Annotated in this window: 48 protein-coding genes; 19 read left to right on the top strand and 29 right to left on the bottom strand. The window is 46.3% G+C overall.

What is annotated here, in order from left to right; genetic code table 11:
• Positions 1-52: 52 nt before the first annotated feature.
• The gene (greB, locus tag VHA02S_RS18495) at positions 53-538 is read left to right on the top strand and encodes a transcription elongation factor GreB (protein WP_009698970.1); all 486 of its coding nucleotides are present in this window, start codon (positions 53-55) and stop codon (positions 536-538) included.
• A 72-nt stretch (positions 539-610) separates the two neighbouring features.
• On the opposite strand, the gene VHA02S_RS18490 is transcribed toward greB, so the two are convergent.
• A complete protein-coding gene (locus VHA02S_RS18490; RefSeq protein WP_009698971.1) occupies positions 611-2,494 on the bottom strand; it encodes a putative ATP-dependent zinc protease in 1,884 nt (627 codons plus the stop codon).
• A gap of 209 nt (positions 2,495-2,703) precedes the next feature.
• On the opposite strand from VHA02S_RS18490, the gene VHA02S_RS18485 reads away from it, so the two are divergent.
• Positions 2,704-5,025 (top strand): Tex family protein, encoded by a 2,322-nt coding sequence (locus tag VHA02S_RS18485; RefSeq protein ID WP_038897702.1) that lies wholly within the window; start codon positions 2,704-2,706, stop codon positions 5,023-5,025.
• Positions 5,026-5,128: 103 nt separating this feature from the next.
• Here the strand turns inward: VHA02S_RS18485 and VHA02S_RS18480 are convergent, their stop codons facing one another.
• Together VHA02S_RS18480 and bioH are read right to left on the bottom strand one after the other, a co-directional pair.
• Positions 5,129-5,593, bottom strand: a complete 465-nt coding sequence (locus VHA02S_RS18480) for a hypothetical protein (protein WP_038897701.1) — start codon at positions 5,591-5,593, stop codon at positions 5,129-5,131.
• Positions 5,594-5,729: 136 nt separating this feature from the next.
• Positions 5,730-6,494: a pimeloyl-ACP methyl ester esterase BioH gene (gene bioH / locus VHA02S_RS18475; RefSeq protein WP_005448476.1), complete on the bottom strand. Its 765-nt coding sequence runs from the start codon at positions 6,492-6,494 to the stop codon at positions 5,730-5,732.
• A gap of 84 nt (positions 6,495-6,578) precedes the next feature.
• Here bioH and VHA02S_RS18470 point away from each other — a divergent pair, with 84 nt between their 5' ends.
• The 4 genes from VHA02S_RS18470 (at position 6,579) to cysQ (ending at position 9,603) form a co-directional block, all read left to right on the top strand.
• The gene (locus VHA02S_RS18470; RefSeq protein WP_033007443.1) at positions 6,579-7,304 is read left to right on the top strand and encodes a ComF family protein; all 726 of its coding nucleotides are present in this window, start codon (positions 6,579-6,581) and stop codon (positions 7,302-7,304) included.
• A 97-nt stretch (positions 7,305-7,401) separates the two neighbouring features.
• Positions 7,402-7,986, top strand: a complete 585-nt coding sequence (gene nfuA / locus VHA02S_RS18465) for a Fe-S biogenesis protein NfuA (protein ID WP_005448480.1) — start codon at positions 7,402-7,404, stop codon at positions 7,984-7,986.
• 175 nt (positions 7,987-8,161) lie between these two features.
• On the top strand, positions 8,162-8,728 hold the full coding sequence (nudE, locus tag VHA02S_RS18460) for an ADP compounds hydrolase NudE (protein ID WP_009698975.1): 567 nt from the start codon (positions 8,162-8,164) through the stop codon (positions 8,726-8,728).
• A 47-nt stretch (positions 8,729-8,775) separates the two neighbouring features.
• Positions 8,776-9,603, top strand: a complete 828-nt coding sequence (cysQ, locus tag VHA02S_RS18455; RefSeq protein WP_005448488.1) for a 3'(2'),5'-bisphosphate nucleotidase CysQ — start codon at positions 8,776-8,778, stop codon at positions 9,601-9,603.
• Positions 9,604-9,772: 169 nt separating this feature from the next.
• Here the strand turns inward: cysQ and VHA02S_RS18450 are convergent, their stop codons facing one another.
• The 12 genes from VHA02S_RS18450 to gspC are packed head-to-tail and all read right to left on the bottom strand — an operon-like array spanning position 9,773 to position 21,137.
• Positions 9,773-10,534: a type II secretion system protein N gene (locus VHA02S_RS18450; RefSeq protein WP_005448490.1), complete on the bottom strand. Its 762-nt coding sequence runs from the start codon at positions 10,532-10,534 to the stop codon at positions 9,773-9,775.
• A 1-nt stretch (position 10,535) separates the two neighbouring features.
• Positions 10,536-11,027, bottom strand: a complete 492-nt coding sequence (locus VHA02S_RS18445) for a type II secretion system protein M (protein WP_005448492.1) — start codon at positions 11,025-11,027, stop codon at positions 10,536-10,538.
• A gap of 7 nt (positions 11,028-11,034) precedes the next feature.
• Positions 11,035-12,237, bottom strand: coding sequence for a type II secretion system protein GspL (gene gspL, locus VHA02S_RS18440; RefSeq protein WP_038897941.1), 1,203 nt, complete (start codon positions 12,235-12,237; stop codon positions 11,035-11,037).
• Entirely contained in the window at positions 12,206-13,216 is a 1,011-nt protein-coding gene (gene gspK / locus VHA02S_RS18435; RefSeq protein WP_005448494.1) for a type II secretion system minor pseudopilin GspK, read from the bottom strand. The genes gspL and gspK overlap by 32 nt, the downstream gene beginning before the upstream one ends.
• Positions 13,209-13,928 carry a type II secretion system minor pseudopilin GspJ gene (gspJ, locus tag VHA02S_RS18430; RefSeq protein WP_038897940.1) on the bottom strand — a complete coding sequence of 240 codons (720 nt, stop codon included), beginning with the start codon at positions 13,926-13,928 and terminating at the stop codon, positions 13,209-13,211. Before gspJ ends, gspK begins: the two co-directional genes overlap by 8 nt.
• Positions 13,915-14,310 (bottom strand): type II secretion system minor pseudopilin GspI, encoded by a 396-nt coding sequence (gspI, locus tag VHA02S_RS18425; RefSeq protein ID WP_017189958.1) that lies wholly within the window; start codon positions 14,308-14,310, stop codon positions 13,915-13,917. Before gspI ends, gspJ begins: the two co-directional genes overlap by 14 nt.
• A complete protein-coding gene (locus tag VHA02S_RS18420; protein ID WP_038897938.1) occupies positions 14,291-14,890 on the bottom strand; it encodes a prepilin-type N-terminal cleavage/methylation domain-containing protein in 600 nt (199 codons plus the stop codon). Before VHA02S_RS18420 ends, gspI begins: the two co-directional genes overlap by 20 nt.
• A 31-nt stretch (positions 14,891-14,921) precedes the next feature.
• Positions 14,922-15,365 (bottom strand): type II secretion system major pseudopilin GspG, encoded by a 444-nt coding sequence (gspG, locus tag VHA02S_RS18415; RefSeq protein ID WP_005434493.1) that lies wholly within the window; start codon positions 15,363-15,365, stop codon positions 14,922-14,924.
• Between the two features lie 60 nt (positions 15,366-15,425).
• Positions 15,426-16,646, bottom strand: a complete 1,221-nt coding sequence (gspF, locus tag VHA02S_RS18410; protein WP_038897937.1) for a type II secretion system inner membrane protein GspF — start codon at positions 16,644-16,646, stop codon at positions 15,426-15,428.
• Positions 16,646-18,148 carry a type II secretion system ATPase GspE gene (gene gspE, locus VHA02S_RS18405; protein ID WP_005448500.1) on the bottom strand — a complete coding sequence of 501 codons (1,503 nt, stop codon included), beginning with the start codon at positions 18,146-18,148 and terminating at the stop codon, positions 16,646-16,648. The genes gspF and gspE overlap by 1 nt, the downstream gene beginning before the upstream one ends.
• The gene (gene gspD, locus VHA02S_RS18400) at positions 18,141-20,177 is read right to left on the bottom strand and encodes a type II secretion system secretin GspD (RefSeq protein WP_009698982.1); all 2,037 of its coding nucleotides are present in this window, start codon (positions 20,175-20,177) and stop codon (positions 18,141-18,143) included. The genes gspE and gspD overlap by 8 nt, the downstream gene beginning before the upstream one ends.
• A gap of 36 nt (positions 20,178-20,213) precedes the next feature.
• Entirely contained in the window at positions 20,214-21,137 is a 924-nt protein-coding gene (gene gspC / locus VHA02S_RS18395) for a type II secretion system protein GspC (protein ID WP_038897936.1), read from the bottom strand.
• Positions 21,138-21,393: 256 nt separating this feature from the next.
• On the opposite strand from gspC, the gene hslR reads away from it, so the two are divergent.
• The 4 genes from hslR (at position 21,394) to VHA02S_RS18375 (ending at position 27,037) form a co-directional block, all read left to right on the top strand.
• Positions 21,394-21,780: a ribosome-associated heat shock protein Hsp15 gene (gene hslR / locus VHA02S_RS18390; protein WP_005448506.1), complete on the top strand. Its 387-nt coding sequence runs from the start codon at positions 21,394-21,396 to the stop codon at positions 21,778-21,780.
• A 31-nt stretch (positions 21,781-21,811) separates the two neighbouring features.
• Positions 21,812-22,687, top strand: coding sequence for an Hsp33 family molecular chaperone HslO (gene hslO / locus VHA02S_RS18385; RefSeq protein WP_005448509.1), 876 nt, complete (start codon positions 21,812-21,814; stop codon positions 22,685-22,687).
• A 337-nt stretch (positions 22,688-23,024) separates the two neighbouring features.
• Positions 23,025-24,653, top strand: coding sequence for a phosphoenolpyruvate carboxykinase (ATP) (gene pckA / locus VHA02S_RS18380; RefSeq protein WP_005448514.1), 1,629 nt, complete (start codon positions 23,025-23,027; stop codon positions 24,651-24,653).
• 164 nt (positions 24,654-24,817) lie between these two features.
• Positions 24,818-27,037, top strand: a complete 2,220-nt coding sequence (locus tag VHA02S_RS18375; RefSeq protein ID WP_038897935.1) for an AsmA family protein — start codon at positions 24,818-24,820, stop codon at positions 27,035-27,037.
• Here VHA02S_RS18375 and VHA02S_RS18370 read toward each other — a convergent pair.
• The 3 genes from VHA02S_RS18370 to VHA02S_RS18360 form a co-directional block, all read right to left on the bottom strand.
• On the bottom strand, positions 27,023-27,940 hold the full coding sequence (locus tag VHA02S_RS18370) for a bifunctional GNAT family N-acetyltransferase/hotdog fold thioesterase (protein WP_038897934.1): 918 nt from the start codon (positions 27,938-27,940) through the stop codon (positions 27,023-27,025). The genes VHA02S_RS18375 and VHA02S_RS18370 overlap by 15 nt on opposite strands.
• A 108-nt stretch (positions 27,941-28,048) precedes the next feature.
• A complete protein-coding gene (gene dtd / locus VHA02S_RS18365) occupies positions 28,049-28,483 on the bottom strand; it encodes a D-aminoacyl-tRNA deacylase (RefSeq protein WP_005434513.1) in 435 nt (144 codons plus the stop codon).
• Positions 28,455-29,399: a virulence factor BrkB family protein gene (locus tag VHA02S_RS18360; RefSeq protein ID WP_005448517.1), complete on the bottom strand. Its 945-nt coding sequence runs from the start codon at positions 29,397-29,399 to the stop codon at positions 28,455-28,457. The genes dtd and VHA02S_RS18360 overlap by 29 nt, the downstream gene beginning before the upstream one ends.
• Positions 29,400-29,434: 35 nt before the next feature.
• On the opposite strand from VHA02S_RS18360, the gene VHA02S_RS18355 reads away from it, so the two are divergent.
• Positions 29,435-30,076, top strand: coding sequence for a DUF2959 domain-containing protein (locus VHA02S_RS18355; protein WP_026138173.1), 642 nt, complete (start codon positions 29,435-29,437; stop codon positions 30,074-30,076).
• A gap of 97 nt (positions 30,077-30,173) precedes the next feature.
• Here the strand turns inward: VHA02S_RS18355 and VHA02S_RS18350 are convergent, their stop codons facing one another.
• Positions 30,174-30,722, bottom strand: coding sequence for an AAA family ATPase (locus VHA02S_RS18350; RefSeq protein ID WP_038897933.1), 549 nt, complete (start codon positions 30,720-30,722; stop codon positions 30,174-30,176).
• 75 nt (positions 30,723-30,797) lie between these two features.
• Positions 30,798-32,627: a translational GTPase TypA gene (gene typA, locus VHA02S_RS18345; protein ID WP_005448526.1), complete on the bottom strand. Its 1,830-nt coding sequence runs from the start codon at positions 32,625-32,627 to the stop codon at positions 30,798-30,800.
• A gap of 530 nt (positions 32,628-33,157) precedes the next feature.
• On the opposite strand from typA, the gene glnA reads away from it, so the two are divergent.
• The 6 genes from glnA (at position 33,158) to add (ending at position 41,798) form a co-directional block, all read left to right on the top strand.
• Positions 33,158-34,567, top strand: a complete 1,410-nt coding sequence (gene glnA, locus VHA02S_RS18340) for a glutamate--ammonia ligase (protein ID WP_005448527.1) — start codon at positions 33,158-33,160, stop codon at positions 34,565-34,567.
• A 196-nt stretch (positions 34,568-34,763) separates the two neighbouring features.
• Positions 34,764-35,345: a DUF4124 domain-containing protein gene (locus VHA02S_RS18335; protein WP_038897932.1), complete on the top strand. Its 582-nt coding sequence runs from the start codon at positions 34,764-34,766 to the stop codon at positions 35,343-35,345.
• Positions 35,346-35,475: 130 nt separating this feature from the next.
• The gene (gene glnL, locus VHA02S_RS18330; protein ID WP_038897931.1) at positions 35,476-36,522 is read left to right on the top strand and encodes a nitrogen regulation protein NR(II); all 1,047 of its coding nucleotides are present in this window, start codon (positions 35,476-35,478) and stop codon (positions 36,520-36,522) included.
• A 60-nt stretch (positions 36,523-36,582) separates the two neighbouring features.
• Complete coding sequence (glnG, locus tag VHA02S_RS18325; RefSeq protein WP_005448532.1) at positions 36,583-37,986, top strand: nitrogen regulation protein NR(I); 1,404 nt, start codon at positions 36,583-36,585, stop codon at positions 37,984-37,986.
• A 112-nt stretch (positions 37,987-38,098) separates the two neighbouring features.
• Positions 38,099-40,645, top strand: coding sequence for a phosphodiesterase GepA (gepA, locus tag VHA02S_RS18320; RefSeq protein ID WP_038897929.1), 2,547 nt, complete (start codon positions 38,099-38,101; stop codon positions 40,643-40,645).
• A gap of 148 nt (positions 40,646-40,793) precedes the next feature.
• Entirely contained in the window at positions 40,794-41,798 is a 1,005-nt protein-coding gene (gene add / locus VHA02S_RS18315) for an adenosine deaminase (RefSeq protein WP_005448535.1), read from the top strand.
• 67 nt (positions 41,799-41,865) lie between these two features.
• Here add and hemN read toward each other — a convergent pair whose 3' ends face one another.
• From hemN to VHA02S_RS18290, 5 genes are all read right to left on the bottom strand, one after another.
• Entirely contained in the window at positions 41,866-43,257 is a 1,392-nt protein-coding gene (hemN, locus tag VHA02S_RS18310) for an oxygen-independent coproporphyrinogen III oxidase (RefSeq protein ID WP_038897928.1), read from the bottom strand.
• Positions 43,258-43,442: 185 nt separating this feature from the next.
• Complete coding sequence (locus VHA02S_RS18305) at positions 43,443-43,931, bottom strand: DUF2489 domain-containing protein (RefSeq protein ID WP_009702678.1); 489 nt, start codon at positions 43,929-43,931, stop codon at positions 43,443-43,445.
• Between the two features lie 7 nt (positions 43,932-43,938).
• Positions 43,939-44,484: a Der GTPase-activating protein YihI gene (gene yihI, locus VHA02S_RS18300; RefSeq protein ID WP_005448540.1), complete on the bottom strand. Its 546-nt coding sequence runs from the start codon at positions 44,482-44,484 to the stop codon at positions 43,939-43,941.
• A complete protein-coding gene (locus tag VHA02S_RS18295; protein WP_005448542.1) occupies positions 44,484-45,122 on the bottom strand; it encodes a class I SAM-dependent methyltransferase in 639 nt (212 codons plus the stop codon). Before VHA02S_RS18295 ends, yihI begins: the two co-directional genes overlap by 1 nt.
• A 743-nt stretch (positions 45,123-45,865) precedes the next feature.
• A complete protein-coding gene (locus VHA02S_RS18290; RefSeq protein WP_005448544.1) occupies positions 45,866-46,483 on the bottom strand; it encodes a c-type cytochrome in 618 nt (205 codons plus the stop codon).
• Positions 46,484-46,642: 159 nt separating this feature from the next.
• On the opposite strand from VHA02S_RS18290, the gene yihA reads away from it, so the two are divergent.
• The gene (gene yihA, locus VHA02S_RS18285) at positions 46,643-47,302 is read left to right on the top strand and encodes a ribosome biogenesis GTP-binding protein YihA/YsxC (RefSeq protein WP_009698995.1); all 660 of its coding nucleotides are present in this window, start codon (positions 46,643-46,645) and stop codon (positions 47,300-47,302) included.
• Between the two features lie 516 nt (positions 47,303-47,818).
• Here yihA and spfP read toward each other — a convergent pair.
• From spfP to hemB, 4 genes are all read right to left on the bottom strand, one after another.
• On the bottom strand, positions 47,819-47,866 hold the full coding sequence (gene spfP, locus VHA02S_RS26585) for a small protein SpfP (RefSeq protein WP_438356636.1): 48 nt from the start codon (positions 47,864-47,866) through the stop codon (positions 47,819-47,821).
• A gap of 193 nt (positions 47,867-48,059) precedes the next feature.
• Positions 48,060-50,852: a DNA polymerase I gene (gene polA, locus VHA02S_RS18280; RefSeq protein WP_038897927.1), complete on the bottom strand. Its 2,793-nt coding sequence runs from the start codon at positions 50,850-50,852 to the stop codon at positions 48,060-48,062.
• Between the two features lie 606 nt (positions 50,853-51,458).
• Positions 51,459-51,893, bottom strand: coding sequence for a GNAT family N-acetyltransferase (locus tag VHA02S_RS18275; RefSeq protein WP_017189946.1), 435 nt, complete (start codon positions 51,891-51,893; stop codon positions 51,459-51,461).
• A 125-nt stretch (positions 51,894-52,018) separates the two neighbouring features.
• Entirely contained in the window at positions 52,019-53,080 is a 1,062-nt protein-coding gene (gene hemB, locus VHA02S_RS18270) for a porphobilinogen synthase (protein ID WP_005448548.1), read from the bottom strand.
• A gap of 186 nt (positions 53,081-53,266) precedes the next feature.
• On the opposite strand from hemB, the gene VHA02S_RS18265 reads away from it, so the two are divergent.
• Positions 53,267-54,031 carry a TatD family hydrolase gene (locus tag VHA02S_RS18265; RefSeq protein WP_017189945.1) on the top strand — a complete coding sequence of 255 codons (765 nt, stop codon included), beginning with the start codon at positions 53,267-53,269 and terminating at the stop codon, positions 54,029-54,031.
• Positions 54,032-54,317 lie beyond the last annotated feature (286 nt).

The raw sequence follows: 54,317 nt of genomic DNA, 5'->3' as shown, positions 1-54,317 counted from the left end.
GGTTACTTGGGTATATGATCAACAGAATCCAATAACGGCTGATTTACTTCTAATGAAAACCAATTTAATTACCCGTGAAGGCTACAATCGCCTAAAAACCGAACTCGACTTTTTATGGCGAGAAGAACGCCCAGAAGTCACCAAAAAAGTTACTTGGGCAGCAAGTTTGGGCGACCGAAGCGAAAACGCAGATTATCAGTACAACAAAAAACGCCTGCGTGAAATTGACCGTCGTGTCAGATACTTACGTAAGCGCCTAGAGCAAGTCAAAGTGGTGGATTACTCACCTCAGCAAGAAGGCAAAGTGTTCTTTGGTGCTTGGGTGGAAATTGAGAATGAAGCGGGCGATGTGAAGAATTTCCGCATCGTTGGTCCTGATGAAATCTATGGTGATGCGAAAGGCTATATCTCGATTGATTCCCCAATGGCTCGCGCACTACTAAAAAAAGAAGTCGATGACGAATTCGCAGTAAGAACGCCGGAAGGCTACAAAGAATGGTTTATCAACAGCATTCGCTACCAAGCCGAACAACATTGATTCTGCAACCGGATAAAAGAAAGCCGCACTTTTTAGTGCGGCTTTTGCGTTTTAAGGTACCAATCTTGAGGATTACTCTTCGTAGTCTGGCTTCTCGGTCACAATGTAGTTGGTATCGCTGGCAACGATCGCACCGTGCTTCAAGAAGTTCTTACCCAGAATCATGCTGTAATGGAAGCGGCTACGATCTTGCAAGTTAACGCGAATCTTCTTCTCCAGTTCACCCAGCTTAACGTGCATTTCCACCACAGGGCGTACGTTGGCTTTCTCACCTTTCTTGGCTTTGATGCGCATCACGTCGACAACGGGCTTGGTAAATTCTTTCTTCATGCCGCTGTCGTTCTCGTAGGTGAAGCTCACCATGTCTTTACCATCTTTCTCGAACTGCTTGATGTTATGAGCATTAATTGAGCTCACATCCGCGCCCGTATCCAATTTCACAGGGAAAGACATGCCTTCCACTTCCGCCACCTCAATGTGGCCCGCTCTAAACAACGGGCGCGCATCTAGTAAGTGGTCTGCACGTGTATTTAGCAATACGCCGCCTTTCGCCATGTTATGCCCAAAGACAAAGAACGGCTGTGCTTGATCGTCTTTCTCCAGTACATCAATGGCAAATTCGATACTCTTCTCTTCATCACCAAACAGGAAGTCACCTTCGACGACTGGGCGAACCGAATCTCCCACTTTGAGCTTCTTCAATACGCGTTTAGTGATTTTCTCTTCCTTGCCGTTCGCGCTTGGCAGGTAGAAGGTCACCACTTCTTTCTTGTCTTTTTCTGTCAATTCAAAGCCATCGACACGCAACAGCGGCGTTTTCACCGCGAAAGTTGGATACGCAGGCAGTACATGACCATCAATGTTGACTGACTCTTCTGGTGAGATAACCAATGGCTTAGATTTCAGAGCATTCTTAAATGACTTTTCAACACCACCGAGCAAGTTCTCTTTGTCGGTATCGATCACGAAGTGCTGGCTTGCCACGTCTTTGCCCAGACGAATTTGTGAGCTGAAGCCGCTGCGATCACGCAGGTATACCAGCCATTGTTGCGTCTCGGTTTCGCTCACTTGCACCGGAAGGTAAACCAAAGGGCGCTCACTCTTGCTGGTTTTCAACATACGCACGAGTGGCAATGTCATTGGGTGACGCTTACCGTTTTCGCCTTCAAGGGTGAAAGAAACTTGTTTTTTCTTCTTATCGACTTTGATGTTCAGCGCATGTACGTTGGTGTAACGACTGGTGGTCGAAATGCTTACCTTGTATGGCACCCCCTCCACTTCCACCGTTTCTTTCTTGCCGATCATCTGCGCCTTTTGTTGCTCTTGCAGGTAATCGTAACCAGCAAACACCCACGCGTTGTTATCGAGGTAAGTCTTACCAATCAAGATAGGTGCTGAGAATTGAGTGCGCTTGGTCAGGTTGACCACGGTGTCTACAGTGTGCCCTGCAATGGTCATCGGCATTTTCACTGTCGGACGTAAAATTGGTTTTTCACTGGTACGACTACGGATCGCACTGATGCGTTCAAGATCATCAGTGATCTTAATTTCTTTACCTGTGTACGGATGATGAATAGTGAAGCTCACGGTGACTTGATACGGCTCGAAGCTATCGGCATCCCATTTGGCTTTGGTGCCGCCAAGATCATCAATGATGGCCCACATCAGCTTGTCATCTTTAAGGCTCTTGTATTCAGGATTACTACTGCTAACGTGGATGTTTTCTGCGTGCATTGAGGTGGTATCTGCACCGGTATCAATCTTACCGATAAAAGGCACATCGCTTAGCTCAGGAATTTCGCTGTAGTAAACACTCTCTACTCGCCCCAATACGACTTTATCATCAAGTTGGTAAATCGGATTTTGAGTGGTCGCGGAAAGTGTTTGCGACCAAGCGAGCGGCGTCGCCAATAAGGCACCAGAGAGCGCCAAAGCCAAAGACATTTTCTTCATCATTATTTTCCGTATGAGCTAAGGTACAGGGTTAGTCGATAACCAAATGTATAAGTTCTCAATTTACTTACAGTTTTGACACAAATCTGACTGATGTCCACCAGCGCTCGGTAAATTTTCGCGTGACTAGTTTAAAACATTGCAAATTCCATGAATGACCCCAATGTTCTATAAACAACCAATACCTAAACAGAATTAAAGAGAATACACGGATGAGCCAAGCTATCTGTCGCATGATTGCTCAAGAGCTGAATGTTCGCCCTGAGCAAGTCAACGCTGCTGTAACCCTTATCGATGACGGTAACACGGTCCCATTTATTGCACGTTACCGTAAAGAGGTAACAGGCGGACTTGATGATACCCAACTGCGTACTCTAGACAGCCGTCTGTCTTACCTTCGTGAGCTTGACGATCGTCGTCAAACCATCCTGAAGTCGATCCAAGAACAAGGCAAACTTACACCAGAGCTAGAACAAGAGATCACTCAGGCAGACAGCAAAACTCGTCTTGAAGACTTGTACTTACCTTACAAACCAAAGCGTCGCACCAAAGGTCAGATCGCGATTGAAGCGGGTCTTGAGCCACTTGCAGACCTGCTTTGGAATCATCCGCAAACTGAGCCAGAAAGCGAAGCAAGCAAATACCTTGATGCAGACAAAGGCGTGGCAGACACCAAAGCCGCACTGGATGGCGCTCGCGCAATCATCATGGAACGCATCGCGGAAGACGCAAACCTACTGGAGAAAATCCGTGGTCACCTAAACCGCAATGCGGAAATGGGTGCTCGCGTCGTTGAAGGCAAAGAGCAAGAAGGTGAGAAGTTTAAAGATTACTTCAACCACAACGAACCATTAAGCAAAGTACCATCGCACCGCGCACTGGCAATGCTACGTGGTCGTAACGAAGGCTTCCTGACATTGGCAATGAATGCCGATCCAGAACAGGAAGAAGGCGCGCGTCAGTCTTACTGCGAAACGATTATCGCTGACCACTACGGCGTGACACTTAGCAGCGCACCTGCGGATACGTGGCGTAAGCAAGTGATCAGCTGGGCATGGCGCATCAAAGTATCGATGCACATGGAAACCGAGCTAATGGGCGCAATGAAAGAGCGCGCAGAAATCGAAGCGATTGAAGTATTTGCCACTAACCTAAAAGACTTGTTGATGGCAGCACCGGCAGGTCCTCGCGCAACACTTGGTCTCGATCCGGGTCTGCGTACAGGCTCGAAGATCGCTATTGTCGATCCGACTGGTAAGGTGCTTGCAACCGAAACCATCTACCCTCACCCACCACAAAAGCAATACGACAAATCAGCACAAATCGTTGATCAGTTGGTACGCAAGTACAATGTGGATTTAATTGCGATCGGCAACGGCACGGCTTCACGTGAAACCGACAGCTTTGTCGCAGACGTCATCAAACGTGGCAACCTGAAAGTTCAGAAAATCATCGTGAGTGAAGCGGGTGCATCGGTTTACTCAGCGTCTGAGCTTGCAGCAAAAGAATTCCCAAATATGGACGTGTCTCTGCGTGGTGCGGTGTCGATTGCCCGTCGCCTGCAAGACCCACTGGCTGAGCTAGTGAAAATCGATCCTAAATCAATTGGCGTGGGTCAGTACCAGCATGATGTTAGCCAATCTATGCTGGCAAAACGCCTAGATGCGATTGTGGAAGACTGTGTAAACGCGGTCGGCGTAGACGTGAATACCGCTTCTGCAGCGCTACTGACGCGCGTAGCGGGCTTGTCGAGCACCATCGCGCAGAACATTGTCGACTTCCGTGATGAAAACGGTCGTTTCGAAGCACGTACGACCTTGAAGAAAGTGCCTCGCTTGGGTCCTAAGGCGTTCGAGCAGTGTGCAGGTTTCCTACGTATTATGGATGGTAAGAACCCTCTTGATGCGTCTGCGGTTCACCCAGAAGCGTACCCAGTGGTAAAAGCGATCTCTGAGAAGAACAACAAAGACATCAAAGCACTGATTGGTGATTCAAGCTTCCTAAAAGGTCTGCATGCGGTCGATTACACCGACGATAACTTCGGTGTGCCAACCATTACAGACATCATCAAAGAGCTAGATAAGCCGGGTCGTGACCCGCGTCCAGAATTCAAAACGGCGACGTTTGCAGAAGGCGTAAACTCGGTATCTGACTTGGAACCAGGCATGATTCTAGAAGGCGTGGTGTCTAACGTAGCCAACTTCGGTGCCTTCGTTGATATCGGCGTTCACCAAGACGGTCTCGTACATATCTCTGCACTGACAGACCGCTTTGTGTCTGATCCACGTGAAGTGGTGAAGGCGGGCGACATCGTTAAAGTAAAAGTGATGGAAGTGGACGTGCAGCGCAAGCGTATTGGTTTATCGATGCGTATGAACGACGAGCCGGGTCAAGACAACCGCAGCCAACGCTCATCAGCAGCACCGCGTCGTAATGACCAACCGCAACGTCGTCAGCCTCGCCGTGATGACTCGTCATCTAACAGCGCGATGGGCGGTGCTTTTGCAGCAGCGTTTGCTAAAGCGAAAAAGTAATCTCGCCTAGGCTTCACCGCTAGCTCGTTTTCATAGCTAAAAAGAAACGCTCCGGTCAGGTAATCTGCTCGGAGCGTTTTTATTTGAGTAGGATATTGAGTCGTCATAATACTGCTATCACTTCTGACGGTGTATGGGGCACGACCGAGTGACCATAATGAAACTTAATCACCTTCCTGCGCTTTTCCATCAATCCCTCTTTGACCGCAGCATCCAAAATGCGCTTAGGTAATCGAAAGCGTATCGCGTAGCCCTTACCCTGATCTTCGCTGTAACTCTTGAGCGCTAGCAAACCGAAAAGACGTTCTAGCGTGTCTTTCGGTTCTTCGTGATAACGGGTATCCACCTCGGGTTCCACTTCGTAGTCAGGATGCTCCGATGGGTCCCACGAGGATTGGCGTCGCCGTTTCTCATCACTTTTTACTTTGCGCTCCGCATTGGTTTTCGCCAGTGCGACTGTTGGCGTCACAGGTTCTCGGACTTTATTGTCACGAGCAGCTTGTTCCGTCTGCACATTAACGGATGGGGCGATCAGTGGCACGCTAACGTTAGCCGGTGACACAATCATTGCGAACCCTCCTCAGAGTCGCCCAACTCGTCAATACAGCAAACTCCTCCCACAAGAAGAGTTCGCTAAAACTTATATCGACCAATTTTTAATCAGCTTTAGGAGTTTTATTCGTTTAGATGTGCAGGTCTAACCGTTAAGCGGCAAATTCTCTCACTTGGAGACAAAACGCTTCATGTTCGGTCATGAACGGCGCATGAGAGGATTGATTGAAAACAAATTGCTGAGTGCTTGGCAACTGCTCGCTTAAGTCACTTGCCACTTTGATTGGCACTAAGCCATCAAGTCGACCATAAAGGCGCAGCATCGGCATAGAAAGGGAAGTCAGCGCATCGCGCAGATCCACATCGGCAAGAATGTTCAAACCAACCAACAACGAATCAGGGTTCGGCTGCGGACGCGATAGCACCGCTTGTTTGAGTTGTTTAACGTCTTTGCGCGCAGACGGGCTGCCCATCGCTTGCAGCGCCATAAAACGTTCAATAGTGACAGAGAAGTCTTCCAGCAATTGATCGGTGAATGCGGTTAACACGTTAGGTTGAATACCACGCCAAGGACGCTCAGCAGCAAATTTTGGTGAACTTGCTACCGTGATTAATTTGCTCACACGCTGCGGAGCATTAAGTGCAATGTGGGTTGCCACCAAGCCACCTAATGACCAGCCAAGCCAAACTGCTTTCTCTGGTGCGTCTTGCAAAACAAGGTCAGCGATTTTTGCTAAATCTTCAGCGTGAGATTCTGCGCTGTGTCCGTATCCCGGAAGATCGACCACATGCACTCGGAAATAAGGTTGAAGAGACTCGACGGTCTGCTGCCATACCGCACCATTCATACCCCAACCATGAAGCAACACCAAATCTGGTCCTTGACCAAATGACTGCCAGTGTAAATTCGTGCTCATGCTCTCGTTCTCTCCCACTTATCTTATTCCTTACAACGCAATCCAAGCTTTAGTCTGATGGCTCGCTCACCTTGGATGGATTGTATGTTATCTCATCAATGGCAAAACATCATGCATCGCGTACTCAGTAGCCAATGCGGATTATGCCGATTTCCCATACCTCACCGCCAAACACCCAACCTAATGCGTTGGTGTGACAGCTGTTTTGACCACCTCACACCAATCAAACGCTGCTCACGTTGTGGTTTAAAAATGACAGAAGAGGAATCACAATCCTCCGCAGAGTGCGGAGAATGCTTGAAAGAGCCACCACCATGGCGGCGTTTGTATACCTTAGGTGACTATGACTTTCCGCTCTCTCAACAAGTACAGCGCTTTAAAGATCACGGCGAGGCATGGCAGGTGAGTACGCTTACTCAACTATTAGCAGAACGAATTGAGCAGCCTGCCCCCGTCATCACCAGTGTGCCCGTTCACTGGCAGCGCTACATAAAACGAGGCTTCAATCAGAGCCATATCTTAACCAAACACCTCGCCCGCCATTTAGATGTGCGATATGAAAGCAAGATATTTAAACGTGTCAAAAGCGCTCAGTCGCAGCGAGGAAACAAAAAAGCCAGTCGCGAGCAAAATCTGCAAGGGGCATTTGCCCTACAAGGTGAGGTGGACTTTTCCCACGTCGCGATTGTGGATGATGTGGTTACAACAGGTAGTACGGTCCGACAATTATGTCATTTACTACTTGAAGTTGGCGTAGAAAGCATCGATATTTACTGCATCTGCAGAACTCCTGCCCCCGGCTCAATCTAGATCGCTTCGCCATGTCTTAGCATCAAAAAGACTAGACCGAGGCGTCAACAGGAGTAGAATAGCAGCAATAGCCTACAAAATTACTCAGGTATTCGTCGTGTCAAATATTACTATTACAGAAACTGCGCAAACGCATTTCGCCAACCTTTTAGGTCAACAGCCTGAAGGCACAAACATTCGTATTTTCGTCGTGAACCCAGGAACACAAAACGCAGAGTGTGGCGTGTCTTACTGCCCACCAGAAGCCATTGAAGGTACTGACACTGAAATCCCTTACAGCGGTTTTTCAGCTTACGTTGACGAGCTAAGCCTACCGTTTCTAGAAGACGCTGAAATCGACTTTGTGACAGACAAAATGGGTTCTCAGCTAACACTAAAAGCGCCAAACGCAAAAATGCGTAAAGTGGCAGACGACGCTCCACTTGTAGAACGTGTTGAGTACGTAATCCAAACTCAAGTGAACCCACAACTTGCAGGTCACGGTGGTCACGTAAATCTAGTTGAAATCACAGACGATGGCATCGCAATCGTAGCATTCGGCGGCGGTTGTAACGGCTGTTCAATGGTCGATGTAACGCTAAAAGAAGGCATTGAAAAAGAACTTCTAAACCAATTCGTTGGTGAACTGACGGCAGTTCGCGATGCAACAGAGCACGATCGTGGTGATCACTCTTACTACTAAGTCGTTCATGGCTTGTTAGCGATGCATATCGACGAGAAATGGGAGGCGTTTGCCTCCCATTTTTGTTTTCAATTGAGTTAAGCTGAATCATCACGCTAGAAACTCGAGCTTTCTTCTCATATATTAAGAAATCTCATTTCTCTCGCTGAGTAAACGACACTAAGGAGCCAGCGCTATGTCGAAAAGGACCCCACCAGAGATACTCTCTTGTCAGACGGTCGCACAATCTAAGCTGTTTGCAGTGGAAGCCCTCGACCTTCGCTTCTCTAATGGTGAACTGCGTACTTACGAGCGCATGAAACCAAGTGGTCGCGATGCCGTGATGGTAGTGCCTATCACTGAGCAAGGTGACTTACTGCTAGTACGTGAATACGCGGCGGGCACAGAACGCTACGAACTCGGCTTTCCGAAAGGTCTTATCGACCCTGGAGAAACACCGATAGAAGCAGCAGATCGAGAGTTAAAAGAAGAAATTGGTTTTGGTTCTCATGAGCTAACCCCCTTAAAACAAGTGATCCTTGCGCCTTCTTACTTCTCGAGCAAAATGACGCTGTTCTTGGGACAAAACCTATACCCAGAGAAACAAGAAGGTGATGAGCCAGAACCATTAGAAATCGTTCGCTGGCCATTAGCGCAAGCGGAAGAACTATTAACGCACTTAGATTTTTGTGAAGCACGAAGCATCACAGCGTTGATGTTGGCACTGAAACACTTACAAAACACCACTCACAAACAAAATTAATCACAGCCGAAGAGCTGGACCATAATCGTGAGAAAGGACCATTACTTATGCCAATGACAAAAGATTTATCTCACCTGCTTCCGCAAGTCATCGAAATTGCTCGCAGCGCAGGACAATTGATTCTCGATATTTACGAGAAAAAGCAGTACGAAGCATACACTAAAAGTGACGAGACCCCAGTCACCAGCGCAGATATCGCGGCGCACAAGCTGATCACCGAGCGTTTAAGTGAGTTGACGCCAGATATCCCGGTGCTTTCTGAAGAAGCTGCAGATATCAGCTTAGAGCAGCGTGCACAATGGGAACGCTACTGGTTAGTCGACCCACTTGATGGCACACAAGAGTTCATCGCACGCAGTGGCGACTTTGCAACCATTATTGCGCTTATCGACAACAACAAACCCACCATGGGCGTAGTCTACGGTCCGGTTTCTGGTGTTACGTATTATGCATACAACGGTAAGGGCGCGTGGAAGATTCCAGACATGTCTGAAAGTGTAAAAATCCACACTCATAAACATGAGCAACCTGGACAAAACATTGCTATCGCGATCAGCCGTCGTCAAGACATTAACCGCATCACGAGCCGCATGAGTAGCGCTTGGAATTACGATTTGATTCCACTTGGCTCTGCCGCACTCAAAGCGTGCCTTGTTGCTGAAGGTGCAGTGGACTGTTATTTACGTCTAGGTCCAACTGGCGAGTGGGATACCGCTGCTACACAATGCATTGTAGAAGAAGCGGGCGGACGAATTCTCAGTACGCAACTTGAACCGCTATCTTACAATGAGCGTGAGACGTTGGAGAACCCAAACTTTATCGTACTTGGCGATGCTGATTTGCCTTGGAATGAGATTCTACAACACAAAGATTGATCGCCACTCAACCTGACTATATCAATGAGAAAGAAGGTCACGAATTCACTTCGTGGCCTTTCTTTTTGCCTTTTGTACAGCGTTAGGAGTATTTGGCCTACCATGATCCAAAAGCAAAAAGAGCTGCACACTGGCAGCTCTTTGATAATGTTCTGAATGACAGATTTGGCTAGAAACGCCCTTTGTAATCAAACTCGTATTGACCTTGCGAGTTAGGGTTACCCAGCCATTTTAGTTGGTCGCTCATACCCGATGGGAACTCCGCTCCTGGTTTAAACCAAGCTTTCGTTGAGTAACGCTGATTTGGCATGAGCTCAGCGGAAAACGCCGCTGATACTTGTTGACTCTTCTGTTCGCCAGACGCTGATAATACGCTGTCTTTGCAGTTCAAATCGGCAATGACAGGCCCAAGTTCAAGGCTACCTAGCGGGCTTTGAATACCACTAGCACTCCAAACTAACGTGCCTTCCGCAGTCTTACACCAAGGTGCTGCGTATGTCGCATGTCGGATGTTCAGTTCAAGTTGCCCTTCCACCCCAACAGGAACTGGAAGGCGTGCCTGTTCAACCACTTTTGCCGCAGGAATAGATGCGACTAAGTTTTCAGCATACGGACCACTGGTAAGGCTGTAGCCAACCAAACCTCGTCCACGAACGTCCATATCGCTACCGCGACCAAAACGTACCGCAAACTCGGCTTTACCGGTAAATAGCCCCGACAGTTGGAAGTCCCAGTTCAATTCTCCCAAGTTTTGACGCTGCCAACGCACATTGGATGCGCTACCTTGCCAAACCGTGCCTTGCGCACCTTGAATATCTAAACCTCGCACCATAGGCACTTGTTGTAGTACCCAAGAGATTGGCAAACCAGCAATTAAACTAGTCGAGAAAAAGGCAATAAAAATAACAACGTAAAGAACAGCTTTTTTCACCTTAACCTCGCTTAAATTGCAGGCGGTTTACGTCGATCATACCTGCTTGCTCAGTACGGTCGATGTCTAGGAATTCCACCTCAATCCCTTGTTGTTCTTTTAGATAACGCAACCAATCCACCATCTGATTGAATGCCAGAGGCTTGATCCACACCTGAACGCTATCATTACGCGGTTGTACACGGATCAGTTCAACTTTGTAGCGGCGCGCAGATGAAGACACCACTTGGTTCAATGGTTGATTGGAAAAGCTAACACCGCCACTTTTACGTAGTGCGGTAATATCATCGGCTTTATCTTGTACCCAAGTTAGCAGTTGTTTCTCACTTTGAATTCGAGACTGAGCTAATTCAGCTCGTTGATTCATTGGCTGTAAAAGGCCCCAGTAAATGATGCCAAGGACAGCAATAATGCTACCGCCCATCACCAGACGTTGCTCACGTTGCGAGATGCTGCTCCACCAAGCTTGAGCTTGTGCGATTAAATTCTTCATCATCACCTCACTGACGCTTCAACACAAAACTGCCCATCACAACGTTGCCGTTGCGGTTCAGTTGACCTTGTTCGACGTTAAACTTCTCCGCCAGTTTCACACGTGCTTGTTCAAATGGCTGGAAGTCAGAGCTGCTCGCTTGAATACGAACTTCGCCACGTTGACCGTCATATTTAAAACTGGTGATTTGCAGATCATTCACCTGTCCCAGAGTCGTTGGCAGTGCCGCGATCCAAGACAGCATCGCCACATCACTCGAACCACCAGATAAACGGCGTTCTTCATCGGTCATTTGACGCTTCAAGTAGCTGACCGTCGGGATACGACGCTTATTCGGGAATATTTGACGGAAAATACGTTCACTTTCTTCGCGATACGCTTGTGCTTGCGCTTCGTATTTATGAACCATCAACAATTGTTGACCAACAAGTACTACCAACAACACACCAGCGGCAATCGCCGTTTTCTGCCACACCTTAACGTACTTGCCCCACGAGGATTTCGGTTTAAAAGCGCCAGTAAGGAGATTGATTTTGCTCTCTGCAACCCCTTTCGCCAGCAGTGCCATGGTCATTTCTTCTGGTTTTGCTACCCAGATATCTGGCACCGTTGATTCTGGTACAGAGCTGTAGCAATCAAGCTTCCAACCTTCATGACTTTGAAGGTAAGCGGATAAATACAGATCGAGCCAGGATGCATCCACCACGGCTCCTTGAGTGTCAGAATGACGAATTAACCATTGGTCGCCTAGCATTGCAGCCGAACTGTTTTCATCATTCGCAGGCATTGCCAAAACATCAGGCAACATACGCTTGATCACAAGACCTTGGCTGGAGAAACGCTGCAAAATGGTCTGAATCCAAGCTCGCTCCACTGCACACACTTGTGCTGTTTCTGCTTGCTTGTTTAATACTGTGAAATGCAGGTTGTCCACGTCTTGCGCGACTTCGTCTTCCACCAGATATGGCAGCATGCTGTCAAACTGACGCGATGCGCCTGGTGGGATATCTACTTCTGTTAACACAACATCATTACTGGCTAACAGCGCAACAATTTGGCGCTGATCAGCATAGGCTACCAGTTCGTCCAGATGTTCCCATCCGGCAATTTCACCACTGGCAATCACTTCTTGCTGTTGTGTCGACCACACCAACCATGGAATGGTACTTTGTTGTTCGCTACTCAGCCGAACGGTCAGAAACTCGCTCACTGATTCCTCCAAAACGACGGCGAACGACAGTCACCGTTTCTCTATTTGTACTTTGCAAAAGGCTTCGAATACGTACTCGGGATTCATCCACCAACACCTGTGCATCCAGTTCAAAGAAGGAACTGTCTACTCCCAAATAACCTTTGGCATTTTTCTTTACATCACCACTTAAGCCAGCTAATTCCGACTCAGCTAAAAATTCATCAACGCTATCCCAACCATCAAAAGGACGCTTTTCTATCAGTTGCACCGCATCGCTGCTACTCAAGCCGGGCGTAAACATCGCAACTAAGATCGGTGCTTGTTCAACGTCAATTGTATTTACGTTCAAACGCCAATCATCGCTTGGGAGCGCACAAACCATTGGGGCTATCTTCTGATAGATATCGCCACTCACTTGGTAAACCGCGCGTAACTCACTCGCATCCGCCATCCAACCATTTGGTGGCAAGTATTGGGGTTTCATCGCTTCATAGGTGCTGTCTTCCACACCTGTCGTAGAACGCACTGTGCTATCACTATCAACATATTCCCATGTTGAATCGGCAATCACTTCAGCTTGGTAAGGTTCAACGTCCATTTCTTCCATCAAACGTTGAAAGACTTGCACTAAGTATGGACGAGTTGCTTGCGCGCCATTAGGTTGGACACTTGCCAATACGTTCAAGTTAAAGCACGCCTGTTTATCGATAATACGACCAGCGGCTTGACCATAGTCGAGCGGATAAACCTGCTCTTTGATCGCCCACGGCTGACTTAAATTAATGGTATCGCTGTCTTTGTAACTTTGCTCAATACCAATTTCGGCTAGAGCCTCTACCCCTAAGCTGTACCAATACGCCTGCTGATAATTAATCTGGTTTGAAGCGCGTTGAAACTGCAAAAACAGTCGCTCTGACATACTTGCGGCGACTGTCGTCATGATGGCAAGTAGCATCAAAACGATAAGGAGCGCGACCCCACGTTGACGACTAGCCATTATTACCTCCAGAGGAGTTGTTACCCCCAGACGAGTTGCTACCGCCAGAGTTATCTTGGCTACTTGACGCAAGTTTTCCATCCGGCGTCAGATAGGTGCGAGTGATCTCACCATAGTCTTTTAGCTTCAAAATAACCGATACCGCTTTAGGTAACTCACTGATACTTGCCCATTCTTTCTTCCATGACTTTCCATCATAAAAGCGCATATCGAATTCTTCGACCTGAGTGAGTAAAGGCGTCACGATCCCTTCTTGCCCTGTTGGCGTATCTGGGTATCGCCACCACACACGTTGCAGCACTTCATCTTTAATGCGATAGCCCACTTTCGTGACTTCACCACGTGGAAATTGCTGTTGTGGGTTGTGCCAACCTAGACGAGCAAACATCACGCCTTTTGCATCTGAATCAAGCAGATAATCTGACCAAAACAGTAGTTGCTTTGATGGTTCTTCGCCATTGGTACGCATCTGACGCATTGCCATTTGGCGAAAATCGTTATCCATCATCACCATCGCACGTTGCAGCTCATTAAGGCGCTGAGTACGCTCTTGGGACAACACATTGCTGCGCTGCACTTGTGACACGACTTGGTAAGCAGCAACACTCATGCTGGCAAAAATGGCAATCGACACCAGTACTTCAATCAAAGTAAAACCACGTTGATTGCGTTTGCGGTGTTTGTTGATACGTTGAATCTTACTGCGCAACATAACTTCTCACCGTAACCACTGGGCTCGCGTTTTTCTCAGTCGCGACACTGACATCAAATGCTTTCAGCAATGGCTGCGTGGTGGCAACGGGTGTGATTTTCCAATACCAAGTGCGCCCTGCTAGCTCTTCAGTACCGTTCTTTGCTTTAAGCTTTTCCGTTGAGAGCATCACATTCGCCATTTGGTTATCCACAACCATAGCTGCAAACATTTTTTCTTCTAAATAACTGACCGTATTGATGTGTTGGCTCACAGAGCGGATCACACTGATCGCGGCTGTGGCAAAAATCGCAAGTGCGACTAACACCTCAAGTAATGTCATACCTCGAGTATTGCAGTGCGATGTGCCAATACGATTTGGCTTAGAATTTCGTATTGTCATCGTCTTCTGCTTCTTCTCCTGGCGCTAATAACTCTATCTCGCCAGTCTCTTTACCAATGATCCGCCAGCCATCGTTAAATGCATCTCCCTCTTCAGGGAAGAATGATAGGGTGAAAGGCGTAATCTCTGCACTAGAGAAAATGAACACTTGAGGTGGCTTCACTTTCTTTTTGTCCTCTTCCTCGGCAAACATGTCTTCATCAAACAAGGAGCCAGGTTCGAACAGTCGATCGTCTTTATCCCACGCACCACCACCTAAATCCAACTGCAGAGAAATATCCCCCTCAAGCTTGGTTTCACTTGGGATCTGCTTTAATTCCAGTGGTTGCCAGCCATCTTGGGTCAAGCTCAACAAAGTGTAGGTAGATTTAACGTCATCAACACGCAAACCAAAATCTTTGCCACTTAGTACTGCTTCTTCATTAAGCAGTTGTAAGCGCTGAAAAAAACTGTGCGCGTATTGTTTGGAAAGGTCTTTTTGACTGGTAGGCAAAGTTGCGATCACCGCGACAGCGGTAAGGGATAACAAAACCAGCACCAATAGAATTTCTATCAATGTAAAACCGAGGTGTTTTTGCATTTTTTTCATTAGTGCTGGTTTAAGCGAGGGCTTATTGGAAATCTTGCATGTTCCAGTTGCCGATATCTGCAGCCGGACCTTCGCCACCTTCTTGACCATCAGCGCCTAGAGTAAAGATATCAATCGTGCCATTGTCACCAGGGCTTAGGTACTGGTACTCGTTGCCCCATGGGTCAGATGGTAGACGCTTGATGTAACCACCGTCACGGTAGTTACGTGGCTCTGGGTTAGAAGGCTTATTCACCAATGCATCTAGACCTTGGTCTGTCGTTGGGTAAACGCTGTTATCCAGCTTGTACATGTCCAACGCGTTTTCCAATGCCACGATGTCTGTGATCGCCTTTTGTTGGTCTGCTTTTTCTTTGTTACCTAGTAGGTTAGGAACAACAACACTCGCCAAAATACCTAGAATAACAACAACAACCATTACTTCTAATAGAGTGAAGCCTTGTTGCTTACTGCGCTTAAATTTCATTATTTTCTCCGAAAGTTAGATTCAAGCCGTGCCATCAATAGACACGACTTAACTCGAATTTTATCCGCTCATCAAGTTATTCATTTCCAACATTGGCATCAATGTCGCCATTACGATGAAAAGAACGAGACCAGCCATCAGTGCAATTAACACTGGAGTGAAAATCCCCAAAGCGATATTCACTGTAGATTCAAAGTTTTGGTCTTGGTTGTCAGCCGCACGGGTTAGCATGCTCTCTAGTTCACCACTCTGCTCACCACTAGAAATCATGTGCAACATCATTGGTGGAAACAAGCGAGTTTGATCCAACGCTTTGCGCAGACTTGCACCTTCACGTACGTTGTCAGCCGCCACTAAGACCTGTTGTTTCACGTATCGGTTTGACATAACGTCCACCGCGACGCGCATACCTTCAAGAATAGGAATCGCACTTGAAGTACAAATCGATAACGTGCGTGCAAATCGAGACGTATTAAGACCTCGAGAGATTTTACCTAGCAAAGGCAGACTGAGGATTTTTCTGTCCCATGCTAAACGGAAGTTGGGTCTTTGCAGTGCGAGCTTCAAGCCATAGAAAAACACCACCAACACAACAAAGATGATTAAACCCCATTCTTGGACAAATTCACTGGCTGACAACAATACTTGCGTCGACTGTGGTAGCTCTTGCCCCATTTGAATGATTGGTTCGATGATTTTCGGCACCACTGAAGAAAGCAGTAACGACACGATACCCACCGCAAACACCACAAGTACCACAGGGTAAATCATGGCTTGAAGCAGTTTATTACGCATCTTCTGGCGGTTTTCTACGTATTCCGCTAATCGCTCCAATACCGCATCTAAGTGACCGGATTTTTCACCAGCAGCCACCATAGAACGAAATAGCTCATCAAACACATGTGGGTAATCACCCAAACTGTCTGCCAGCGGATAACCCTCAGTCACTTTTGAGCGCACTGCTGCGATCATCGAACGAATACGCGGCTTTTCAGCTTGCTCAGAAACAGCTTTTAAACACTCTTCCAAGGGCATACCAGATTGTACAAGCGTTGATAGCTGACGCGTAATCAAGGCAAGTTCTGCGGTTTTGATACCACGTTTGAAGCCAACCGAACCACCTGAAGACTTAGCGGCTTTCGCTTTGGCTTCCATCACCTCAACAGGGATCATGCCCTGCTCTTTTAGGCGTTGGCGCACCTGACGGGCGTTATCCCCTTCAATAGTGCCTTTCTTTTGTTTGCCTCTCGCATCCAGCGCTTTGTATTCAAATGCTGCCATTACGCTTCCTTGGTCACTCGCATGACTTCTTCAAGAGAAGTGATACCACGGTGAACCTTACTTAAACCATCACTACGAATACTTGGTGTGTGTGCACGTACGGCTTTCTCAATTTCTTGCTCACCCGCTTCACTGTGGATCAGCTCTTGAACCTTCTCATCCACCATCAGCAGTTCATGAATACCAGTACGTCCACGGTAACCTTTCTGGTTACACACTTCACAACCTTTAGCACGATGCAAAGTCAATGATTCGTGTTCTTCTAAACCAAACAGCTTCTTCTGTTCTTTATCCGCTTCGTATGGTTCTTTACAGTCAGAACAAAGTGTACGAACTAGGCGCTGAGCTAGCACGCCCAATAGCGAAGAAGAAATCAGGAATGGTTCGATACCCATATCGCGCAGACGCGTGATTGCGCCAACTGCGGTATTGGTGTGTAGCGTTGACATTACTAAGTGACCAGTCAAAGACGCTTGTACAGCAATCTGTGCGGTTTCTAAGTCACGGATCTCACCGACCATCACGACGTCTGGGTCTTGACGAAGAATCGCACGCAAACCACGCGCAAACGTCATGTCGACCTTCGGGTTCACTTGCGTTTGACCGATGCCATCGATATCAAATTCAATCGGGTCTTCAACGGTAAGAATGTTGCGCTCGTTGCTGTTGATCTCTTGTAAGCCAGCATACAAGGTGGTCGACTTACCCGAGCCTGTCGGACCGGTCACCAATATGATGCCATGAGGACGACCAATCAAATGACGGAAGTTATCATGCACAGACGGCGTCATACCTAAGCTGTGTAGATCAAGACGAGTCGCGTTCTTATCCAACAGACGCATTACGACACGTTCACCATGTGATGAAGGCATGGTCGATACACGCACGTCTACTGCACGACCACCAATACGCAGCGAAATACGACCATCTTGAGGTACACGTTTTTCTGCAATATCAAGCTTCGCCATTACCTTCACACGAGAAACCAGCAAAGGAGCGAGCTTACGGCTTGGGGTTAAGACTTCACGCAATACACCATCAACACGGAAACGAATCGAAAGGGTTTTCTCAAACGTCTCGATATGGATATCCGACGCCCCTTCTTTGATCGCTTCACCAAGCATGGCGTTAATCAACTTGATGATTGGTGCATCATCTTCAGACTCCAACAAGTCTTCATCGTGCGGCAATTCTTCCGCTAAAGAGAAAAAGTCATCACTGTCTGCACCAATGTCTTCCATCAACTGACGAGCTTCAGAAGAGTCTCGCTGATAAGCTTCAGTGAGCTTTTTGTCGAACGCTTCTTTATCCATCGCTTGAGGGATAAAGTTTTGTTTTAGAACTCGGCGTACTTCAACGAGAGCCGCAGGATTGAGCGGCTCTACGTAATACAGAATTGGAGGGCGCTCAGGGTGCTCCGTCTCCAATACCAGTTTAAAGCGGTTGGCAAAACTGAATGGCAGACGGCGCATACTTGGCGCAGTGTCTAACATATCAACCATTATTCTTTACCATCTGATCGATGAAGGCTTGGATTTCAGCAGGGTGCTTACGTTCCTGACCAAATTCAGGCATCACTGGAATGTTTGAATCATCCATCAGTTTCAAACCTTCTTGTGCTTTGTATAGCTGCTCAGCACGGATGAAGTTGTACTTACGCTGCGTAATACCATCAGCCGTCATACCATCACGGATAATGGTCGGCTTGATGAACACCATCAAGTTACGCTTCTCAGTTTGTGTGCTGGTTGATTTAAACAGATGACCAAGCACTGGAATATCGCCCAGCAGTGGCACTTTAGATTCACTTTCAAGCGCACGCTCATCAACTAGACCACCAAGAACCAGCATTTGACCGTCTTGAATCATTACTGAAGTGTTCAATTGGCGCTTAGCAAAACGCACGTCAACAGCACCATTTGCACCTAGCACGTTAGAAACTTCTTGTTCAATGTTCAGTTGAACAGAGTCACCTTCGTTGATCTGAGGAACCACTTTGAGTTTGATACCCACTTCCTTACGATCGACCGTTTGGAATGGATTGTCATTGTTTGAACCAGCAGTAGAACCAGTAATTACTGGCACTTCCTCACCAACAATGAATGACGCTTCACCGTTATCCATTACAGTAATGCTTGGAGAGGACAGAATGTTTGAGTTTGAGTCCGATGACACTGCCGTAATCAGTGCAGTCCAGTCACCCATCATGATGCTCATTGCCGCACCATTAACACCACCAAGAGCGGATGCTAGGGTCGAATAGTCACCTTTCACTGTCGTTTCTTCGTAGTACTTAATCGCACCAGTATCTGAGTCACGAATCGGTTTCTTTTCAGTCGTATCTTTCGCTTCTTCCAGACCAACCATCACCTGACCAATCGGTGCACCAGTGTTGCCGTATTGGATAACCGCCCCCGTTTCCAACGAGCCCCATTGAACGCCAAGATTAATACCATCACCTTCCGACATTTCAACGATTAGCGCTTCAATCAATACTTGCGCACGACGGATATCCAACTGAGAAATCACGTCCTGCAGTGCCATCATGATATCTGGCGGAGCTGTCAGTACGAGCGAGTTAGTTGCCTCATGAGCTGCAATCACCACTTCACCACGTTTTGCAGAAGATGAACCACCTTTTTGACCCGCTTGTTTCTCAGCCTGTAGGTTATCAGAAACACCTTTTAGTACATCAACTAGGTCTTCTGCTTTAGCGTACTTGAGGTACACCACGCGGTTGTTACCTTTAGTCGCCATTTCGACATCAAGTTGACGAATCAAACGCTTCAGACGAGCACGTACTTTTGGGTCACCAGAAATCAGGATTGAGTTGGTACGCTCATCCGCTACGATTTTTGGTTCTAGGAATTCAGGTGTGCTTTTTTGGTTCGTCGTTTTGTTCAGGGCATCAACGATACGAACCATTTCAGAAGCAGATGCATTACGCAGCTCAACCACTTCGATCTCTTTGTCACCCGCTTGGTCAACACGCTTGATGATTTCAGCAAGGCGGTTAACCACCGCAGCACGACCTGTGATCAAAATGATGTTAGCAGGGTCATAGTGCACGACGTTACCCGCGCCCGCATTATCGATAAGTTGACGCAGTAGCGGCGATAATTCACGAACCGATACGTTACGCACCGCTACCACACGTGTAATCACGCTGTCGCCTTGCGCACTGTCATCGCCCAAAACTGGAATCGCAGAGGTTTTTGAATCTTTCGCCTTGATGACTTTTAGTACGCCGTTGTCCATTTCCACAACAGCATAGCCATACACCTCAAGAACGTTAAGGAAGAAGCTATAGTATTGCTTTTCGTTAAGAACGTCGTAGCTGCGTACGTCGATTTTGCCGCGTACCGATGGGTCAACGATGATGGTCTTCTCTAGGTTACGACCAACAATGTTGATGAATTCTTGAATGTCTGTGCCTTTGAAGCTAGCACTAAACTCGTTCGCCATCGCACCCGGTGCGCAGAGTAGTGTACCTGCTAGTAACCAAGCACTTTTGCTAAACCAATGTTTCACGTATGTCTCCCTGAACTTACGCTGGTTGCCTAAGTATTACAATTGGATATAGATGTCGTACTGTTGACCATCACGCTCAACAGTCAAATTCAATTCTTGCGGATCGTTCATCACTTGCATCAGTTCTACTGAAGATGATGGATCACTTAAATCGATCCCGTTTAATTGCACCGCAATATCACCAGCTTTTAGACCGACATCATTAAACAGTGCCGCATCACGTCCTGGTGAAACGCGATAGCCGACAATCCCTCCGTCTTTCTTAACCGGAGAAATGTTGATGTACTTGAATACGCTTTGCGGATCTTTAGCAATTTCCGCGCGGATTTGATCAACCTTTTCATTCACTGCGGATGAGTTATTTGCTTTTTGAGCTTTGGGTTGATTAACCGGTCGACTTTCAGACAGTTTGCTGTACTCGATGCCTTGTAGCATCAAGGTTTCGTCTCGACCTTGGTTGTCAATGATCACGCGATCGACCAATACCGCTTTTAATTCTGCTCGTGTGCCGTCAATTTCTTCGCCAATACCATATGTCGCTTGCTTACCTCGATTGGCAATAACCGCCAAACTCGTTTTTGCGTTGCTGCTCGCAACTGCACCAACAAGTGTTAGGTTTAAGCGGGTTTTAGGCGCATCTTGCACGACAGGTTGTTCTATTACGACCGGCTTTTGCTCAGTGTACTTCCCGAACAAATTGGCATTTTGGAGGGCGTTAAAATCAATCGCGTCTTTTTTATTCGTTGACGCAACAGCACTTGCTGACGGCTTCCATTGAGCCACATCAGAAGTTTGAGGCATTGCTAGCCACACCACTTTGCCAAGTATCCAACCCGTCATTGCTATAAATAGACAAGTAAGAAGCACACTAAGTTTCGCTTGAATGGTGTGATTGTTGGACTTAATCTGAGCCAGTAGCGGGCTGCTTGCTAATCCTGCACTTAGCTCTAAACGCTTCACTGAATTGATTCCTTTATTCTTACGTCCGTCGACCTTAAGTATAAGTCAAAGAATGTCGACCCTATCTTGCTAAAATTGCAATAAAATTACTACTCAACAAAGAGCAGTGAACTATATCACAAGTTCCTTTTCATACCTTTTTCTTATGCCGTTTTTGCCAACTCCCTTGAAAAAAAACAGCCTTGGCACCATCTGTAGGTGAATAATCCACCAGTCACTGCGCCATTAATGCAGTGATTAGATTGCACAGAGTTCTATGAGTTCCGTAAATGAAGCCGTAAGGCTAGATAAATGGCTGTGGGCTGCCAGATTCTATAAAACCCGCTCTATCGCTCGTAATATGGTCGATGGCGGTAAAGTCCACTATAATGGGCAACGAAGCAAACCAAGTAAAATCGTTGAATTGGGTGCTGAGATTCGCCTTCGTCAAGGTAACGAAGAGAAGACGGTGATCATCGAGAAAATCTCTGATCAACGCCGAGGCGCACCTATCGCTCAAACGCTATATCGCGAGACTGAATCAAGCATCAGCCAACGTGAAGAGCATGCGATGCAGCGCAAACTCAACGCCCACAACCCAAGTCCGGAACGCCGCCCAGATAAGAAGCAGCGCCGCGACATCATCAAGTTCAAACACCAATAAAAGCCGGAATTACCGACGAGGAAAGCACTCCATGGCAAATAATGTTTTAAACCGCTACCTATTCGAAGATCTTTCAGTACGTGGCGAGTTGGTTCAATTGGATGAAGCATACCAACGTATTATCTCCAGCAAGGAATATCCGGCAGCACTGCAAAAACTGTTGGGTGAGCTACTCGTTTCAACCACTCTTTTAACTGCAACTTTGAAGTTCGAAGGCTCAATCACTATCCAACTACAAGGTGATGGTCCTGTATCACTAGCTGTCATTAACGGCGACCACGATCAGAAGATCCGCGGCGTTGCACGTTGGGAAGGCGACATTGCTGAAGACGCAAGCCTGCACGACATGATGGGTAAAGGCTACCTGGTGATCACCATCGAACCTAAAAAAGGCGAACGCTACCAAGGCGTGGTTGGTCTAGAAGGTGAAACGCTAGCTGACGTTATCGAAGGTTACTTCGCAAACTCAGAACAGCTAAAAACACGTCTTTGGATCCGCACTGGTGAACATGAGGGCAAAAAGCACGCAGCAGGTATGATGATTCAGGTAATGCCAGATGGTACAGGTACACCTGAAGACTTTGAGCACCTAGAGCAACTGACTGCGACAGTGAAAAACGAAGAGCTGTTCACACTACCTGCAAATGAACTGCTTTACCGTCTATACAACCAAGATTCTGTTCGCCTATACGAACCGCAACCGGTGGAATTCCACTGTGGTTGTTCTCGTGAGCGTAGCGGTGCAGCGATCATTACTGTTGATAAAACTGAAATTTATGACATTTTAGCCGAAGAAGGATCAATTTCTTTACATTGTGATTACTGCGGCACGTCATACACGTTCGACGAACCTGAAATTACCGAACTGTATACGCAGGCAACTTCAGACAATAAAACCGTGCATTAATTTTCATAGCTTAACAAGCATGTAATTTACCCTTCAAAAGGCCAGCGCAACGCTGGCCTTTTTGTGATCAAACCCTCGTATAACTTGGCTTTCCACGTAATAAAGCAACCGCTTAATTTTAAATAATTAATAATTCTTTTGCCCTAGCGCAAAGGTTTGCGCCCACGATAAACTATTCGCACCAATATGTGACGGGTTACCTAAAACCACATTGAAATCATGGATAATTTTTGAACTATATCCCTGTTTTCTCCCCGCCCCGTTGCTAGCATGGTGAGCAGATAAAAATTAAAACATTCTTACAAAATCCCTACAAAAATCCTTATAAGGAGCACCTATGACCGTTATGGAACATACAAAGGCTGCAACACTTGATCTAACCAAACACGGACTGCATAACGTTAAAGAGGTTGTTCGCAACCCAAGCTACGAAATGCTGTTTGAGGAAGAGACCCGTGCTGACCTAACAGGTTATGAACGTGGTGTGGTTACAGAACTCGGCGCGGTTGCCGTAGACACTGGTATCTTTACTGGTCGCTCACCAAAAGATAAGTACATTGTTAAAGATGCAACGACAGAAGAGCACATGTGGTGGACTTCTGACGCAGTGAAAAACGACAACAAACCAATCAACAAAGAAGTATGGGACGACCTAAAAGAGCTAGTGACCAACCAACTTTCAGGTAAGCGTCTATTTGTGATTGACGGTTATTGTGGTGCAAACCCAGACACTCGTTTGAGCATTCGAGTGATCACAGAAGTTGCATGGCAAGCACACTTCGTGAAAAACATGTTCATCCGTCCAACAGAAGAAGAGTTGGCAACGTTTGAACCTGATTTCGTCGTAATGAACGGCGCGAAATGCACGAACGAGAAGTGGGAAGAGCACGGTTTGAACTCTGAAAACTTCACCGTATTCAACCTAACAGAGCGCACTCAGTTGATCGGCGGTACTTGGTACGGCGGCGAAATGAAGAAAGGTATGTTCGCCATGATGAACTACTTCCTTCCGCTGAAAGACATCGCATCAATGCACTGTAGTGCAAATATGGGTGAAGAAGGCGATGTAGCAATCTTCTTCGGTCTGTCTGGCACAGGTAAAACTACCCTATCTACTGATCCTAAACGTGCACTAATTGGTGATGACGAGCATGGTTGGGATGACGATGGCGTATTCAACTTCGAAGGCGGCTGTTACGCGAAGACCATCAAGCTATCTAAAGAAGCTGAGCCTGATATCTACAATGCTATCCGCCGTGATGCGCTATTAGAGAACGTAACGGTTCGTAGCGATGGTTCTATCGACTTTGATGATGGTTCTAAGACTGAAAACACTCGTGTGTCTTACCCACTGCATCACATCGACAATATCGTCAAACCAGTATCGAAAGGCGGTCACGCAAACAAAGTGATCTTCCTATCGGCTGATGCGTTCGGCGTACTTCCTCCTGTGTCTAAACTGACACCTGAGCAAACTAAGTACCACTTCTTGTCTGGCTTTACCGCTAAGCTAGCAGGTACTGAGCGTGGCATCACTGAACCAACGCCAACGTTCTCAGCATGTTTTGGTGCAGCATTCCTAACTCTACACCCAACTAAGTACGCAGAAGTGCTAGTGAAACGCATGGAAGCAGCAGGTGCAGAAGCTTACCTAGTGAACACAGGCTGGAACGGCAGCGGCAAGCGTATCTCTATCCAAGATACACGCGGCATCATCGACGCAATCCTTGATGGATCAATTGAAGATGCGAAGACTAAGCATATTCCTATCTTCAACCTAGAAGTGCCTACTTCACTTCCTGGCGTGGACCCAAGCATCCTTGACCCACGTGATACCTACGTTGACCCACTACAATGGGAAAGCAAAGCAAAAGACTTGGCAGAGCGCTTCATCAACAACTTTGATAAGTACACTGACAACGCAGAAGGTAAATCACTAGTGGCTGCAGGTCCTCAACTCGACTAGACCACTCGCTAACTCTTCGTGACTTAGCTACAAAAATAATCGACAAGCCCCTCTTTTGAGGGGCTTTTTATTGAATCTGCCTCAAGATTGATACAAGCTTAAACCTATCTTAGTAAGTCGAGACTCTCACACTTACTTCATATTACTTACAGGTTTTGGCAGGGATGAAAACAGCAGTTCGAGTTCTACTTCTTATACTCATAGTGACGATTGCAATTCCGGTTGTCTTTGTGGGGATGCTGACCACCTCTTATTCTCGCCAAACATGGAATCTATTTTCTGATCTAGTCGACCTACCGCTGCATGCAGATAACGTGCAATACGAATTTCCTTATCACCTCACCCTCAATGGAGTGGCGACAAAACAAAAAAACTTGCCGTTCATTGAGCAAGTCGATCTATGGCTGAACCCCGATGTTCGTCGTGACGGAAATTGGATTGTCGACAGTCTGTTGATTGATGGTCTGAGCCTGCAACACGGCATGCCAACATTGCCGACGCTCAGCAATGTTTATTTCCATCAAATCGCGTTAAAGAACATCGATTACGCAGATGATGCATTCAGCATTAATGGCTTGAATGTACAGATCCAAAACCCAATTTGGTCGAGCGATGCTCAGCAAATACCTTATGGTGAGGTTCAACTTTCGGCTGATCAATTGTATTGGAATGGCGAAGCTTTCGATAAGTTGCTTATAGACTTGGATTACAAAGCCCAAGACAGCACACTTTACGGCGCTTCATTTAACTGGCGTGGCAGTGAAGTCTCAGGACAAGGCGAACAGTACCCACAAGGCTGGTCACTGGTGAATGTGACCCTTGATAAGCTGAAAATCGATAACCTACAGTTGCAATCTTTACTCGCTAAACCATGGCAAGCGTTGCCAATTAATATCAACCATATCAACAGCCTCGATCTCCTGAATGCAGATATTGAGTACGGAGATTGGCATTGGCACAACCTTGAGTTATCAGTAGAAAACGCCTCTCTGCCACTGTCATTTTGGAAAACAACAGCACAGGTTTCTTTGCAAGCTGACAGCGTCAGTTTCCAAGACCAAACCGCAGTTGAGCCTCGTTTGAACGCCCAACTCAAGCCGGAGTCAATCCAACTACAAGAACTAAGCTTTGATTGGCAGCAAGGTAGTGTGCAGGTATCTGGTGAGTTCGAGCCACAGCATTGGAAAATCAACAGCGCAACCATCAATGGATTGAAATGGGCTATCCAACCTGACGATAAGACCGACTGGTGGCAAATCGCCACAGAAAGGCTACAGCAAGTCGATGTGAAGCAGTTAGAGATTGAACGCAGCCAAGTTATCCAGTTATCTAAACAACCTTACTGGCAGCTTTCTGGCTTGAATTTGGAAGGTGACAAGCTCGAAGTAAAACACCGCAATGGTCATTGGGGAATTTGGAACGGTAAGCTTGATGCTAGCGTGGTAAACGCAAGTTACGATCAAGTAATCACATCACACGCAGCCATTTCTACACAGAGTGACAATGGCTTGTGGCAACTGACACGTTTGTTTGCACCGTTAGAGCAAGGCTATATCGAAGGCTTAGGGCAAATCGATCTCAGCACCACCAGCCAACCTTGGGCGTTGAGCCTCAACGCCGATGGGATTCCCTTGCAATTGCTTCACCCCTATTTGCCAACGGTGCTCGCGGTCAATGGCTTCTCAGATCTAAGTCTCGACTTAAAAGGCTTAGCCGGCGATCAAAACATGCTTGCTTACAGCTTATCGGGCGAAGTGGAAGCCAACTTACGTGATACCACCTTAAAGTCACAAGCGGATGCTTCACTCACAGCGATCACTTTGAGCCCTTTGCGTTTGGCAGCTCAACGTGGTGCTGTTGAGCTTCAACCGGTGACCATTTCAGGCGAAGCCATCTCGGGCAATCTGTCTGGTGAGTTTGATATGGCGAACAACCCGTTAAGTGGCGTGATTTACCAACTCCAAGAAGCGTGTGGTTCAATCCAAGGTGATGTGCTAAGTGGCGAAGTCAAAACAAATGAATGCACAAATACATCAAAACAGACTGAATCAGTAAAACCAGCAGAATCAGAACAGAGCTCGTCAAAAACAACAAGCCGCACCAGTATTGATCCCATCAACTTAGAACAATATGAGGAAGAGTTAAGTGAGGTTGTAGAGGAAGAACAAGAATCAGCCGTAGCGCCGCATTCAGAAGAGCAACTTATCTCAGAACAAAAAGACGTAACTAAAGATTCAAACCTTGAAGAGCAGACCTCAGAAGAAAAGGTCTCCGAAGAACGTGCCAATCAAGCAACAGATAAAACCAAGACAGAACTAGGCGCATCAGAAAACCAAGATGCGCCACAAGAAACACCAGCGCCTAATAATCTAACAGCTGAGTAGCTTAGAGTAATTTGGCAGCAGCATGTATGTGCCTACAAAATCCACGGCAGGCACATCTCCACTGTAAATCACTACGTGGATAACGATACGCGCTTTACGACCTGAAGCAAGTCTATCCAAGTCACCACTGATACCATCTAACGACGTGCTCGCGACTGGGTTCTCTTCAACAGGATGGCGATAACGAATCGAGCTATCCGCCAACACAATATCACCGTGCAAACCGCGCTCTTTCATCAACAGCCACGTCATGCCCCAGCCAGTTAGCGTTGCTAGGGTAAACGCAGAACCGGCAAACATGGTGTTGTGCGGGTTCAGGTTTGGATTGAGCTGCGCACTGCATTCAAACTGATAGCCAGTGTACTGGTTAATTTTGATCCCCATTTTGTCTGCAATCGGGATCTGCGCTTCCCAACGCTGTTGCAGCTCGGTACACCAATCAGGACGACGTAGCACATCCGCCATTGGGTCAAGCTGTTTAACCATTTGTTGGTGACGCACGGGATCACGTTCATCGGTCAGCTCACCGCGACGCTCAAAACCATTCTTCTCATAGAAGGCAATCGCATCTTCACGGGCATTACACACCAGACGCTTCGCCCCTTCTTGTCGAGCTAACGACTCAAGCGCCACCAGCACTAATGAGCCCATGCCTTTACTACGACGGTTGTTCTTCACCGCCATATAGCGGATCTGACCATCGTTATCTGGGGTAATGTACAAACGACCAATCGCCATCGGACGACCACGACTGTCGGTAATCATGCGGTGATGGCTCATGCCATCGTACTCATCACGCTCGGAGCCTACAGGCATACGCCAAGGTTCGCGCAGCAACTGCCAACGAAATTGATAGTACTTGTTGAGCTGATTTTCTGTTTTTGGAGTTATGAGTTTGAACATATCAATCCTTTGAAAGTACAAATCAAATGAAAGCCTTAGGAGAAAATACCCAAGCAAATTCAATTTACTTGGGCTTAAAGCTTAGACCATGATGTTGTGGTTGCCAGATTAGACCTGTAGCCAAAAAGTCACTGGACCGTCATTAATTAATGACACTTTCATATCTGCCGCGAAGCGACCGCGTTGTGTTGGCAGTTCTTGCTCACACAAGTCCGAGAAGTAGTCATACAGACGTTCTGCATCCGCAGGGTGCGCGCCACGAGAAAAGCCTGCGCGAGTGCCTTTTTTGGTATCCGCTGGTAACGTAAATTGAGACACTACCAAAACCTTACCGTTCACTTGTTTGACGTTAAGGTTCATTTTGCCTTCATCGTCTTCAAACACACGATACGTGGTTACGCGCTCCATCAAACGTTTTGCTTTTGCTTCATCATCGTCCTTCTCTACACCAAGTAGGACAAGTAGACCTTGGTCGATTTCACCGACAACTTCACCGTCTACACGAACGGCGGCTTCACTGACTCGTTGAATTAGCGCTATCACGACTCTCGCTTCCTTCATCTGTTAATTGCAATTCAGCGGTCGAGTGTATCATTTCTAGGTCGTCACTCCAGTGCTCTCTTTCCCCCAGAGCAGCAGTCACTTCCGCGCCAATCAATACGATCAGCCAGCACAGATATACCCACACAAACAGGATCGGAATCGCGGCGAGCGCACCGTAAATCAGCTGATATGACGGGAATTGAGTAATGTAGAAAGCAAAGCCTTTCTTACTCAGTTCAAACAGCACAGCGGCAATGGCGGCACCAACCGCACCATGGGATAGGTAAACCTTTTTGTTTGGCACTAAGAAGTACAACCCCATGAACGCAAAGAAAGACAACAGTAAAGGTAACCAACGTAAAAACAGGTTGTAAGCGCCCGATAAGGTTTCGTTTTCAATCAGCTTTAGCGATGTCACGTAGGAGGTTGCAGCAATACTCGCGCCGACTAGAATCGGACCAAGGGTCAACACCATCCAATACATGGAGAAAGAAAACACTGGACGACGTTTATCTTTCACTCGCCAAATGTAGTTTAAGTTCTTGTCGATATTCGAAATCAGCATCAAAGCGGCAACAAACAAGAACGCACCACCTACGGCGGTCATCTTGCCTGTGTTTGAGACAAACTCTTGCAACGCAACTCTGACTGCATCACCAGAAGCAGGGACAAAGTTATCAATGATGTAACCTTGCAAGGTTTCGCCCACATTCTCAAATACCGGAAACTTCGACAATATCGACAGCAATACCGTCAACATCGGCACAATAGACAACAAAGTGATGTAAGCTAAATAGCCTGCATTAACGTTGACGCGATCGTGCGTCATACGCTTGAGCAAATATTTGAAAAACGCGACGCTCCCCGGCACGAGCTTGCTCAATCTCACCTTGTAACTCTCTGATAACTGGTTCATAGTTCATCCCATAAATTAGCGTCGAGGACATAAGAATGCCTTATTTATTAGCAATTGTACTATCAATTTTCACTTTGACAGGATGTCAGTCCGCATATTATTCAGCAATGGAACAAGTGGGTTACCACAAACGTGACATTATGGTTGATCGTGTGGAAGACGCCAAAGAATCGCAGCAAGACGCACAAGAAGAGTTCACCAGCGCGCTAGAAGCTCTTTCTGCGTTGACTAACTTTGACGGCGGTGAGCTAGAAAGCGTCTACAACAACATTAACGACAAATACGAAGACAGTGAAAAAGCGGCGCAAGATGTACGCGACCGGATTGCTGCAATTGAAGATGTGTCAGATGCTCTGTTTGATGAATGGCAAGGCGAGCTAGACCTATACACCAGTGCGAAACTGCGTCGCTCTAGCGAACAGAAGTTGCGTGAAACCAAAGCGTCTTACAAAACCATGCTTAACGCTATGAAGCGTGCAGAAGACAAAATGACGCCAGTATTGAATACGCTGCGTGACAACACGCTTTATCTAAAGCATAACTTGAACGCAAGCGCGATTGGTTCATTGAAAGGTGAATTCTCTAGCCTAGAGAAAGACATTCAATACGCAATCAAACAAATGAATGCCGCGATTACTGAGTCAGATAAGTTCTTACAGCAGCTGAATCAAAAGTAATTCGATAAAGCCTCCTCCTCGTGAGGAGGTTTTGCTATCTAGCGACCAAGCTATCCCTAGCTCCGTCAGTCACATGCATACCTACCAAGCTCTATCTTTACTCCCCACCTTCTACCTCAGCAACTAAGCCCATTACTTGTCGAACAAACGCCACCCGTTCAGCTACGCTTCCCCATGGCACTTCAACCACTTCATACCCCAGTTCAGTATAGGTATCGACTAAGGTTTGATGGATTTGTAGCGCCTCTTCAAAACTGTGTGGACGCACATCATCTTGAACATAAATAGAGGCTTCAGGTCGACATGTGAGCACCTTACTCTGGTACCCAGCACTCTCAATCAAGAAGGCTTTTTCAACGGGACAGCCGCCCACTTTTAAATACGCCACGATGTCTGGGATAGCGCGGTCAACAAAAGCGACTGGATGATTCAGCGCTTCTCGCTTTTGCTTGCCCATTAACTCAAGGCATAAGTTGGCAAACTCAGGTAAATTCGTCCAAGGCAAAATACCATTGTCCAATTGGCTTTGCTGCTCAATCAAGGTACGTGAACCTTCAGCAAAGGTGGCGTACCCCAACTCGCCTAACGCATTCAACAAGGTGGTTTTACCTGCACCCGGGCCACCAGTGATAACAATTGGCGTCATCGTCTTGTTCCTTCAGATACAAAAAGCCCCGAGCATAACTCGGGGCTTATTCTTAATCGAATCCGTTACAGCAAATTATTTTGCTGAACGTGAAGCACGTTTACGATCGCTTTCCGTTAGGAATTTCTTACGGATACGGATGCTTTCAGGTGTTACTTCTACTAGTTCGTCATCATCGATGAACTCTAGTGCTTGCTCAAGAGTCATCTTGATTGGTGGAGTAAGAACCTGTGCGTCATCTGTACCAGATGCACGAACGTTGGTTAGCTGCTTACCTTTCAGTGCGTTTACTGTTAGGTCGTTGTCGCGGCTGTGAATACCGATAACCATGCCTTCGTAAACTTCAACACCGTGACCGATAAATAGACGACCACGTTCTTGAAGGTTGAATAGTGCGTTAGTTAGCGCTTTACCCATTGCGTTAGCAATTAGTACACCGTTTACACGTTGACCGATGTTACCGCCTTTGTGTGGCGCGTAGCGATCAAACGTATGGTATAGAAGACCAGAACCAGAAGTCAGCGTCATGAACTCAGTTTGGAAGCCGATCAGACCACGAGATGGCATTTCGAAGTCCATACGTACACGACCTTTACCATCTGGAGACATGTCTTTCAGCTCACCTTTACGTAGGCCGATGTTCTCCATGATGCCGCCTTGGTGCTCTTCCATAACGTCGATAGTTACCGTTTCGAACGGTTCCAATAGCTGACCATCTTCTTCTTTGATGATTACTTCTGGACGAGATACAGCAAGCTCGAAGCCTTCACGACGCATGTTTTCGATCAGGATAGATAGGTGAAGCTCACCACGACCTGATACGCGGAATTTGTCTGGATCGTCTGTTTGCTCTACACGTAATGCAACGTTGTGTACCAATTCCTTCTCTAGACGCTCAAGGATGTTACGTGAAGTAACGAACTTACCTTCTTTACCCGCGAATGGAGACGTGTTTACTTGGAACGTCATTGTTACTGTTGGTTCATCAACAGACAGCGGCGGTAGTGCTTCTACTGCGTTTTGCGCACAGATAGTGTCAGAGATTTTTAGCTCGCCAAGACCTGTGATTGCAATGATATCACCAGCGTTAGCTTGCTCAACTTCGTGACGCTCTAGGCCAAGGTAGCCCATTACTGTACCCACTTTACCGTTGCGAGTTTTACCGTCAGCACCGATAACTGTTACTTGTTGGTTTGCTTTCACGCTACCACGAGTTACACGAGCAACACCGATAACACCAACGTAAGAGCTGTAGTCTAGCTGAGATACTTGCATCTGTAGTGGACCGTCTAGGTCAACTTCTGGAGCCGCTACTTCTTCAACGATAGTTTCGAATAGAGGTTCCATGTTTTCGCCAGTTTCGCCTTCTTCTAGAGAAGCCCAACCGTTAAGTGCTGACGCGTACACAACTTTAAAGTCTAGCTGTTCGTCAGTTGCACCTAGGTTGTCGAATAGGTCGAAGACTTGGTCCATAACCCAATCAGGACGTGCACCAGGACGGTCAATCTTGTTGATTACAACGATTGGTTTAAGACCGTGAGCAAATGCTTTTTGAGTTACGAAGCGAGTTTGCGGCATTGGACCATCAACAGCGTCAACGATAAGTAGAACTGAGTCTACCATCGACATGATACGTTCTACTTCGCCACCGAAGTCCGCGTGTCCCGGAGTATCTACGATGTTGATGCGGTAGTCATTCCAGTTAATTGCTGTGTTCTTAGCAAGAATGGTAATGCCACGCTCTTTTTCAATGTCGTTCGAGTCCATGACTCGCTCTTCAGCTTCACCGCGAGACTCAAGCGTGCCTGATTGTTGTAGCAGCTTGTCAACCAACGTTGTTTTACCGTGGTCAACGTGCGCGATAATCGCGATATTTCTTAATTTATCAATCTGTGGAGTAGCCATGGATATTGATTCACTTAGATAGATGAAATGCCCTCATGCTGAGAACGGGTGCTCTCTGACGACATTTACTGATTAAAAAAACGGCCATAATGTACCAGATTCTAGCAAAAAGCATAGAGATATGTGATCTACTCCCGAGCATTTCTGTCAAATTTACGCTTAACACCCGCTTTAGAGCGCCATGCGAATTGATTCAACGCAACTTTATTCCAATCGCGCATATTACAAATTGACTCTTGCTCAAAAACTGGGCTGAATAAGCAACGTAGTTGTCACATTGTGGTGCAATAATAAAATAATGCACCATAACAGTGCACCTGCAGATCATTTTGGTGCAATCGTTTGCACCAAACTAGCGTATAAAAACGCAATCCATTGAAATTAATGGAATAATTTTTTTGGCACGGTTTTGGCTTTAGAGAAACCAGCATCGATTAATAAAATGTCAAACAGATTAATCAATGCTGGATTTAATTAATGTTTCATAAATCGAGCTTTTACCGCTTTATTAACACTGGAGGTTATCCAAGATGTCAGTAGAAAACGTTTTATCACTGATCCAAGAAAACGAAGTTAAGTTTGTTGACCTACGCTTCACTGATACAAAAGGTAAAGAGCAGCACATCTCTATCCCTGCTCACCAAATCGACGCAGACTTCTTCGAAGAAGGTAAAATGTTCGATGGTTCATCAGTTGCTGGCTGGAAAGGCATTAACGAATCAGACATGGTTATGATGCCAGACGCATCTTCTGCAGTGCTTGACCCATTCACTGAAGATGCAACGCTAAACATCCGTTGTGACATCCTTGAGCCTGCAACAATGCAAGGCTACGACCGCGACCCACGCTCTATCGCTAAGCGCGCAGAAGACTTCATGCGCTCTACTGGTATTGCAGACACCGTTCTTATCGGTCCTGAGCCAGAGTTCTTCCTATTCGACGACGTTAAGTTCGCAACTGACATGTCTGGTTCTTTCTTCAAGATTGATGACGTAGAAGCAGCATGGAACACAGGTTCTGATTACGAAGAAGGTAACAAAGGTCACCGTCCAGGCGTTAAAGGTGGTTACTTCCCAGTAGCTCCAGTAGATTCATCTCAAGACATCCGTTCTGCAATGTGTCTAGTAATGGAAGAAATGGGTCTAGTTGTAGAAGCGCACCACCACGAAGTAGCAACTGCGGGTCAAAACGAAATCGCAACTCGCTTCAACACGCTAACAACGAAAGCTGACGAAATTCAAATCTACAAGTACGTTGTACACAACGTTGCTCACGCATTTGGTAAGACGGCGACATTCATGCCTAAACCACTAGTTGGCGACAACGGTAGCGGCATGCACGTTCACCAATCTCTAGCAAAAGATGGCGTAAACCTATTTGCTGGTGACAAGTACGGCGGTCTATCTGAAACTGCACTTTACTACATCGGCGGTATCATCAAGCACGCTCGCGCAATCAACGCATTTGCGAACCCATCAACTAACTCGTACAAGCGTCTTGTACCAGGCTTCGAAGCACCAGTAATGCTAGCTTACTCAGCGCGTAACCGTTCTGCTTCTATCCGTATCCCAGTGGTACCAAGCCCTAAAGCGCGTCGTATCGAAGTTCGTTTCGGTGACCCAGCGGCTAACCCATACCTATGTTTCGCAGCAATGCTAATGGCTGGTCTTGACGGCATTAAGAACAAGATCCACCCAGGTGAAGCGATGGATAAAGACCTTTACGACCTACCAGCTGAAGAAGCAGCAGAAATCCCAACTGTTGCATACTCACTAAAAGATGCACTAGAAGAACTAGATGCAGACCGTGAGTTCCTAACTGCAGGTGGTGTATTCTCTGACGACTTCATCGATTCTTACATCGGTCTTAAGTCTCAAGACGTAGAGAAAGTAAACATGACAACTCACCCACTTGAGTTCGAACTTTACTACTCTGTATAAGGTTTCAGCTGTGTAAAATGTAAACGCAGTTACAAAATATTAGGCTCGCCTCGCAGGCGGGCCTTTTTTGTATTCGCTCACTCTATTTGGGCGTTTAACATGGAGGGATAACTAAAATACGCTCAGACTCTTTTGCTTGATAAGTCAAAGAGCTAAGCACCTAAACGTGAAATCATCTATCAAAAGAAGGTGAGCAATGAAAGTTCAGCTTTTACCATCACTATGCGCCCTCAGTAGTGTACTGATTGCAACGACAGCCTTAGCTCAAGTCGCGTACACTTGGGTGGATAAAGACGGTGTGGTGCACTTCAGTGACACACCAAACCAAGGCGCAAAGACCATCTCTCTACCAAATCTTGAATCCAGCGCTCCAGCCCCTAAAGTGGAGAGCACCGAGTCTCTCGCTCCACAAGCAAATGCAGCTCAGAAGCCGACCACAGAGAAAAAAACTAAAACGGATAAACCGTTACCCCTTTCCCTCACTATGCTCACTCCACAGCACGATGAAACCATTCGCAGTAACTCTGGTGTCATCAATATTCAGCTCGAAGCAAACCGCAAATTAGGCATCGGCGAACAACTGCAACTCATCCTTGATGGTAAGCCTTATGGAGCTCCTCAAAGCCGCTTAACTTGGCAGCTAAACAATATCGACCGTGGCACACACACCCTTGCGGTAAAAGCAAAAAGAAGCGGCAAGCTTATTGCATCTACTAGCCCTATAACGGTGCATTTACATAGAGCGAGTATCAAGCCGACCATTAAAGGGGCAAAGTAGAATATTAAGTGAAAAAAACCGCACTCTGATGGCGCTTTTCACTTTTTCTTCTTAGATTTATTCGCCATACTTACGTTCTATTGCACCAATATAGTGCAACGCACAATCACAACGCAAACAAGGACGTAATGTGGATACCAGTCTCTCCAGTGCCATTCTCAATAATATGGTGACAGCTACGCTGATTCTTGATGATGGGTTAGCGGTACGTTACGCCAATCCCGCGGCTGAGTTGTTGTTCTCACAAAGTGCTAAACGCATTGTTGAACAGTCGTTATCTCAGTTAATTCAGCATGCGTCACTGGATCTCGCCCTGCTCACTCAACCATTGCAGAGCGGACAAAGCATCACTGACAGTGACGTCACTTTTGTCGTCGATGGGCGTCCTTTGATGCTCGAAGTCACCGTCAGTCCTATTACATGGCAAAAACAGCTGATGTTGTTGGTTGAGATGCGCAAAATTGATCAGCAACGCCGCCTAACTCAAGAGCTCAATCAACACGCTCAACAACAAGCGGCGAAACTGTTAGTACGCGGTTTGGCGCATGAAATTAAAAACCCACTCGGCGGTTTACGCGGCGCAGCACAACTATTGGAAAAAATGCTGCCCGACCCTTCCTTGACGGAATACACACACATCATCATTGAACAAGCTGACCGATTGAGAGCCTTGGTTGATCGTCTTCTTGGACCGCAAAAGCCGGGTAAGAAAGCACAAGAAAACCTGCACCAAGTGTTGGAGAAGGTACGTCAATTAGTCGAATTGGAGTCACAGTATTCGATCGTCATCGAACGAGACTACGATCCGAGCTTGCCAGAGATTTTGATGGACGCGGACCAAATCGAGCAGGCAATGCTCAACATCGTCAGCAATGCGGCACAGATTCTGTCCCACCAAGAACACGGTAAAATCACCATACGCACCAGAACGGTGCATCAAGCCAACATTCATGGTCAGCGTTGCAAACTCGCGGCTCGCGTTGAAATCACTGATAACGGACCAGGAATTCCACCCGAACTGCAAGACACGCTTTTCTACCCTATGGTCAGTGGACGCGAAGGCGGAACCGGACTTGGGCTATCTATTTCACAAAATTTGATCGACCAGCATAACGGCAAGATTGATGTCGAGAGTTGGCCAGGTCACACCACTTTTACTATTTATTTGCCAATCTGACTTGGTTAATTGGCTTTGCTATTCGTCAGTTTTTAGGCTTTTGCTGCAAGGATTTATTACATGAGTAAAGGATATGTTTGGGTCGTCGATGACGACAGTTCGATTCGTTGGGTCATGGAGAAAACCCTCTCCTCAGCCGACATCAAATGCGAAACCTATGCGGATGGGGAAAGCGTTTTAATGGCGCTAGAACGTGAAGTACCAGACGTTTTAGTTTCTGACATTCGCATGCCGGGTATCGATGGCTTAGAGCTATTAAAACAAGTACAACGCGACTACCCAGATCTCCCCGTCATCATCATGACGGCGCATTCCGATTTAGATGCGGCAGTAAACGCCTACCAAAAAGGCGCTTTTGAATACTTGCCCAAACCGTTTGATATCGACGAAACGCTCACATTGGTAGAGCGCGCCATAGCTCACAGCCAAGAGAACAAGCGCGAGCAACTTCTACCGGACGATATCCCTACTGATACACCTGAAATCATTGGTGAAGCACCAGCAATGCAAGAAGTATTTCGTGCTATCGGTCGTTTATCGCGCTCTTCTATTTCTGTTCTGATCAACGGTGAGTCGGGTACCGGCAAAGAATTGGTTGCTCATGCCTTGCACCGCCACAGTCCGCGCGCCAACAAACCTTTTATTGCCCTCAATATGGCTGCGATCCCAAAAGACTTGATTGAATCGGAACTGTTTGGTCACGAGAAAGGCGCATTTACTGGTGCCAATAGCGTCCGTCAAGGTCGCTTTGAGCAAGCCAATGGTGGCACGCTGTTTTTGGATGAAATCGGTGACATGCCATTAGATATTCAGACCCGATTATTGCGCGTGTTGGCGGATGGTCAGTTTTATCGCGTTGGCGGACACTCTCCAATCCGTGTCGACGTTCGTATTGTCGCAGCTACCCACCAAAACCTTGAAAAATTGGTCCATGAGGGTGATTTCCGCGAGGATTTATTCCATCGTTTGAACGTTATTCGCGTGCAAATCCCCGCACTGAGAGAACGTAAGCAAGACATTGAAAAACTCACCCAACACTTCCTCGTTCGAGCGGCAGATGAACTCGGTGTTGAAACCAAAACCCTGCATCCATCTTCGGTGGAAATTCTTAATCGCCTTGATTGGCCGGGTAACGTTCGCCAACTGGAAAATATCTGTCGCTGGTTAACTGTTATGGCCAGCGGAAGTGAGGTGCTACCTAGCGATTTGCCTGCCGAATTGCTGGAAGAAAAGAAAATCATCACTGAAACCACCAGCGGCAGTTGGCAAGAACAATTGGCGGATTGGGCACGCCATGCGCTAGAAGCTGGGGATAAAGAACTGCTTTCCTACGCTTTACCAGAATTTGAGCGCATTTTATTGGAAGCCGCATTAGAACATACTAAAGGTCATAAGCAAGATGCCGCTAAAGTATTAGGTTGGGGACGCAATACCCTAACCAGAAAATTGAAAGAACTGTACTGACCTTAAGCGGCAACGAGTTTGACAAAAGGTTATCAAGCGCACACTTTTGCTCTCGCTTGATAACCTAAGTATCAGTACAATTATGGTACGACACCCCTTATATGGCTAGGCAATGTCAAACGCAACGACTCAAATTACACTACGCACCGCTGTACTCATCCCTTTTGTGATGATTTTTTTGCTGGCTATCAGTGTGATTGTTTACGTCCAGAAACAGAGCTATGAAGAGGTTGTTACCGACATCAGTGACAAACAGCTTTCTGTATTAACAGAGAGTGTCCACGATCATCTGAATGATTACCTGCGCAAGCCTTTCACTGCAGTGACTGCGCTTGGTCACAACGTTAGTTACCACAATCTTTATCGCCCGCACGACACCAAAGAAATCCAAGACTATCTGTTAAGTGCCTTTAAGGATTTGTATCATTCGATCCCACAGTTAGATGTCATTGCATTCGGTTCAGAATCTGGGGACTTTACAGGTTTTCGTCGTGAATCTGATGGCGCCTATACACTGATGCTTCAAGACCATCGAACCAATGGCAACTTAGTGATTTACGGTAGTGAAACCATCAGTGATGACATTCGCACCATCATCGAGCCTTACGATCCTCGCACTCGTCCTTGGTACCAACCCATCGCTCAAGACAACAAACCTCGTTGGTCGAGCATCTATGCTAATGCCGACGAACGTCAAGACATCACTCTGTCAGCGATGACGCCTATCTATGAAATGGGTGAGTTTGCTGGTGTGTTGGTAACCGATGTGCGCATCAATACGTTTAACTTATTTTTGCAAAAGCTTAAGCAAGATACGAATGCCTCGGTTTACATCATGGACCAAGAGCAACGCTTAGTGGCGCACTCTGGACAAGGTAGTGTGATTTCGTGGGGGACAAAGTTCTCAGATAAAGGTCAGCGCTTATTCGCTTCAGAAAGCGCAGATCCAGTCATTCAGATGAGCGCGGCTCGCGTCAGTGGCAAAAACCTAAGCTACAGCGATAAGCCTTATACTTTTGAGTTCGACTTCAACGGTCAGCGCACCTTTAGCCGAGTCACGCCATATCATGATGCTAACGGTTTAACCTGGTTTATTGGCACTTCGATCTCTGAGACAGAACTACTTGGCACCCTACCAAAGAGCCAGCAAAGAAGCTGGATGGTGGGGATTTTCGTTAGCTTAGTTGGCATCGTCATTAGCATGCTTATCTTCAGCCGAGTTACTCGCCCCATCAATGCCACAGCGACAGCAGCCCAACACCTTGCGAAAGGCGATTGGGATAGCACTATGCCTCGTCCTGGTTATGTGTACGAGACGACTATTCTGGTGCAAGCGTTTAACGAGATGGCAAGCAATCTCAAAGCGTCCTTTAAAGCACTGCGTGAACAACTTGAGTTTGATTCTCTAACCCGCCTGTATAGCCGCCAAGGGCTAATAGAAGTGAGTGACAGCTTACCTCACTCAGGGCAAGGGAGTTTGTATCTTATTGGGATCAACAAATTTAGAGATATCAATGACAGTGTTGGTCATCACAACGGCGATAAGCTTCTGATACACATCGCTGAACGCCTTAAACAGCAACTGCAAGATGAAGCGACACTAGCGCGCATCGGTGGTGATGAGTTTGCCGTATTCATGCCCAACACAAACAGTGATAGCGACATCAGCTTAGTTGAGCGCCGTTTACACCAACTGTTGGCAGCACCATTTGTTCTTGATGGTGAAACGGTCGTCATTAAAGTTTCTATTGGCGTCGTACGCACTCAGCCCGATCAGACAATGTCTTTATGGCTGCGTAATGCCAGTATTGCGTTGAGTTACGCGAAACAAGATTCTCGCACCAGCGTCTGCCACTACAGTCCTGAAATGGCGAGCGCGTCTAAATTCCGAACTCAGATGATCGCTAAGATTCAAACAGGCATCGATAACCGTGAATTTGTGCCTTTCTACCAACCTATTATTGATCTTGCATCAGGCAACATTTGTGGCGCCGAAGCACTCGCACGCTGGCACAGTGATTCGGGAATGGTATCTCCGTTAGATTTCATCCCAATCGCCGAAGAAAGCGGCATGATCAAGACCATTGGTCAACAAATCTTATTCCAAGCGTGTAGTGATACTCGTAAAGCAATCGACAGTAGACGTTGGCCTGAAGACTTCCAATTACACGTTAATGTGTCGGTTCATCAGCTTTCAAGCCCTAACTTTGTTGAATCCGTGGCGAAAGTGCTGCGAACAACGGGGCTGCCTGCTACCAATGTGACGCTGGAGATCACCGAGTCGCGTATCATCGACAGCGCACCAACGACACTGGATAATTTGCTCAAACTGCGAGAAATGGGACTAGGTATTGCTATTGATGACTTCGGCACAGGTTACTCATCTCTGGCTTACTTACACGCATTACCGTTTACCTGCTTGAAGATAGATCGCACCTTTATTAATCGTCTGACTAAAGAGAACCTCGACAGCTCTGTTGTATCAGCGATCATCAACATCACCAAAGGCATGAAGACCAATGTAGTAGCAGAAGGCGTGGAAACGGCTGCGCAAGCACAACTGCTCAGTTCACTTGGCTGTAATCAGGTTCAGGGTTTCTACTACAGTCGCCCAATGCCGATGGAAGAATGGCCAACACATTTGGTTAACATGAAGTAGAAAACAGCTGAAATCGTTGATTTCCTAGTCACCCTCTACTGACAACTTGCCTAACTGTTATTTATACTTAACTGCAAATCTTCCCCATGTATTGTCATTGATAATGTTTGGGCTGAGTTCCTGTTCACAACAAACCCGGATCGCCATAATGATAACTAAGAATCTTCCCCTAACTGATTTGCACCGTCACCTTGACGGCAACATTCGTACTAAGACTATTCTTGAGCTTGGTCAGCAATTTGGTATTGCGCTACCTGCTTACGACATCGAATCACTAACACCACACGTTCAAATTGTTGAAGCTGAGCCATCTCTTGTTGCTTTCCTTTCTAAGCTTGATTGGGGCGTAGCAGTGTTGGGGGATCTAGATGCGTGTCGCCGCGTTGCTTACGAAAACGTTGAAGACGCACTAAACGCGCAAATTGATTACGCAGAACTGCGTTTCTCTCCATACTACATGGCGATGAAACACAAACTACCAGTCGCAGGCGTAGTAGAAGCAGTAGTTGATGGCGTGCAAGCGGGTATGCGTGATTTCGGTATCAAGGCAAACCTAATCGGTATCATGAGCCGTACTTTCGGTACTGATGCGTGTCAGCAAGAGCTTGATGCAATCCTTAGCCAAAAAGACCACATGGTTGCCGTTGACCTTGCTGGTGATGAGCTTGGTCAACCAGGTGACCGTTTTGTGTCTCACTTCAAACAAGTGCGCGACGCAGGTCTGAATGTAACGGTGCACGCAGGTGAAGCGGCTGGCGCAGAAAGCATGTGGCAAGCTATTCAAGAGCTTGGAGCGACACGTATCGGTCACGGTGTGAAAGCAATCCACGATCCTAAACTGATGGATTACCTTGCAGAAAACCGTATTGGTATTGAATCGTGCCTAACGTCAAACTTCCAAACTAGCACTGTTGAATCATTAGCAAACCACCCACTGAAACAGTTCCTAGATCACGGCGTACTTGCGTGTCTAAACACGGACGATCCAGCAGTGGAAGGTATTGAACTGCCTTACGAATACGAAGTGGCGGCACCAGCAGCAGGCCTAACTCAAGAACAGATTCGCCAAGCGCAAATCAACGGTCTAGACATCGCTTTCCTATCAGATGCAGAAAAAACTGAACTGAAAGAAAAAGTGAAAGATCGCGCTTAATTGCCGCAAAAACATAAAAAAATGCCAGCATTTGCTGGCATTTTTTATATCTAGAATCGGCTAAAGATTAGATAACGCGCGAGAATTGCTGCTGACGCGCTTTCGCTCTTAGGTATTTATCGAAGCTCATGCAGATGTTACGGATCAACAGACGACCACGAAGCGTAACGCGAATTTCACGGTCATCCACTTCCACTAACTCGTCATTAATGAAGGTTTGTAGTAGCTCTAGGTCTTCTTTAAAGTATTGCTCAAACTTAACGCCAAATTCAGACTCAATCGACTTCTTATCCAGCTTGAAGTTACAGATAAGCTGTTTAATCACTTCACGGCGCAATAAGTCATCCGCATCCAGTGACACACCTTTCCACAGCGCGTGGCGAGATTCATTCACCTGTGCGTAATACTTCTTCAATTCTTTCTGGTTTTGCGCGTACGCATCACCAATCATTGAAATCGCCGAAACACCAAAGCCAACCAAGTCGCATTCACCTTGCGTGGTGTAGCCTTGGAAGTTGCGGTGTAAAATGCCTTCACGCTGAGCCACAGCAAGCTCATCATCCGGCATCGCAAAGTGGTCCATACCGATAAACTGGTAACCAGCACCTGTTAGCGTAGCGATGGTGTCTTGCAGAATCGCCATCTTCTCTTCCGCTTTTGGCAGATCTTCATCTTTAATCTTACGCTGCGCAGCAAACAGTTGTGGCATGTGCGCGTAGTTAAACACCGATAAACGACCCGGCTGCATTTCTAGCACTTGCTCTAGTGTCTTCGCAAAAGATGCCTTGGTTTGCTTCGGCAAGCCGTAAATCAAATCAAGGTTGGTTGAGCGGAAACCAAGTTCTTTTGCGCGAGCAACCATCGCAAAGATAAATGCTTCATCTTGCTCACGGTTCACGAGCTGTTGAACTTCTTTATTGAAATCCTGCACGCCAATGCTCAGACGGTTGAAGCCTTCACCACGCAAGTGATCCAGCATAGTGAGCTCGATTTCACGTGGGTCAACTTCAATACTGATTTCCGCATCCGCACTAAACGTAAACTCTTGGCGTAGCAAGTTCATCACACGCGTGATTTGCTTTTCAGATAGGAAAGTTGGTGTACCACCACCAAAGTGCAATTGAGTCACCTGGCGTTCACCCAATAGTGACGCGCGTTGACGAATCTCGTGCTCAAGTACATCCAAGTATTCGTCAGCCTTATGCGAATGGCGAGTAATGACTTTATTACAGCCACAGTAGTAGCAAAGCTTATGACAAAACGGAATGTGAACGTACAGAGATAGCGGACGATCTGGGTACTGAGTGCATGCCATATCGTAGTCCGAAATGGTAAACGCTTCATGAAACTCCAGTGCTGTCGGGTACGACGTGTAGCGCGGGCCAGAGTAGTTGTACTTATCCAATACCGCTTGATCCCAGACGATTTGCTGTTTCGATTCAGTGTGTTGATTCGACATGGTGGTACTTTCCGTTAAATGCTAGGGAGACGAAAGCCGTCGCCCGATATTCAGAAACCGTTATTTTGCCATACGACGATGACAACTACGGTAGTCGCTGTCGGCTTTTTAAGTATAAAACCAAAGAAGTGCTAGCGTGATCACGATACCCCCATTGGTTATAAGGAAACCATCGGGGGCACCAATTAGATCATCTGAATATTGATTTGGTTATTCAGTGGCTGAACGTCTTTTTGCAACACTTTGAGCTCTTCGATGATCGCGTCCGTTAAGCGCTGTTCAGCTTTGTGACGCGTCAGGTTCTGTTGCATACGTTCTTTTTTGGCAAGCTGCTGGCGCTCTTCGCCGCGCGCCATATCTTTCACGGTATGGTACAACTCAGAAATCGCAGGGTATGTGGCATCAAAATCGATACGGTCTTCACCTTGGACATAATCCATGATGTTGTAAACACGAATACTGATTTCCGACAAGTCACATTGCCCTTGGATGCCCGCCTGACACAAGGTATGCACGTTCTCAAAAATGTTGGCGTTACGCTTATCGATCGCCAATTTTTGATGCTTCAGCTGCAATTCCTTTTGCTTTTTCAATTGAAGCAGAAGGTAACCTGCATAAGAAGCCAGCGCGATAATAATCACTGCACCCGCAATCGCTAATAAGGTTACGTTCATGGATTACTTATCCTTTGTAGTCGTCGAAGTTGATATCGTCGAAGTCTGCAAGTAGATCGTCGTCGTTACGAGACCCTTTTACTGCTGGCGCAGTAAAGTCTTCGTCGTCTTCTTCCGGCTCTAGTAGACCTAGTTGATCCATTAGCTTCTCGATGCGATCTAGCTTCTCGTCTACATATTTCTGTAAACCAGTACCTAGGTTTTCGCCCGCTTCGATACGATCCAACAACACGTTCAATTGCGCATCGTTTTCTAGCATCTCTAGCTCTTGCTCAGCAGATAGACGACGCTCTTGTTTCGTTTGCTTCTTCGCCGGCTCAACAATCAGAGGAATTTTCTTCTTGCTGCCTAAGCGAGGATCGCGTTTTTGCGCTGCGGCTTGTTTCTTCTGCTCTTCCGCATCAGAGTTGCGGCTACCAGTCTTCAAGCCTTTACGCTTTTTCGCGCGCTTACGTAGACGACCTTCTACATCTGATTCTGTACGATTACGAGTTACTACAAACTCAGGTGCGCCAGAGGCACCTGGCTTTCTTGATTTCTTTTTACGGCTCATTACTGGGTCTTCCTCAGTAAAATTACATCATTACCAATAAATTCGAGTTCGAGCTTATCCCGCTCTGCTAGGAACTGGAACGTATCACGGCTAAAGAACACCACATGCGTTGGATCGTTCTTATAGTGCCATGTCCGAAAGGCTTCTACATCGATGACCATTTTCGTCATCAGGCCTATCCAGCCACCTGGCTTAACTAAATTCAACCATTGCTTCCACACCATATCTGGGTGGTAGAGATGTTCGATCACCTCTGTTGCTGTCATGAAATCGTACTGCTTTTCCAACACACAAGTATCTGGGTGATAGTAAAGATCGTACAACGCCATGTTGTGCCCCGCTTCTTCTAGCATTAAGGAAAGCGTAGGGCCCGGACCACAACCAAAGTCGATTCCGTTCGATTGTGGTGAAATTCGCTCTGCGATTGGGTCAGCAATTCGTGCCAAAAAACGGCGATATCCCATATCTTCAGGATTGTTCTCATGCAGATCATAGTGAGCTTTTTCAGTTTCCGCATCCAAACGTTGGTCTGGATTGACGAATACCAAACTGCACTGCTCACATTGAAGATACTCGCGTTGCTTATCTTCAAAAAAATGGTGAGTGCGCTGATTCTGGCATAAAGGACAGGTGTGCATGCTGACTTCCTCAAACAGGGATGCGAAACATACCAGAAAGTGGACTCAGATTGGAGTGTTACTGGATACTTTTTCAGCAGTTTTTGTTAAAAAAGTTTTTATCGGAATTGAAGGTATAAAAAAAGCGACAGTGAGACTGTCGCTTTCTGAATACCACCAATAGTGGCGAAACTGTGTTGCACTCATTTGGTGCACCAAGAATCCTTTTGTTTTTCGAGCTTTCCTTGCCAAAAAGTGTTGTTCTTCATCTTCCTGATGAGTTTTGGCTATCCGTTTACTTCCTGTCTACTGAGCTACTTCCTGAGCTTGATCCGTTTCGCTGTCTTAACCGTTAGACTAGATGACCATCCATATCTGATAGGCTCCTTGCCTACCTAAGTCCCTTTTCCGACTATCAAACGTCCTTCGTTTGCGTCCTTGGAGACCTTATATCCATGGTCTAAATTCCTGTCATTCACTCCTTGTGAACAGCCTCTACTTTACGGACTGGATAAAAACCGACAAGTCATTGAAAAAAATTATTGATAGGTTTTTTGGGTCAAAAATAAATAGTTCAATCTATCAATAACTTAAAGAAAAAGATGAGAAATAGTATCGAACAAGTATGGCAAATGTCTCACAAAGCACCGAGCTAACTATCACTTGTGAATGAAAATCCATATGTGATCAAGATCACTAACAAAAATGCCCCAGCAAAAAAGCTAGGGCATATTTGTATAACTGTGCTCGAACTATGTAGGGGTTTAGTGCAGACCGCCAACGTATTTCGACAGAACTTCGATGTCTTCGTCTGTCATTTTTTTCGCGATGTCACGCATCATGGCGTTCATATCGTTACCACGGTTACCATCACGGAACTTTTCTAGCTGAGCTTTGATGTAGTCAGAGTGCTGACCAGAAATTTTAGGGAAACCTGAAAGCTCAGTGCCGTTACCACGAGGGCCGTGACATGCGATACATGCGGTTAGACCGCGTTCTGCGTTACCAGCGGTGTAAAGTACTTTACCTTTGTCAACAACATCTTCTGGTGTTGAACTCTCTGAGATTGGTAGAGAGGCATAGTATGCAGATAGATCAGCGATGTCTTCATCGCTCAGTGGCATTGCCATACCACTCATCACAGGGTCGTAACGACCTTGCTTACCACCACTAGTCATACCTAGTTTTAGATCTTTTAACTGCTTCTCAAGATACTTAGCGTGTTGGCCTGCAAGTTTCGGGTACATTGCGATTGCACTGTTACCGTCCGCTCCGTGACAGGCGACACAAGTTTGTGATTTTGCTTTACCAGCTTCAATATTACCTTGGGCCCATACTGAGCAACTGGCTAAAAGACTCAAAATTAGCGCTAATTTCTTCATGACATTCCATTATAATTATCAAGCTTCCAGTACCACGGAATGTGAACATACCGCGTACACTCATGGTACAATAGGCGACCTTATGCCGAGCACGGTTATTTTACACAATTTCACAAAAAAGTAATCAATCGACTACACAAAGTCGAGATGGAGTTAACAGTGAGCGTAAAAATTCATTACCAAAACACGCATTTCATCACCAGCGCACCCGATATTCGTCACTTACCTGAGGACGAAGGTGTCGAAATTGCGTTTGCAGGACGCTCAAACGCTGGTAAATCGAGTGCACTTAACCGTCTTACTAACCAAAAAAGCTTAGCAAAGACATCAAAGACACCAGGTCGTACTCAATTGATCAACCTTTTCAAAGTGGAAGAAGGTTGTCACATTGTCGATTTGCCAGGATATGGCTTCGCTCAAGTACCGGTTGAGATGAAGAACAAATGGCAAAAATCATTAGGTGAATACCTACAGAAACGCGAGTGCCTAAAGGGCTTGGTGGTTCTGATGGACATCCGTCACCCAATGAAAGATCTCGACCAACAAATGATTTTCTGGGCAATCGACAGCCGCATCCCTGTTCAAGTTCTTCTGACTAAAGCAGACAAACTGAAAAGCGGTGCTCGCAAACAAACGCTACTGAAAATCCGCAAGCAAGTGGAAACATTTGGTGGTGACGTATCGGTTGACGTGTTCTCTTCACTGAAAGGTCTAGGTGTCGATCAGCTACGTGCCAAACTGGACACTTGGTTTGCACCAGCATTTGCACACTTGATTGAAGAAGACGAGCAAGGCGCTCCAGAGAGCGGCGAAGAATAATTAACAAAACTTGTTAAATTTTTTCGACACAGCCCTGCCTTTTGGTGGGGCTTTTGTTTATCTGTCATCTAAAAACGTGAATTTCAGGCAATAAAAATCCCCACCTTCCTGGCAGGGATAACGGGAGAGAAAAATTGGTAATTATTGTTATGTGGCGAAGCATTACTGAACTGAGATTCGATTTCAATAGGTTAAAAAGCAATCTTATTTCCTGCTCACCGACAAATATCCCCACCCAAACCATCCAATAGTCTTAACATTCAGATAGTTAAGTTAAACGAAGTATCAAAAAGACGTAACTTAGTTTCTTTCAAGAAAAAATAATAGTGTGACTGGCGTAAATTTACAGCATGAATAACGCAATAAATTTGAAGGAAAAATCGAGATTTTGCAGTGACTTAGAAAGGTCAAAAAAGAAGGTTTTTGAGGGTTTAGCTTAACTTACTGATCAAAAAGAAAATTTTTCTTTCGCCCAATAAAAAACGCCCCAGTCAAAAACTGACTGGGGCGGCTGAATCAGCCTAATCCAATAACGTGAAACAAAAGGTCTGAAAGATAGAACATCTTACCTCTGTACCCTACGAGAGATAATGTACAACAATTGGTCAGATTTGCAAAGAACTTTTGTAGTTTTTTTTCATGAAAGTTTTATTAAGCAACATTAAATCTCAGATCTGATTTGCTTTTTTAATGACACAAAAAAGCCAGCGTTTGTGCGCTGGCTCATACTAAATTGGCTAAATTGGCTTAAAAATGACTAGTGTGCTTGATCCCAGTTGTCACCGTGACCTGCTTCTGCCACTAGAGGCACTTTCAGCTCTGCTGCAGATTCCATCAAATTCTGTACTTTACTTTCAATTTCGGACAAAGACGACTCTTCAACTTCAAATACCAGTTCATCGTGTACTTGCATCAGAAGTTTCACTCGACCGTTGCCTTCTTCTTGAATCCACTGATCAACTAACAACATCGCTTTCTTGATGATGTCCGCAGCGGTACCTTGCATCGGTGCATTGATCGCTGCACGTTCTGCCGCCTTACGACGCATGCCGTTACGAGATTGAATTTCAGGAAGGTGTAGACGGCGACCAAAGATGGTCTCGACGAAGCCTTGCTCTGAAGCCGCACTGCGCGTGTCTTCCATGTACTGCATCACGCCTGGATAGCGCTCGAAGTACTTGTCCATGTACGCTTGTGCTTCACCACGAGGAATACCCAGTTGCTTCGCCAAACCAAATGCACTCATGCCGTAGATTAGACCGAAGTTAACCGCTTTCGCACGGCGACGTTGCTCACTTGAAACGTCTTCAATAGAAACGCCCATGATTTCTGCTGCCGTTGCTGCGTGGATATCTTTACCATCACGGAACGCATCAAGCAGTGCTTGGTCACCTGATAGGTGCGCCATAATACGTAATTCAATCTGAGAGTAGTCGACTGCCAGAATCTTATAACCTGTAGGTGCAACGAATGCCTGACGAATACGGCGACCTTCTTCATTACGAATTGGGATGTTCTGCAAGTTAGGATCGGTTGAAGATAGACGACCCGTTGCGGTCACCGCTTGGTGGTAAGAAGTATGCACACGACCTGTTGATGGGTTGATCATCTTAGGTAGTTTGTCGGTGTACGTTGATTTTAGCTTCGCCAGACCACGGTATTCCAAAATCAGTTTTGGTAGTGGGTAATCCAGAGCCAGCTCTTGCAGCACTTCTTCATTAGTAGAAGGTGTGCCTGATGGCGTCTTCTTGATAACTGGTAGACCCATTTTTTCAAACAGAAGTGCTTGCAGCTGCTTCGGTGAGTTCATATTGAACTCTTGCTCCGCAATTTCATAGGCTTTCTGCTCAAGCTCGTCCAGACGTGCAGCAATTTCTACAGATTGCGCGCTAAGCTTCATGTCATCAATCAATACACCAGTACGTTCAATGCGAGACAGCACAGGCACGAGAGGCATTTCGATTTCTTCGTATACGGTTTTTAGCTTTTCATCTTGCTCGATGTTAGCAAACAAACGGTTATGTAGACGAAGTGTCACGTCCGCATCTTCTGCAGCATATGGTGAAGCTTCATCCAGTTCGATTTGGTTGAAGGTCAGTTGGTTCTTACCTTTACCTGCGATTTGCTCGAATGAAATACAGCTGTGCTGTAGGAAACGCAGTGCCAAACTGTCCATATCATGTTTGCCACCTACGCTGTTGTAAACGTAAGACGCCAACATGGTGTCGTGCTTGATGCCTTTCATCTCGATACCGTAGCGAGCCAGCACAGACGCATCGTATTTTAGGTTTTGACCGACTTTCGCCTGAGCCTCATCTTCAAGAATCGGCTTAAGCTGTTCAAGTACCCAATCACGATCCAGCTGCTGAGGTGCATCTAGGTAGTCGTGAGCCACTGGTACATAAGCAGCAATGCCTTCATCAGTTGCAACTGACAAACCAACTAAGTTTGCCACCATGTAATCTAGGCTGTCAGTTTCGGTATCAAACGCAAATAATTCAGACGCTTTTAGTTTGTCTAACCAAGCATTAAATGAAGCTTCATCTAGGATGGTTTCGTACTGGCTACGGTCGATTTTTACTGCGGAGGTGTCCATATCTGCTTTAGATGAAGCAGAACCACCACGCGCAGCGCCGGTTGATTCATCCGCTTCTACTACACCTATGCCGCCTTCTAATAGCTCATTCAACCAAGACTTAAACGTCAACTGACCGTACAGTTTGATCAGTTCATCTGTGCTTGGTTCTGCTTTTAGCAATGATTCTGGCGTCTCCTCCAGCTCCACATCCAACTTGATGGTCGCTAGCTCGTAAGACAGCATTGCGTTGTCTTTGTTGTCGACTAGCTTCTTAGCCATGGTTTTTGAACCACGGAAGCCAAGCGCAGCGATATCGTCGAGGTTTTCATACAGCTTAGTCAGACCGCCAATGCCTTGTAGCAAAGCAGTAGCGGTTTTATCACCCACACCCGGAACACCAGGAATGTTATCAACTTTATCGCCCATCAACGCTAGGTAGTCGATGATCAATTCAGGTGGGATACCAAACTTCTCAACCACACCTTCACGATCCATCACAACGTTTGTCATGGTGTTGATCAACGTAACGTTGTCATCCACCAACTGCGCCATATCTTTATCGCCAGTACTAATCAAAACAGGCATGCCTTGTTGCGATGCTTGATAAGCCAGAGTACCAATCACGTCATCGGCTTCTACGCCTGGAATACAGATCAATGGCAGACCCATAGCGCGAATAACGTTGTGCAGAGGTTCAATCTGGCAACGAAGATCGTCCGGCATTGGTGGACGATTCGCTTTGTATTCCGGGTACATATCGTCGCGGAAGGTTTTACCCTTCGCATCGAAAACCACTGCAATACGATCAGAAGCAAACTGACGCATCATGCTGCGTAACATGTTGACTACACCGTAAACTGCGTTAGTTGGAATTTCACCGTTACTCATCGTGCCTGGGTAAGCGTGAAAAGCGCGATATAGATAAGAAGAACCGTCGATCAGAATCAACGGATTTTCAGGAATACTTGCCATAATTGTCTGTATCCAAATCAGTACTTAATAGATCTGCTTAGAATGCCATGACTGCTGATCCGAATCTATCTTGTTCGCTCGATCAAGGTCGCGGAAATTTTCCGATGTTATTCACGAAACTTGCACCTTCTTGTGGATAACTCTGTTTATAGAAATTATCCACTGGTTATCCAACGGAAATAAAACCAACAAAACACCAACGTAAGACATTGTTTTTAATAAAAATAAATACCAACAGGCGAGAAGATCAACGATCCTAAAATGATCATGACATGTGGAAAAGTTGCCAATAGAGGCGTCAATTAGAAATCTCAGAAAAGAAAAAAGCGACCCAATTGGGTCGCCTAGCAGAAGTGGTGAAGCTATTTCCATTTATATGGCAGCTTAACCAAGAAGCTATAAATTACACTGGAAGCAATGTGAGCAATGTCGTGTCAAAAAGAATTCGTGCAAGTTCTGGGGAAAATGTTTCATTACCTTCTCAACACTCAGTTAATTAGCAACTCAACGTCCTTGTGAACTTTCCTCATTCCCTAAGACAGGTTTAATAATAATGATTCTCATTTAACAGTCAACACCTAAATGAGAAAAAATCTCATTTATTTTTTATAGCGCCTTAATGAAGTGGACTCGAGACTCACGCAAGTTGTTTTTTTCTTCAAATTTTTCAATGATATAGTCGTTTCTTAGCAACAAACGAAGCATGGCAGGAAATTGGTTGCGTGATTTCACTTTTAACGTTTTGTAACCCTGCTCTGCGACCCATTCTTCTTGCGCTTCCAATAACATCTGTGCCACACCCTCATTGCGCGCTTCTGGCGCAACGCCACCAAACCAGCTGTAAAAGGTGTAATCATCTAACTCATAGCCGATTTTAAAGCCAAGGATAGCTCCTGCTTTCTCAGCGACTAAGATTAAGCTTTTTTTATCCCCAAGACGCTCCGCCATGGATTCAACCGTCTCACCACGTGCAAACTCAGTAACACGAGCCACCACTTGGATCGCTTCTTCCAGCGTGCCTTCACGAATCAGCATTGTCATTGTCTTACTCTCCAGAAATAAATATACCCAAGTAACTTCAAGCCGTGTGTATTCCGTCTTGAGGGTACTTGGGTATATTCAGACCGACAACAATTGTCGGTCTGGTTTTTCTCATTGAGCGATAATTACTCGTCTGTCGCTTCTTGAGTCTTTACTAGGTGCTCTGCAGCTTGTGCGTTTTCTTCCGCTAACCATTCTGCTACATCTTTCGCGAAGTAAGTCAGGATGCCATCCGCGCCTGCACGTTTGAAGCAAAGCAGAGATTCCATCACGGTCTCGCGCTCTTTTAGCCAACCATTCATGATGGCTGCTTTATGCATCGCGTACTCACCAGAAACTTGGTAAGCGAACGTTGGAACTTGAAGCTCAGTCTTAACACGACGAACCACATCAAGGTAAGGCATACCTGGCTTAACCATCACCATGTCTGCGCCTTCATTGATATCAAGAGCCACTTCATGTAGCGCTTCATCTGTGTTCGCAGGGTCCATTTGGTAGTTTTTCTTGTTGCCACCTTTTAGGTTCGCTGATGAACCAACTGCATCACGGAATGGACCGTAGTAGTTTGATGCGTATTTCGCAGAGTAAGCCATGATTTGAGTATGGATGTGACCCGCTTCTTCTAGTGCTTCACGGATTTTACCGATACGGCCATCCATCATGTCTGATGGTGCAACCACGTCTGCACCCGCTTCTGCGTGAGACAGCGCTTGTTTTACGAGAACTTCGGTTGTCTCATCATTCATCACGTAGCCATCTTCGTCGATGATGCCGTCTTGACCATGAGTAGTGAACGGGTCAAGTGCCACGTCTGTGATCACACCGATTTGAGGCACGTGCTCTTTTAATGCACGTACTGCGCGCTGAACCAAACCTTCAGGGTTGTAAGCTTCAGCAGCACATAAGCTTTTAGCGTCTTGGTTTACGACAGGGAAAAGCGCGATTGCTGGTACGCCTAGGTTTGCTAGGTATTGTGCTTCTTCTAGCATTAAATCAATCGACAAACGTTCTACACCCGGCATCGATTCAACACTTTCACGACGATCTTTACCCATCAGAATGAACATTGGGTAAATCAAATCGTTTACTGAAACTTGGTTTTCAGCCATCAAACGACGACTAAAATCGTGCTTACGCATACGACGCATACGGCGTGCAGGGAATGGACCTTGAATTGATACAGACACCACTTTCTCCTTGTCTGGAAGGTTACGATGATCAAATCATCTGGTGGCAAAATCATATCACTCTTGATACACCTTGCGAGCAGCAATATGGAAAAACGGCATGAAAAAAACCGAAAATGACCCCGCACTCACACTCAAGTATACTTCTCACTAATTCCATACACCGATAAACCATAGAGACCAACCATGATCGATACTCACGCTCATATTTACGCTAGCGAATTTGATAACGACCGCGACGAGGTAGTGAAGCGCGCTTTAGAACAAGGCATTGATAAAATTCTGCTGCCGAACATCGATCTTGAGTCTATTGAGCCGATGCTAAAAACCGAAGCGGCTTATCCTGAGGTTTGTCGTTCAATGATGGGGCTGCATCCATGTTACGTCGATGGCAATGTCGAGCAAACACTGGAAATCATCCGTGGCTGGTTTAAAAAGCATAACTTTATTGCAGTGGGTGAAATCGGTATTGATCTGTACTGGGATAAAACCTTCCGAGCAGAACAAGAGATGGCGTTTGTGACTCAGTTAAACTGGGCTAAAGAGATGGATTTGCCTGTCGTTATCCACACTCGTGATTCAATTGAAGAAACACTGACCTTACTTCGTCAAGAACAAGATGGTCGCTTGCGTGGTGTATTCCATTGTTTTGGTGGCAGCGTAGAAGAAGCACAGGCGATCAACGAGCTTGGGTTCCACTTAGGTCTGGGCGGAGTATCAACCTTCAAAAACGGCGGTATGGATAAGGTTATCCCGCATCTGGACATGAATTGGGTGATTCTAGAAACAGACTGCCCGTACCTTGCCCCTGTTCCACATCGTGGGAAACGTAACGAACCAGCTTACACTTCTTTAGTGGCGGCGCGCGTGGCAGAACTGCGCGGAGAAAGCCTTGAAGCGATTGATGCTCTGACGACCAAAAACGCAGAAGAGTTGTTTAGCCTGAAGTGATGTAAGTACTTACATAAACTAAAATCAAAAATTTCCTTATAATTCAATACATTAAACTTAAATATATAAGTAACATGCTATTGAGATATAAGCGCTTCTCTCCCTAAACTATTGCCCATATATTCAATGATATGGGCTGCTCATGAACACTTGCCAGCACGGTATTTACTTACAGCGTCAAAAACGCACCCTATTGCAAAAACTAATGGGCATCAAAGAGGTATACATCTGCTCAAGGTGCGGATACATCCGCAAAATTACATAGTCTTGGTATACCCAAGTAACC

Origin of the sequence: Vibrio harveyi NBRC 15634 = ATCC 14126 = KCTC 12724 (assembly GCF_001591145.1) — a bacterium.
Lineage (GTDB): Bacteria > Pseudomonadota > Gammaproteobacteria > Enterobacterales > Vibrionaceae > Vibrio > Vibrio harveyi.
This window is presented reverse-complemented; position numbering and strand designations above follow the sequence as displayed.

Bases quoted from the DNA above. Each gene is read 5' to 3' on its own strand.
- VHA02S_RS18490 (WP_009698971.1), bottom strand. From the start codon at position 2,494: ATGATGAAGAAAATGTCTTTGGCTTTGGCGCTCTCTGGTGCCTTATTG.
- hemN (WP_038897928.1), bottom strand. From the start codon at position 43,257: ATGTCGAATCAACACACTGAATCGAAACAGCAAATCGTCTGGGATCAA.
- VHA02S_RS18480 (WP_038897701.1), bottom strand. From the start codon at position 5,593: ATGATTGTGTCACCGGCTAACGTTAGCGTGCCACTGATCGCCCCATCC.
- VHA02S_RS18360 (WP_005448517.1), bottom strand. From the start codon at position 29,399: ATGAACCAGTTATCAGAGAGTTACAAGGTGAGATTGAGCAAGCTCGTG.
- bioH (WP_005448476.1), bottom strand. From the start codon at position 6,494: ATGAGCACGAATTTACACTGGCAGTCATTTGGTCAAGGACCAGATTTG.
- gspG (WP_005434493.1), bottom strand. From the start codon at position 15,365: ATGAAATTTAAGCGCAGTAAGCAACAAGGCTTCACTCTATTAGAAGTA.
- VHA02S_RS18375 (WP_038897935.1), top strand. From the start codon at position 24,818: ATGAAAACAGCAGTTCGAGTTCTACTTCTTATACTCATAGTGACGATT.
- gspJ (WP_038897940.1), bottom strand. From the start codon at position 13,928: ATGTTGCGCAGTAAGATTCAACGTATCAACAAACACCGCAAACGCAAT.
- VHA02S_RS18445 (WP_005448492.1), bottom strand. From the start codon at position 11,027: ATGAAGAATTTAATCGCACAAGCTCAAGCTTGGTGGAGCAGCATCTCG.
- add (WP_005448535.1), top strand. From the start codon at position 40,794: ATGATAACTAAGAATCTTCCCCTAACTGATTTGCACCGTCACCTTGAC.
- VHA02S_RS18265 (WP_017189945.1), top strand. From the start codon at position 53,267: ATGATCGATACTCACGCTCATATTTACGCTAGCGAATTTGATAACGAC.
- gepA (WP_038897929.1), top strand. From the start codon at position 38,099: ATGTCAAACGCAACGACTCAAATTACACTACGCACCGCTGTACTCATC.
- VHA02S_RS18335 (WP_038897932.1), top strand. From the start codon at position 34,764: ATGAAAGTTCAGCTTTTACCATCACTATGCGCCCTCAGTAGTGTACTG.
- gspF (WP_038897937.1), bottom strand. From the start codon at position 16,646: ATGGCAGCATTTGAATACAAAGCGCTGGATGCGAGAGGCAAACAAAAG.
- gspI (WP_017189958.1), bottom strand. From the start codon at position 14,310: ATGACAATACGAAATTCTAAGCCAAATCGTATTGGCACATCGCACTGC.
- VHA02S_RS18485 (WP_038897702.1), top strand. From the start codon at position 2,704: ATGAGCCAAGCTATCTGTCGCATGATTGCTCAAGAGCTGAATGTTCGC.
- cysQ (WP_005448488.1), top strand. From the start codon at position 8,776: ATGCCAATGACAAAAGATTTATCTCACCTGCTTCCGCAAGTCATCGAA.
- hslO (WP_005448509.1), top strand. From the start codon at position 21,812: ATGGCAAATAATGTTTTAAACCGCTACCTATTCGAAGATCTTTCAGTA.
- glnG (WP_005448532.1), top strand. From the start codon at position 36,583: ATGAGTAAAGGATATGTTTGGGTCGTCGATGACGACAGTTCGATTCGT.
- hslR (WP_005448506.1), top strand. From the start codon at position 21,394: ATGAGTTCCGTAAATGAAGCCGTAAGGCTAGATAAATGGCTGTGGGCT.
- polA (WP_038897927.1), bottom strand. From the start codon at position 50,852: ATGGCAAGTATTCCTGAAAATCCGTTGATTCTGATCGACGGTTCTTCT.
- VHA02S_RS18290 (WP_005448544.1), bottom strand. From the start codon at position 46,483: ATGAAGAAATTAGCGCTAATTTTGAGTCTTTTAGCCAGTTGCTCAGTA.
- VHA02S_RS18295 (WP_005448542.1), bottom strand. From the start codon at position 45,122: ATGCACACCTGTCCTTTATGCCAGAATCAGCGCACTCACCATTTTTTT.
- pckA (WP_005448514.1), top strand. From the start codon at position 23,025: ATGACCGTTATGGAACATACAAAGGCTGCAACACTTGATCTAACCAAA.
- VHA02S_RS18370 (WP_038897934.1), bottom strand. From the start codon at position 27,940: ATGTTCAAACTCATAACTCCAAAAACAGAAAATCAGCTCAACAAGTAC.
- VHA02S_RS18350 (WP_038897933.1), bottom strand. From the start codon at position 30,722: ATGACGCCAATTGTTATCACTGGTGGCCCGGGTGCAGGTAAAACCACC.
- yihI (WP_005448540.1), bottom strand. From the start codon at position 44,484: ATGAGCCGTAAAAAGAAATCAAGAAAGCCAGGTGCCTCTGGCGCACCT.
- VHA02S_RS18355 (WP_026138173.1), top strand. From the start codon at position 29,435: ATGCCTTATTTATTAGCAATTGTACTATCAATTTTCACTTTGACAGGA.
- VHA02S_RS18305 (WP_009702678.1), bottom strand. From the start codon at position 43,931: ATGAACGTAACCTTATTAGCGATTGCGGGTGCAGTGATTATTATCGCG.
- typA (WP_005448526.1), bottom strand. From the start codon at position 32,627: ATGGCTACTCCACAGATTGATAAATTAAGAAATATCGCGATTATCGCG.
- greB (WP_009698970.1), top strand. From the start codon at position 53: ATGAAAACCAATTTAATTACCCGTGAAGGCTACAATCGCCTAAAAACC.
- VHA02S_RS18420 (WP_038897938.1), bottom strand. From the start codon at position 14,890: ATGCAAAAACACCTCGGTTTTACATTGATAGAAATTCTATTGGTGCTG.
- glnA (WP_005448527.1), top strand. From the start codon at position 33,158: ATGTCAGTAGAAAACGTTTTATCACTGATCCAAGAAAACGAAGTTAAG.
- VHA02S_RS18275 (WP_017189946.1), bottom strand. From the start codon at position 51,893: ATGACAATGCTGATTCGTGAAGGCACGCTGGAAGAAGCGATCCAAGTG.
- gspE (WP_005448500.1), bottom strand. From the start codon at position 18,148: ATGGTTGATATGTTAGACACTGCGCCAAGTATGCGCCGTCTGCCATTC.
- gspK (WP_005448494.1), bottom strand. From the start codon at position 13,216: ATGGCTAGTCGTCAACGTGGGGTCGCGCTCCTTATCGTTTTGATGCTA.
- VHA02S_RS18470 (WP_033007443.1), top strand. From the start codon at position 6,579: ATGTTATCTCATCAATGGCAAAACATCATGCATCGCGTACTCAGTAGC.
- nudE (WP_009698975.1), top strand. From the start codon at position 8,162: ATGTCGAAAAGGACCCCACCAGAGATACTCTCTTGTCAGACGGTCGCA.